Here is a 43,001-nt window from a genome sequence, read left to right on the forward strand (position 1 = left end):
TCTTTTTTAAAGATTATTTAAACACTTTCAAGTTGTGTTAATATTCAAAGTAATGTGAGAGAAAATTTTTTGTAAAAATCAGTTAAAATTTTTATAAGTTAAAGCCTTTAACATCACTCTGTGTTTAAAGCTATTCTTTCTTGTATTACTAAATCAGTACTTTAGGTTAACGAGGTACTGAGTTTGTCCCTATTTTGTTGAAAATTCTAGAAACAATAATTTTGAAAATCTTTTTTATTTCTTCTTTTATTTACTTTTGCAAAATTTTCTAAAGAATGGGGAATTTGAGGATCGAAAAGTTTACACTAACTTTGATGATTTAAAAGTTATTCTACGATAGGTACATAACCATCGATTACAGTTTAATATAAAGATGTAAATCTATTTAAATTTTTTACGCAGAGATCTAGTTTATTATAGGAAATTAAAACCTTGACTATTTTAACATTCCCCATGACTCCACGGATAATCTTAACGCTATTTAAGACCAATCATTAGACCTTTTTGGATGGTCTGGGCTGTTAGATTCTCTAAGGTAAGAGGCATACAAGTTAATTTTGTAGAGAGGCTGATTTCCAGATTCCAAGAAACTTATCTGCTTGCATGCCTATTTTCTTTTAAGATTAAAAATTGTCAATAGTTTTATTATGGGGCCACCACTTTCGCATTTTCGGTTGAATTCATAGAATCATCATAGATGCAGTTTTTTTCTTGGATAACCGAGTTAATTTTTTTTTGCAAAGCTTTTATGTAGAACTCTGTTCCATACAAGTTTGTGTTTATTTCTATTGCTTTTTTATACGCTTTAATAGCTTTATCGGGATCATTTGAATCCAGATGTATATCTCCACGAACTTCATATGTTGCCGCAGCGGACGGCTGATGCTTAAAACGATTTCCATAAATCCTTTTTTTCATCTTAATTGCATTTTTCAATTGCTCTAGTGCTTCTACTTTCTTTCCTTGTTTCCATAAAATAATTCCCTTTTCTCTCAAAACACGTGGTGAATCAAAAGGCTCTTTTTCACCCACATCCTTTGCAACATCTATAAATTTTGCATTTGCTTCGTCGAGTAGTCTATCCGCGTCACCTAATCTGCCAAGGCGAATTAAATTTTGTGCTTGATAAAATTTCGAAATACCGATTTGATACGTAGAACTACATTTATCTTTATTTTGTTCAAGATGTTCATAATGTTTAGGAACTTGATCATTTTTATAGTGAGTTTCTGCATTTTCAAAATGTTTTAAAGCTTCAGTATAAAAAGACTGACTATCTTCTGTAGTTTGGGCTAAATGCGCGCGCTTTATTGATAGTACGCCCCTATAAAAATCCAACCTGCCTCGAATTGCCCTATGCAGCGAACGCGCATCTGCAAGATTCACCGCTTTGTTAAGATAGACTTCAGCTTCATCAGGATTTCTAACCGTATCTAGGAAATAGCGCACAACAGTCAAAAGTAACTGCATGGCAGCCTTAGGATCATCTGTAAGAAAAGCATCGAAATCTAAAACAGACAGACAGTGAGGTAACATTTTTTTAAAAGGTTCAACTGTTTCTCGATGTGCAGGATTATAATCTTTTACATGACGATAGAAGTTTAAAGCTGTAAGTATTTCCCTAGGAGAAGGTTGGAGTTGCAGCTTTTGCATGACCTCTTGCCATAACATGACCTTTTGCCATAATTTATGTAAGGAAAAAGTTTCCTGATTAGAGCGGGTCAATTCGTAAATATTTAAAAATTTTAAAATGTTGTCAACAAGCATTTCTCTATCCCTGATGCTTATTTTCTTCTCTTTCAATAAAGCATCGAGAAAATCTACAGGAATATTGTCTGGACTCAAATAAGCACAAGCCTGAAGACAATCAACGGCGTAAGGTTCTTTTTGTCGCAAATCTTCTAAAGTAATTAAATATGTCGCTACTAAACTTACATGACGCTTATCAGGATCACTCATATATAGAGGGGATTGCTCCTGAATTTGTTTTTTTGTTTTATATCTTTTCACATAATCTGCTATATTGAGCCCTACCGTTGAAGCGATATAGTGAGCTGCACAATTTAATAATAAAGGAGAATAGTCGAGTTCTCTCGCTAGCTCTTCCATCTTTGGCGACCTTTTCTCATCTATAACTTTTTGGAGAAGATTCAATGCCTCTTCTTTATCAAAATGGCCTATTGGTAATCCAACTTTAGAAGTGTTATGTTCTGGGCGAGTAATGATTAACATAGATCCACCTTTGCTAGGCAGTTGCTGAGGCAATTCTCTTGTGTTATCTAAGATAAGTAACCAGGGTTTATCAAAGTTATGTTTCTCAAGATGTAGCTTGATTTTTTCTTTTAATTCGTCAAGTGAAATCTGTTCTATCGGTTTATTAAATTGAATTTCTAAGACCCTGGCTAACTCTCGGTATCCCAGTTTTTGTGTTTCCGGTGTTTCTTCATCAATCCACCAGATTAAGGAATAATTTTCAAGATGAAGGTAGGCGTAAGCAATTGCAATTTCTGTTTTACCGACCCCTCCATGCCCATAAAGAATTTGTTGTCTGCATTTATTTGGCTGAAGAAGGCTTTTCAGTTTTTGCATAATTTTAGGGCGATTAATAAACGAAGGATGAGGTTCTTTCAAATTGAAAAAGCACTTGCGTTTTTTTATCATTAGCTCAAGAGCATTATAATGAAGAGGGCCTATCCCAATTTGTTTTAAGCTAGATTTTGCTAAAAACTGACGTGCGGCAATTTCTCCTGATTCCAAAAGCTCTGCTTTTTTGTGCGGTGGTAGATCAAAATCCAATAATCCAACGCCTCGATTATCGATATTAATGGTTCGCAGTTCTTGTTTTCCTTTATTTCTAAAAATATTTTCAGCTGAAGTATAAACATTAATCAATTCTATAATAATATCTTTGACAGTCGAAGGTTCTTTTTCTTCCGTATCTTCTTCTTTAGGCGAGTAGAGGCTTAATCCCCATGTAAACGGATTTAGCCAGGGATCATTTTCATTTTCCTCAGAGACGAGATCCCTTTTATATTTTTTCTTATCAAATATCTCAATGGGGTAGTTCATCAAAATTCCCCCATCCACATAAGTTCCGAGACTTTTATCCGGAATCCGCATTCCATTTACTTTTTTGCAAAGCGTGTGAGGCGAAAAAACTATAGGGATGGACATAGAGGCTCGCACAGCATCGGAAATGATAATGTCATCACAATCACGGTCTTCCGAACTAAATATCCTCACTTCATGTTGTGGACCAAGCTTAGTTGCAACAATGTAAAGATGTTTAAAAGGGGAATTTTTTTCCGTTTCAATTAATTTGTTGAGCTCTCCAAAGGTGAGATGACTTATTTTCGTTCCTTGGTGTTTTTCAACTTTTTCAGTAAGCTTTTTTTCTATTAATTCACGAAAATACTCTCCCTTACAAAGGCCCCCGGATGCGTATCTTTCCTTTAAAATATTTTTTTTATCATCCGGAATCCACCACCACTTTAACCAGCTACTCAAAAGTTTACGGGCAATATCCAATTTGCTATTAGACACTCCTTTTTTTTGAATAAGTTCTAATTGTTCTTTAGCATTTAAAAGCACACTTTTTAATTCTTTAATATCGAGATTTAAATCGTCGGGATAGTCAAGAATCTTATTTAAGTCGATTTCATCTAAAATATCACTTATTTCAGAACTTGTATAGCCTACAGAAATTAATGATGCAAAAATTGCTCCGGAAGAGGTTCCAGCGAGCCTTTCTAGTTTTTTTAAGGCTTCGTGTTCTTCCAATTTTTTTAAAACCGCAATATAAGCAATTCCTTTAGGTCCCCCTCCTTTAATGACAAGATTTTTCGGAGGCTGCGTTTTAGGATCCCATGGTTTGCCTACAACAATTTTTCGAATAAAATTTTCCATTTCCTCATTCTTGAGATCAATAGCGAGGTCGAGAGCTTTTTGTCTCGAGTTGTTTTCGACATCTTTGCATCCTAATTTTAATAAAAATTCAAATGACTCTTTTTTATTTCCCTTCACACACCAATGTAAAGGCGTATTTGATTCTAGATCTCGTGTATCTAGTTCCGCCCCAGCCTCGTAGAGAATTTTAATTGCAGCCTCGTCTCCCAGATAAGCAGCCAGACTTAGAGATGTTCTTTCTTTCGCGTCTTTTTCCTCAATCAAGGTTTTAGTTATATGATTCTTTAAAAGATGAGAAAGCATTCCACTATTACTTGACCAAACCGCTGAGTGAAGAAGATTTCCTCCTTCTTTTAGTTGCGATTTTATTCCTTCCTCGGTCAATAATAAATCTAAACATCCTTTGGCACTATGGTCAACACATAATTCAAGTGGATTACGAGAATGAGATTTATGTTCGAGAGGTAATTGAAGATTAGCTCCTTTTTCCATTAAAATTTGCACAATTTCTTTTTGATCCAATTGGATTGCTATGTGGAGCGGAGTCTCTCCTAAAGAATTTTTTTCTTCAGGAGCAAAATAGCCATAAAGTAGGGAAAAGATAGCCGCATTACCCTCCATAGCTGCTAAGTGAAGAGGGGTATTTGCATCATAATCCTTTTTTTCGAGACCGATTTTTAATTCTACCAAATTTTTCACAATTTCTTCATTTTCGCATTCAATTGCATGCATAAGTAGTGTATGGCCACAAGAATCTATTAACAGAGAAAGCTGTTTAGCAATCGGTTTGATCTTATCCCATTCTCCTTTATTACAAGCTTCATAAGCTGCTGCAAAACATTGGTTCCTCAAGCGATCAAGATTTTCCGGCGTCTCATGATCCTGTAGTAGAGGTAAATTAAAAACAACAGCTAACTGTTGCAACTGCTCATAGGTAAGCATATTCTCAGAATTTATAGTTTCGTTTGCTGAAAGAGAAGTAAGCGGATTCTCAGAATCTACAGTGTTGTTTGATAAAAAATTTGATCCCATGCAAGCCAGCAAAAACACTGGTAATGCTAGATCACTACGAAGTTTTCCATGGTCATTCGGCATATGGCATAAAGAACGTATATGCAGTGTCCAGCGAGAGTTCTCGTTTGTCGTGAATTTCGCATACGTAAATTTTTTCTGCTTTAAAAGAAGGGTACTTGTTGATGAAGAATAGGCTCGGGAATTTTGTTTACCTAGAAATGATAACCCTCCGCCTTTTCTGTCAAAACCTATTTTTAAAGCTGAAATTCTATTAGGAAAACAGGATGTTAAATATTGAGGACGTACTGTTGAAATACCCAGGGAAACACTTGTCATATTTTTCACTTCTTAAATTTTGCATATGGACCAACTTACTTTTTTTGAATTTATATTTTACCATAAAAGAAAGCAATAAAAAATAATTTGATTTTAACGTCTTTGCAAGGGTAAAGAAATAGCTTCTACGGTGACATCGACATTAGCGGCGATTTCTAGCATCTACGTGCAGAAATGGGATAAACAGTTAATTGACCATGGTAAAACAAAATGAGGGCCTCAACCTGAATGATCGATACCGCAGATGATGACAATTGTTATTTTATTTCATCAATCGAATGATCGGACATTCAAGCACTTTTATGAATATGTTCTTAAATACTTAGTTAGAGAATTTTCAAACTTAATGAGCACTAGTCGCTTTGTTTATTTAAAAAAGAATCTTTTTGTTCCTTTATTTGCTTAACTTCAAGACAGAAGAGGAAAAATCACAGTAATTGCTTTTATTGATTTTCCATCGATAGAGGTTTGCCGCAATAAACGCATTAAAAAAAAGTCTTCAAAGGTTTAGCAAAAAGGGAAAAAATAAACCCAGGATGATTTTTTGGGAATAAATTGCATCTATTGCATCTAATGATCGATAAGAAAGGAGAAATTTGGCTTTTCAGCTTAACTCCGGAAATGTTGCTGATATCTCTATTGCCGAGACTTTGTCAAAAGGTATTTTTGGGAAACTATTTGGTGATAAAGGGTATATTCCTAAACAGCTTTCGAATAAGTTTTTGAAACAAGATCTTGAGCATTGACAACCCTAAGATCGAATAGGAAGCAGAAGCTGATGAATCTGACAGAAAAAAATTTTAGAAAATAAGCTATCATTAAAACGGTAAATGATCAATTAAAAAATATTTCTTAGATTGGATAGATACGCCATAGAAATGCCGGAAATTTTTTTAATTAATTTATTAGCTGGGATTGTTGCTTATACTCATCAACTTAAAAAGCCATCTAACAATTTACCAGAACAACATCGTCTATTGTTATTCGCCGCTTAAAAATCCAAAATTCAGTTTAATAAAAAATTTAAAGTCTTTACTTTTATAGCAAATATAAACTTATCTTATAAATTTTATTAAAAAAATACCAAAAACAAGCATTTTTACATTTATTTCTAAAGTCTGGTATAATTTTGGCTCGCCAGACACAAAGAAAAAAGAATAAAAGAATAAAAAAATTTGAAAAGTCTATAGGGACGAAAATTTAGCTCAATCAATTAAAACTTACGAGCATTTTGTTTTTAAGAAATTTCAAAAGATCTCTTTCTTTATCTTACAATGATGAATTTCTAATCTTTTCAGGAATGAATGATGAATCAGGAAAATATTGTCCTCAAAAAAGTGCGTGTTCATAATCTCAAAACAGTGGATCTGACTTTAGAAAAGAATGAGCTCATCGTTTTTACTGGGGTATCGGGTTCAGGAAAATCTTCTTTAGCATTTGATACCATTTATACTGAAGGGCAAAGACGTTATGTAGAATCCCTTTCTACATTTGCAAGGCGTCAATTAGGAGAATTGTCTAAACCCGATCTTGAACATGCAAGTGGAATTTCTCCTACAATTTCAATTGAACAAAAAACAGCTGGAAAAAACCCTCGATCAACCGTGGGGACATTAACCGAAATTTATGACTATTTACGAGTTCTTTATGCTCGAATCGGTGTTCCTCATTGTCCTGTTAGCGGAGAAGCTGTAACTCCCCAAAGTCGAGAAAGAATTATAAAATCTGTCCAAAATCTCCCCTCAAAAACAAAAATTATTATTTTAGCTCCTTATGCAAAGGCAAAAAAAGCAGAATTTAAAGAAGATTTTCAAGAGTTAATTCGCAAAGGTTTTATGCGAGCTAGAGTGGATGGACATTTTGTGAATTTAACGGATGAACTAACTTTAGATGGAAATGTGACTCATGATGTCGATGTTGTGATTGATCGACTGACAATTGAAAATAATGCTTTATCACGAATTGCTGATTCGTTAACACAAGCTCTGCAACTTGGGCAGGGTGTATGCAGCATATTAGACACTGAATCAAAAAATGAGCAGCTTTTTTCTATGCATGCCTATTCCCCTCAATCAGGGTTATCTTACTCTTCTTTAGAACCCCATGACTTTTCATTTAACAGCCCTTCTGGTATGTGTCCCCGCTGTCAAGGAATGGGAAATATTCATGAATTTAATTTAGATCTCGTTATCGATCCTAACCTAAGCATCGCAAACAATTGTTGCTCTATTGCTAGTCCTTATCAAACAGTTCGTTATGGAAATATTTACGACAATCTAGCTGAACAATATCACTTTAGTGTAAATACACCCTGGAAAAAACTCTCTGCAAGTGCCCATAAAGTTTATTTATTTGGAACAGAAAAAAAATGGACACGTATGCATTTTGTTCATCCCATCACGGGAGCTCGCTGGACAGATCATATTCAATGGAAAGGCGTTCTACACGACGCTCACACTCGATTCTCAGAAGCAAAAAGTGAAAATTACCGAAAGAAAATGCAAAAAGTCATGAGCATTCAAATTTGCCCTGAATGTGAAGGAACAAGGCTTAAACCTTATCCAGCTGCGACTTTATTAGGTGGTCAACGAATTAGCAAATTAACCTCAATGACTATTTTTGATTGCTCCGTTTTTTTTGAAAATTTAAAACTTTCACCACAAGACAGATTAATTGCAGGTGAACTTTTAAAAGAAATTCGACAAAGGCTACAATTTTTATTAGAAGTGGGACTTCATTACCTAACTTTAGAACGGACCGCTCCTACTCTATCTGGAGGAGAAGCTCAACGCGTGCGACTTGCCTCCCAAATTGGTTGTGGGTTAGTGGGAATTACTTATATTTTAGATGAGCCCTCCATTGGACTTCATCCTCGTGATAACCGAAAATTGATCGATACTTTAAAGCATCTTCGAGACATGGGAAATACTGTTATTGTTGTCGAACACGATGAAGAAACAATATGGGAAGCCGATCGCATTGTCGACTTCGGACCGGGGGCTGGTGTCAAAGGAGGTCGCATTCTTGTAAACGGAGACTTATCAGATCTTTTTAATCAATCTGAATCTTTAACAGGAGCTTATCTAACAGGCCGTAAACAAATTGAAATTCCAAAAAAACGACGTAAAGCATCCAAAGATTTTTTAGAAATCAAAGGGGCTCAGCATCATAATCTCAAATCAATCGATGTTAAAATCCCTTTAGGTTTATTTGTAGCAGTGACGGGAGTTTCCGGATCTGGCAAATCTTCTTTAATTACCGATATTTTATATCCTGCCTTATCCAATGCACTTCATGGTGGAGAGCATTCAGTCGGAAGCCACCAAATGATTCAAGGATTAGAAGCCATAGACAAAGTGATCGCTATTGATCAGTCTCCTATTGGACGTAATCCTCGTTCTAATCCAGCCACTTATATTAAACTATTTGATGAAATTCGAGATTTATTTAGCCAACTTCCAGAAAGTCAAGCGCGAGGTTATAAGGCTGGGCGATTTAGTTTTAATGTCAAAGAGGGTTCTTGTTCACATTGTGAAGGGATGGGAATGATTAAAATTGACATGGATTTCATGGAAGATGCATGGGATGATTGCCCTCTTTGTAAAACAAAACGATTTGATTCAGAAACTCTTTCAGTTTTATATAAAGGGAAAAATATTCATGATATTTTAGAAATGGATGTGTGCGATGCCTTAGAATTTTTTGCAAATATTCCCTCTATTAAACATAAGCTTGAAACATTGAGCCAAGTTGGAATGGATTATATTAAGCTTGGGCAAGCTTCAACAACTCTTTCGGGAGGAGAAGCTCAACGTATCAAATTGGCTAAAGAACTTGTTAGACCAGCGACGGGTAAGACTTTATATATCTTAGATGAACCTACGACAGGCCTCCATTTTCATGATATCAAACATCTTCTTGAAGTTCTACATGCTTTAGTCGAGAAAGGTAATACTGTTTTAGTGATCGAACATAACATTGATGTTGTCAAAACAGCTGACTGGATTATTGATTTAGGTCCAGAAGGAGGAGCTGGAGGAGGGCAAATTATTGCCACTGGAAATCCAGAAAAAATTGCTAAGATGAAAACTCCCACAGGAATAGCCGTTAATTATGCACTTTATCCTGAAACAGAAAAAAAAATAGCAGCTGCTCTCGAGACAAGTAAAAAACGGCGCAAAACCAAAAAGCAAAGAGAGGCTCTCTTAATTAAAGACATCAATGTCATAGGTGCTGAACAAAACAATCTCAAACAAATTTCTGTGACTATCCCCCGTGAAAAAATTACTGTCTGCACAGGCCCTTCCGGATCTGGAAAATCTTCTTTAGCCTTTGAGACCATTTATGCAGAAGGGCAAAGGCGTTATATTGAATCTTTATCTCCTTACGCTCGTCAATTTGTCAAACAAATGCCAAAGCCTAAAGTGGGACAGGTCAGTGGTCTTTCGCCTGCTATTGCAATTGAACAAAAAGCTCATGCAGGAAATCCTCGTAGCACTGTTGGAACTCTAACCGAAATTTACGATTACTTACGCATCTTATTTTCAAGATTGGGAATAGCACATTGCCCCGAAACAGGGGAAGTTATTAAATCCATTAGCAAAGAACTCGTTGTCGAACGTATTCTATCCTATCCTGAAAATCAACGATTACAAATTTTAGCCCCCATAGAATTAAATAAAAACGAGAAATTTGAAGATTTAATTCTTAAATTTAATCGACAAGGTTTTCTACGTATTCGATTAAATGGAGAATTTTACTCTCTGGAACAAGATCAAATAAATCAAATTCCTTTTGATCGAAAACGCAAAAACGAACTTTTCTTGGTCATCGATCGTTTAAAAACAAATTCATCCATCAAAGCTCGCTTATTTGAAGCCATTGAAAATGCAACTTCCATTGGAGATGGAAAAGTTGTTGTAATGAAAGAAGATGAAGATATTCCTTTTAACCTTTCTTTTGCTGTTGAAAGTACAGGTAAATCTTATCCTGAAATTACACCTCATACCTTTGCTTTCAATACTCCTGAGGGAATGTGTGTGGATTGCCAAGGACTTGGTTACCAATATGGTGCTAACTTTGCGCGTAACACTGAAATGACATCTTATTCAGTTATTGGATTAATACGACATCTCTGGCAGCAAGCATTCACACGTCACGCTTTTGCTTATATGGAACACATTCTCGATGAAGAAGGGATTGATCCTCATGTTCCACTTAATCAACTACCAATCGATAAAATCCAATTTCTAATGCAAGGTTCTGCGGAGGAACGCTGGTATACAAATGCGTCCGGACTTCGTTACCGATGGATAGGAATTGATCAGGTTCTCGCAAAAGCTGGAAAAAACGCAGCATCAGAAAAAAAAGAAGCGATTATTCCCCTTTTGCAAGAACAAACATGCATTTCTTGCCAAGGTGCAAGAATTAATCCACTCGCAAGAAACGTCACCATTCAAAATCATTCTATTCATGACATTTGTTCAATGCCAATTGAACAAACTTTAAATTTCATTAAAAAGCTTAAACTTTGCCCACAAGATAAAAAACTTCTAGAAGAAGTTCACACCCAACTTACCAATCGTTTAAGTTTTCTTTGTGAAGTAGGACTTCATTATTTATCTCTTGAACGTCGAGCCCCCACATTAAGCGGTGGAGAAGCACAAAGAATTCGATTGGCTCGCCAGTTAGGAAGCGGACTGACGGGAGTTCTGTATGTTCTTGATGAACCAACCATTGGACTCCATCCTCATGATAATGCCAAATTAAATGCAGCATTAAAAAAACTTAAAGATCTTGGAAATACTTTACTCATGGTTGAACATGATCCGTTGACTATTGAAACAGCAGATTATCTTCTCGATTTCGGCCCAGCCTCTGGAGAGCATGGGGGGCATGTCACCGCAAGAGGAAGCTTTAAGCAAATTTTAAAAAGCACCACTTCTTTGACTGGAGCTTACCTGTCTGGTAAGAAAAAAATTCCTATTCTCTCCAGAAGACGCTCAATTGATCAGGAACAAATTGTTATTCAACACACAAAGAAAAATAATTTAAAATCTATTAGTGTTGAAATCCCTATAGCTGCTTTGACCTGCTTAACAGGGGTATCTGGTTCAGGTAAGTCTACGTTATTGCAGCAAGTTTTGCTTCCCGCTCTTGAAAAAAGACAAAATCACGATACTGTCGAAATCGAAGGAGCCATAGTGTCTGGCTTATCACATTTTGATAAAGTGATTTCGATTGATCAAGATCCTATTGGAACAACAGTTCGTTCAGACGTTTGCACCTACGTCGATGTTTTGACTCGCATTCGTGAGTTTTTTGTCTCATTGCCAGCTGCTCGAACAAAAGGGCTTCAACCCAAAAATTTTAGTTATAATCACCGTAAAGGGATGTGCACAGGCTGCTGGGGACTGGGATATCGACGAGTCGAAATGCATTTTCTTCCTGCAGTTAAAGTAACCTGTGAAGATTGCCAAGGGTTAAGATTGAATCCTATAAGTTTGGAAGTCACTTATGCAGGAAAAAATTTAGGACAATATCTTAATACAACGATCGATGAAGCACGGGTAATTTTTCAAAATCATCCTCGAATTGTCAGAATTTTAGATACTCTAATCGCTGTCGGACTTGGCTATTTAAAGCTAGGGCAAGAAACAGCTAGTTTATCGGGAGGAGAAGCACAAAGGTTAAAATTGAGTCGAGAATTAGCTAAAAGATCAACGGGCCGCACCTTATATCTCCTCGATGAACCAACAACAGGCTTACACAGTGATGACATCTATAAACTATTACAAGTTCTGCACCGTTTGGTTGATAAAGGGAATACAATGATTATCATTGAACATCATTTAGACATAATCAAAAATGCTGACTATATTATTGATTTAGGCCCAGAAGCTGGGGAAAAAGGTGGGAAGGTCTTGGGAAAAGGAACGCCCGAACAAATCGCTCAACTCTCTTCTTCCTGGACAGGGCATTATTTAAAAAATGTATTATCACTTTGATTCAAGATACATAAATAATTGAAGTTTAAAGTTTGACTAAAAATTGAAGCAAAATGTTATGATCAAATCCAAAATTTTAAGTTAATATTTTTAACAGTTAAAGATTTAGCTCATTAATTAAAAAATTTAATTTCTGACTCATCAAACATTAAAGGATTTAAATCAATGATAAACGCCTATTAAAATGCAAAAAAATTTAGATTATTTAAAAAATACTCAATTTATTTTTATTGCCAGTAAGCTTCTAAATAGCCCTTTAGGAGCGATGTATAATCTTTTGTCTTTTATTATTTGCAAGCAGCTTGATGCAACCCCTTTTCAAATTACTTTACTAATTAGTTCTAAGCCTCTTGTTGCCCTTATTTCTTTTTATAGTTCTGTTTTTATCAAAAACAGACCTGAACGACTCAAATCATTAATTATCAGTTCCACAATATTGAGTTTTATTCCTTGTTTTGCTTTTCCTTTTGTCACTAATTGTTGGTTTTTTATTTTTGCTTTCGCTCTCTTTATGATGTCAGCGAAAGCCATGCTTCCTGCTTGGGCTGAAATTTTTAAACGAAATATTGGCCCAGAAGGAAGAAGCTCTATTTTTTCTAAGGGATCCACAGTTAATTATCTCGCAAACATCTTTGTTCCTCTATTATTAGCTCCAATTTTAGATTACTATCCCTCAATTTGGACAGAAATATTTTTTATTTTGGCTCTTATTCAACTCGCTCACGTAGTTTTTTTACTTCGTTTAAAAGTCCGTTTAGAAAAGCATGAATCAGCATCATTTGCTCCCAATTCTTTTTCTTTTCGCTCCGTCATATTTGATCCGTGGAAAAATAGCTGGCAATTAATGAAGCAACGACCTGATTTTCGCAATTACCAAATCGTTTTTTTATTGGGAGGAACAGGTTTAATACTTTCGCAGCCTGTTTTACCTCTTTTTTTTGAGCAAATTCTACACTTATCGTATACTCAACTTATCTTTGCTGTCTCGTTATGTAAAGGAATAGGATTTGCTATCACTTCTCCTTTATGGGCTAACGCATTTAATCGCATCTCTATTAATTTATTTAATTTCTTTGTCACGGCATTAGCTGGCCTATTTGCTATTGTTTTAGCTTCTATCCAGCAAGAAGTTTTATGGCTTTATTTAGCCTATTTGATTTATGGCATTATGCAAGCGGGAAGTGAGATGAGTTGGCATTTAGCAGGTCCTCGATTTGCCAAACAAGAAGATAGTACATTGTACACAAGTGTAAACATAGCTATGATCGGTTTAAGAGGATGTATAGCTCCCTTTATTGGGGAGCTTCTTTTCTGTACAACGAATTTTAGTGTGGTATTTCTCTGTAGTGCAGGATGTTGCTTAGCTGGAGCTTTTTACTCCTACTGGCTTGAATTTCAAGATCGAAAAGCAGACAATCTAGCGTTTTCTGCTGTTGAGTAACCAATCTTAAAATCCTTTTAACATCAACTAAAGACACGATTAATTAGACAGCCTTTTAGTTTGGGCTTTAATTTCATTCTTTTTTACTTCATTTTTTAAAATTTCTTTTTTAAATATTGTATGTTTGAGGTCTATCGATTTTGCTTCTTGTCGGATCAAGTCCTCTTTTTTTCTGCGCTCTTGCTCATTTCTAATCTCTTGCATATCGCGTAGAAATTTAAGAATTTGGTTACCAGGAATGTTTTTCATCTTATAAATCAAACAATCGATTGCCATGATTTGATCTTTTTTTGAAGAAATTTTGGCTAAGTAATCGCGGACGAAACTTTTAGTTGGCTCATGCAGCGGAATTTTATGATCTTTTTTTTCATTCTCTAAAGAGTTTTCACTTAAATCTAATGCCTCCATGGCAATAGCGGACATTCTTTCAGAATCATCATCAGATAGCACACAATAACTAAGCTGCTTTCCCTCGATATTTAACTCATTTTGTTTTTTTAAACTTTCTACAATTTGAGAACTGGCACAGATAAAAGTCTGATCCCCTTTTTCAACAACTGCCACAAATCGATTGTTTTCAGCCCATTTTTCAATTTTTTCAAGATCTCGAGTTAAATCAATCTTTTTTAAGCGATTATCCTTTTTTGAGACGACGAATAAGTTTGCCGCTACCTCTACATTTGTATCATAAAAATTACCATTCACCATGTTTACGACAAAATCAATAGATAGTTCGACCATTTATAGCTCCCTCTTATTATTACATTAATAGTAACACTAATTATAAAAAATAAAAAATTTTATGACAACAAATTACACAAATCAAAAAAATTATAATTGATAATATCATTTAAATATTTATACTTTTATAGTATAAAATAAATAATGAAAATTTGAGTTGCACATCTTGGCAGGTTTTCAGCTGCCATCTCGCAATAAAATTGAAACAGTAAACGTCACGTGATATTTTAATTCCCACGAACATATACAGTGACTCTTGATCATACAAGGATAAACCTAGAAATATTAAATATTTCCGAAAACGTTAATTTCATGCATTTTGCGCTAAAACTAGAATTGCTCAAAAATTCTTTGTTTTTAATAAAAAACTATTTTAAACGATTGATTTACTTTTTTCTCATTTTTCTCTCACCTTTAAATACCAATGAGAGTTAAAACTACTTTGAAAACATATGAATAAAAGGATAAAAGATGAAGTTCCCTTATTTATCAAAAAGGCGCGCAGATAATATTTCTAATGGAATTTTCCTAATTTTATTAGGTATTTTATTTTACACTAAAATGTGGTGGCCGAGCATCTTATTTGTTTTGGGTATTACATTTGGTTTAAGGCAATACTTAATGGGCAGACGATTAGATTTTTTTGTGACAGTGGCTTTGGTTGCCGTTTTAGGGTTTATTACATTGATTGGAATGGCATTTTCTTTTTTTCTGCCTATTTTGCTTATGGGAACAGGGTTTTATCTCGTCTGGCGAGAATACTCCTTTCATAATGGCGTTGTGCATTTAAAAAGAGAGGATTTAAACGATTAATAAAAAGTTTCAATAGGAAAAATAAATGAATAATCGACTGATTCATATTGGTGAAATTCAAAGATAAAATGAACAAAAATGATATCTTTTTTAAAACCATTGGATCGTTATCAATTTGTTTGGTTTGAAATGAATCCTGGAAAAAAAATCTTAGCTAAGGAGCAAATTCTGAGAATGCGACTGTTGCGGCCCGTATTTATTAGAAACATGATCTATTTAGAACATTTTAGAATATTAAAGTGCGGATCTTGATAATACACTTCCAGAAGAGATGAAATAGAAACAAATGTATTATTTTGTCAAATGGAAACATTTTATTCTTCAATAAAGGTGTATATTTTGAAGAAGAGCTAGACTATATAATTGTGTTGTCCATAATACCTTTTTAGAAACTTGCGATTTATGGCAACATTTGCAACAAACAAACCAGCTTTAATAATCGATTTGATTTAATATGCCCCATTCTTTTCCTGATTATTCTTTTACCTGTCCTTTCTGCAAAAACAACTGTAAACTATCGTTTGCTCAGTGTCCTGCTTTTTGCCCATTCTGTGGTAAATCGCAAAAAAATGAATCGACAGGTTTACCTATTCAATCGGATTTTTATCAAATCATTAAAAGCATTGGCAAAGGAGGAATGGGAGAGGTTTTTTTAGCCTATGATCCTTGTTATGAAAGACAAATTGCTATCAAAAAAATCCGCTCAGACCTTCTCGAACATCCTCAAATTAAAAAGCGCTTTTTAAAAGAAGCCCATATGACCTCGCAATTAACCCATCCAGCCATTATTCCCATTTACACAATTCGATCGGATGCTGATACAGCTTATTATACAATGCCTTTTGTAGAAGGAGATACACTTAAGCAAATCATCCGGAAAACCAAACTACAGGAAAAAAATGGGGAAACCTTAGATTATCTTGGTGGATCCATTTTGGCTTTAATGAGAGTGTTTATTACAATCTGCCAGGCTGTTGCTTATGCTCATTCGAAAGGAGTGCTACACCGGGATTTAAAACCAGAAAATATCATTATTGGAAAATATGGAGAAGTCCTAATTTTAGATTGGGGATTAGCCAAATTTATTGATCAGGCTCCTGAAGAAGAATTGTTGGCCTCTTTTCCAGAATCTCTCACTAAACAAAAAGATATTACTAAAATTGGAAAAGTTGTAGGAACTGTTGCTTATATGGCTCCAGAAAGAGCTTTGGGTCAACCTGCAACAATTCAAACTGATATTTACTCTTTAGGTGTTATTTTATACCAGTTATTAACTTTAAAAAGTCCTTTTAAACGAGGAACTTTAGAAGAATTTCGAAAAAACATGAGTCGAGAAGAGTGGCAAGATCCTGTCACAGCAGCTCCCTATAGAGAAGTTCCTCGAATGTTGGCTAGTTTTACGGAAAAATGTTTATCGCTTGATTTACAAAACCGTTATCAAAGCGTTGAAGAACTCATTCGAGATATTGAAAACTACCTAGAGGGCCGCTCTGAATGGTTTTGTATTGCAAATCTCAATACTAAAGAAAAAAACGATTGGGAATTTCAAGAAAATGTTTTAATTGCGGAACATGTTGCCATTACTCGGATGACGGATGACGCTGAATGGGTTAGCCTTATGATTTCAAAGCAATCTTTTACAGGAAATACAAAAATCGAAGCAGATGTTTGTTTAGGCGAACAAGGACATGGCATTGGTTTTCTTCTCAGCGTTCCAGAAGCCAGCGCACGAGAACATCTTATCGAAGGCTATTGTTTATGGCTAGGTTCGGATTTTAGTAAAACGACTAAACTTCTACGCTCAAACGTTGAAGTCGTGCATGCACCTGACATCTTTTTAAAAAGGCAGCAATCTTACCATGTACGTATTGAAAAAGTTGATAAATCTATCCATGTTTACATTAATGATAATTTGCAGTTTTCTTATATTGCTCATATTCCTTTGATTGGCACTCACGTCGGATTATTATCACGAGATGCTGATTTTGAAATCAGTCCTCTTGAAATTTATGTTGGTAACTTAAATATCAATGTTAATTGTTTAGCTGTTCCTGATGCTTTTTTAGCACATCGCGATTACAATCAAGCTTTAAGTGAATATCGTCGCATCGCTTATTCTTTTCCTGATCGGACAGAAGGAAGAGAAGCTTTATTTAGAGCGGGACTGACATTTCTTGAACAAGCAAAAACAGCTGAAAATAAAATGCCATTGCTAGAAGAAGCATTAAATGAATTTGAAAAGCTTCATGGTACACCAAGTGCTCCTTTAGAATATTTAGGAAAAGCTCTCACGTATGAATCAATAAACGATAGCGAAGAAGAAATTAAATGCTATGAACTTGCCTATCGTCGCTATCCCAATCATCCTATTCTACCAATGCTCCAGGAACAAATCATTTCTAGATTGCATGAAGTTTCTAGAATGCAACGTATTACAACTTATCGATTTACACTTTTAACAGTTAGGCATTTGCCTCTTAATAAAATCGACACGCATACGAAACGTTTATTCAATAGCTTACAAAAGCATTGGGAAGTATTACCCTTCATTGAATATAAATCACCATCTCCCTTAACAACTCTTTCTACACGATTTGCGACACCCCTTGCCTTTTGGTTAGCTAAGCCTTTTATATTAGGAGAAATTCTTGATGATTTAATCCAAAGCCCATCTTTTCCAATTGAAGAAGTAAATAATGCTTTATTATGCCTTGTGGAATTGGGTTCATGGGAATATGCGCAAGAAAAATTAAATACCATTCAAACTTATCTTAATTTACCTCAAAACCCTAAATGGTTAGACCTGAAAGCCTTTATTGCCTGTCACTATCAAACATTAGAAGATGTTTATAAAGAATTTTTTTTCCAAATTCCATCGATCAATGCTGACCATCTTCATGCCGTCCTATACTTTATGGACCAATGCTTGGATCAGCTAAATACTTCATTAATATATACTCTTGCTAGACAATTTGAACATACAGAACTCAGCTTTGAAGATCGCCTCAAATTGAATTGTCGTCGTGTTTGGGCTTATTTATTGGACAAAAATTGGCAAGATGCCGGTAACTTGCTCTATACTTATTCTGTTGAAACGTTAAACAAGGATTCTTCTCTTCTTCATTTTTTATATGGATGCTGGCTGCAAGTCACCGAAGGTGCAGAAATAGCAAATGTTCATTTTGCTGGGGTGAATCCTGTTATGTTTCCCCGTACATGGACTCTTGGAGCACGCTTTCTAACTAACAATTTATCTAAAGATAGCTATGAGAAAGCATTTATGTGGGAAAAAAGGCAACTTTGCAAGCAATTAATACTTTATTATCATTGTGTTGGTAATGAAACCAAACGTATACATTTTCAAAAATTGTACCAAGAACAATTCATTCATGCAGAACTCTAAAAAAACTTTTGCCATTCCTTTTGTCGAAGAAATGACGCTTGCTTTCGAAGAATCGTTTATTAAAATCAAACGAGATCGTTTACGTCTCGCCCATGAAGATCCTTACTCTTATTATACACTCATTACTCCTCCTCAAGCTGTTGTTGTTCTAGCCACAACTGCTGATGGCTATTATGTGTTAAATGAAGAATACCGCCATCCGACAAAAAAGATGTTACTATGTTTTCCTGGTGGATTTATAGATGACAATGAAAATCCTCTGGCCGCTGCGAAGAGAGAGTTGGAAGAAGAAACAGGTTATACAGCTGAAAGCTTTCATCTCTTAGGAAGTGCTTACCCTTATCCAGGAATTAGCGGACAAAAAACTTTTTATGTTAAAGCTCTTGGAGCTAAATTTAATACGTCACCACGGTTAGAACCCTCAGAAATTATTCAAACTCATTTATGTTCTTTCGATCAACTTAAAGAGATGATTTCCAAAAATGCTGAATTAGACGGGACTCTTTGCACTGCTTTGTTTTTTAACTCTTTATCTGAATCCACTTCTTAATTTTTACCTATATGAGTTATTTAAATTTCAAAAATAAATCTGAATTGAATTACCTAAATCTCCTAAAATTTTTCATTTTTCCAAGAAAGTATTACTAACCTAAATTTTTGATTTATCCCTTTGTTAATCAGTAAAAAGAATAAAATTTAAATGACAAAAGACCTCTACATGATTGAAAACATTTATTTTCCAAAATTAATGTTTAATAGGTCATGAGAGGTTAAAATGGATTTAATCAAATGATATTGTCGTCTAGATGGTTTTTAAAAGTCTTTTGAGCAGAAATGGATAAACAGTTAATTGAGCAGGGCAAAACAGAGCAAGAACCTCAACCTGAATGATCGATACTAGAGAGGATGACAATCATCATTTTATTTCGTCAATCAAATAATCGAGCATTTAAGCACTTTTATGGGTATGTCACCGTCACCAACTACTTAGGTAAAGAATTTCCAAACTTAATGAGTACTAGCCGCTTTGTTTATTTAAAGAAGAACCTTCTTGGTCCTGTATTTGCTTATCTTTTGGAAACAAGAGGAGAAATCACAAGAATTGCTTTTATTGATTTTCCATCAATAGATGTTTGCCATAATAAACGCATAAAAGAAACAAGCTTTAAAGGTTTAGCAAAGAGGGAAAAACAACTTCGGGGTGGTTTTTCGGATTTAAATTGCCTCTCATGATCAATGAGAAAGGAGAAATTTTGGCTTTTCAACTTAACTGAACATGTTTTTATTGCCGAAACTTTGTCGAAAGGGATTTTTGGGAAACTATTTGATGATAAGGGAGTTATTTCGAAAGAACTTTCAAAGTAGCTTTTGAAACAAGGTCTTGAACTATTTACTCTCCTAAAGTCGAATAGGATGCATAGCTGATGAAGTTGACAGACAAAATTCTTAGAAAACGAACTATTATTGAAACGGTCAAGGATCAACTAAAAAATATTTCTCAAATTGAATAGACACGCCACAGAAATGCCGGAAATTTTTTAATTAATCGATTAGCTGCGATTGTTGCTTATCCTCACTAACCCAAAAAGCCATCGATAAACTTAGCAGAGCAGCATCGCTTGTTATTAATGGCTGCCTAAAAATCCCAAAATTTAAGTTAATAAAATATTTTTATTTGAAATAACAAAAACTTCTATTTTTTCTTGTTAGCTATTTATCGTGATAATCTTAAAAATTGGGCAAACACTTGCTGCACTATTGGGACTAATTACTTAATCAACAAATTCGACATATATCTTCAAAGCAAGAGTTGCGTTGGGAAAAATATTAAAAGTAAGGATATATTCCGTTTTTGCTAAATAAACGTGTGATAAGAAAAAATTATTTTTTAAAAGATTTAATAATGTGAGACAGCTACTAAGGATGCCATAACTAATCCAGATTAATGTAAATTAGTTTCAATTCAGATTCAATTTGTAGCGGCTAATAAACCTTTAAAATGCGCTAACCTAAATCTAGCATTTGTAAAATGTTCGCAACCTTCCAAATTCAAATGCTGTAAACTAGTTAAAGGCGCCAAATGTGCTAGCCCAGCTTCAGAAAGATAAATACATCCGCTCAGATTTAAATATTGTAAAGCCACTAAGTGTACTAAATGTGCTAATCCAGCATTGGTAAGGCTATTGCACCAGCTTAGATCTAAATATTTTAAAGCCGCTAGTGGTACCAAATGTGCTAATCCAGCGTCAGTAAGAAAAGTGCACTGGCTCAAGTTCAAGTATTGTAAAGCCATTAAGGGTGTTAAATGCGCTAACCCGTTGTCGCTAATAAATTTACACCCACTCAAATTCAAATGTTGTAAAGCTATTAAGGATTTAAGATGCCCTAATCCTTTACTAGTGAGCTTATCGCAAAAGCCCAGATCTAAATGTTGTAAAGTCACTAAGGGTGTTAAATGCGCTAATCCAGCGTCAGTAAGTTTTTTACAACCGTTCAAATTTAAATACTGTAAATTTATTAAAGATGGCAAACATGCTAAACCATTGTCAGTGAGATGGTGGCATGACTGAAGTTGAAGCACTTTTAAATTTTTACAATTTTTTAATGCTAAGAGATGAGCGTCAGTTAAATAGGCATTCTCTGAAAAATTAAGTCCTTCTATCTCATTTGAAAAATAATTTAAAATTTTTTCAAACTCCTTTAAATGAGGAGTTTGCTTTAACAATAAATTCACCACGGTAAGCTGTAAATAATTTTTTAAAATATTTAATTGAAATCGTTCAGCAAAATCTAAAAATTCTTTTAATTCTACTAGGTTGTCTTCGCTGGAATTAAATAGCTCACATTTACCTGATTTGTATGCATCAAGCAGCTGTTTTTCTAAATTTTTCACAACATCTGTCAGTTGATAATAATCAGCTAGTTGAATGAAAGAAGTAATGTCTTCCACAGGAACTTTAAAGTTAGCATCCAATAGACAATTGATTAGACGAGTAAATTCTTTTTGTGTCAAAGCAAGAGGATGTTGAAAAGTTTCTTTAAAATTTCCTGACCAAAGACCTTGAAAATAGGGCGATTTTTCCATTAATAAAGACTTTTGGGAACTTGAAATAGTTAGAAAAGTGTTGTTCTGAAAGCTTAATTTAAATTCTTGAGGTAAAGGTAAAAGTTTAGAAGTTGGGTTTGTCGATTCATCAATTTCTTCTAGGGTATCTAAAGAATTTCTTAAAAGTTTATTTTCATCTTTAGGAGAATTAATAATATTTTGAGTAAGTATTCCTGTTGAAGTAAGGATATAACGTGAAATTTGATTTAAACTTGGTGAAGATGGATCGGATGATAGGCGATGCTCCGTAGCCTTGCGATTGACAGTTTCTTTTCTTCCCAAAAATATCTCTCTCCATTGAGATTGAAGTTGATCTTTTTGGACATAATTAAAAAATAGATTTAGGAAACACTGGAAAATTGTTGTGCAAAATAAATTAATACGCTCAGAAAATTTTAAATAGTTATTCGATTTATGGCTAGAGCAGGTATTTGTATTGGTAGTGGGAAGATTAAGATTAAGTCCTGGATTATAAGTAATCAAAATTACCACCCCACTTGTTTAAATAAAACGTATTTAACCTTATAATATATTATATAAGATAAAATTAGTGCAATATTAATGCAATAAAAGATAAAAATTAAATTCGAAGGAAAATTTCAATTTTATTGATTGATAGCTGCTAGTAAATAAATAAAAATCGATAAGGCTTAAATACCAAGCTTTTAATTTTTAATATTAAGGAAGCTTAACTTATTGGATTATGCTAAAAGAAGTATTTCTGTAAAGCAATATTGGCAAGAAAATTTTGTAGGACTAATGGTGGATCGATTAAATAGAAATAATCTGTATTAATTATCTTTAATACCATCTTAAATCAACTTGTCTCTGCTATACACTTTTGAATTGTTAAATTCGCAGATGAACAAATACTGCTTATATAACTTTTTACAATGCTTTTTTATCGGAATCAATCCATGTATTGAAAACTTTTTTGCCTTTTATGGAAGAAAATACAAAGCTAAAAGCGATGCTCGTAGAAGCGCCATTAGACAATCGAGCCCTTAAGATTATTGTCTCAAAAAAGTGGTGGGTTCAACAGCTCAAAAAAAATCGGTTGATTATCTGAAAGTGCGTTTTGAGATAAGCAAAATAAGAGGTTGTGAGCTCATCAAAGTGGCACAATCGACCATGCGTGATAAAAGTCATGCTCGAGAGAACAAAGACTTAAAAGAGCGTATTTTTCAGGTTTTTCTTAAGCATAAAAGCTTTGTTTTGGCTATAGAAGGATCGCCGCTCTTAAAAGAGAAGGATGATTGGTAAATCGTAAAAAAGTTTAACGTCTATACGTCAAAGGTTCGTTAAATTTAAAAAAAAGAAGTTTGCCAATCGCGATAGAGAGAACCTCTTGAAAAATGTCACCAACCAAATCAAAGATGGGTAATGAATTTTATGTCTGACAGTTTGGCTTCAGGCAAGAAAAATTGGGTGTCCTGTCCACTTTTTCTGCGCACTAGTAACAGGATGATTTGAAAAATTTCTTTATGATTTGCTGCAAGTTAGGCTTGAGGGCTGACTAAATAATTTTAAATGCGTTGGCATAGATAATACTTCGCTAAATTTTAAAATTAAACACTTTTATAAAATAACGTAAAATCATGTTTTGCTCGCTTTACTACAACTAAAATAATTGCCCTAAATCATTTAGGGTTGTGTAAATTTGCATCAGTAAAGATTCTTAAATGAAAATGAACTAATAATGATTCATGGCTAATTATCCAAAAGCCTGAAAAAGATTAAGTTAATCTAAATTTAAATTGTTTTTTTAAATTTAGATTAACCAAAATAAAAAGTTTTATTTTGTCTCTGTTTGTGGGTAATATTTTTCTATCTTATTTTTTAGTTTTCTTAACTTTTTTACTTCAGCTTTAATCTCTGTATCAGTTATCGTAGGTTTATCAAGGTCATTTTGTTCTTTAAAAGTTATATTTCTTCCAGAAATAGTATCATTATAGCGAGGAAAAAGGTAAGAGAATATTCTATCTGTTAAGCCCATTGTTTCTAAGTTTTTAACTTTTTTTTCCAAAATGACATTTTTATCCTTAAGAATTGAACATTGGTTTAGGATGCTAGAACTTGTATTTAAAGATTCTTCTGTATCGCGTGCAAGGGGTCTAAAATCTTCTAAAAATTGTTCATGCTTACTTATCAATTTTTGCATTTCTGTTTTACACTCCCGCCTTTCTATTTTATGCTCTTGCATAAGTTCTTTCATTAACCCAAGAGAGGTTTTTTTTTCAGAGGTATGCTTTTTAGTAAATTCATCCACTTCTTCTTTAGCATCAGCTAAATTATAATTTTTAATAAGTTTGCTAACGTCGAGAATTTTACTAGGATCCAAAGGACACGTAAATGAATTTCCTTCTGCAATTGCTCTGTTATAAATTTCCATAATAGCTTCTCGTTCAAATGTATGGCCACATTCATCTACAACGGGATCTGTAAATGGATAAAGAGTAATAGGACAATTAAAAGATCTAAAATTCACCCCTTCTTCAACAGGAAGTTTATTCTCGCCTATAATACAAGGCTTATTCTCGGGAACAGAAGAACAGTTAGTTATTTCCAAGACAACTTCTTCACATACTTTTTCTTTTGGTTGATTCAATGTTGTTTGATTCAAAGTCGATTGATCGAATACAGGATAAAGGGAATTACACATTGAAGAATTTAAATTTATTGACATATTTAACACTCCTATAAAATTTAAAATAAAATATTTATCTAAATATGAGATAAAAGACGTGTTTTGTCACGCCTTTAATTACTTAACCTTGATAAACAATAAAAATTTAAATTTAATTTAGAAAATTAATTGTTTATATATCTGATTATTCATAGTTATCAAAAGATATCTATAGAAGCAATACAAGAACTTTTCCTTTTTTTTATCAATCTTTTTTTTACAAAATGATAAATAGATGGTAATTGTCTGGTCAAATTACATCTATTTAACTGCGGTTTTTTAATTACTAAGTTAAAAAGATAAAAAATCCGAAGAAATAGTTTGGCTTTTGGAATTTTTATAACAATGTATTATAAAGTCCGCTTTCTAAGTGGAAGTGGACAAAGCCTATAAATTAGCCATCATTGCTAAGTTAGCCTGTTCCTAAGCTGTACATTCATTAACCTAGAAACGAGTTACTTTTATTTTTATGATTAACTTAACATGATTAAATTTTGTTTTGATTCATTATTGATAATCTATGCAACCTTAGAGATAAATTCTGATAAATGATATAGTGCTAAACCTATGTCTTGTTTTTTAACCAAAAAGCAAAGCTAAAAACCTACTTTGTCGAAGCAAAAGAGAGTTAAGATTAAGGAGAATCATGACCGAATTACCTAAAGCCTATGAAGCAAAAAAGATCGATGAGAAATGGTACCAATTTTGGGATGCAAAACGATATTTTACAGCTAATCCTCTATCGACTAAACCTACTTATTGTATTGTCATTCCTCCTCCAAATGTCACTGGCGTTCTTCATATGGGACATGCTTTAGTCAACACAATTCAAGATATTTTAATTCGTTGGAAAAGAATGCTTGGTTTCGAAACCTTATGGGTTCCAGGAACAGACCATGCAGGAATTGCCACCCAAATGGTTGTAGAAAGGCATCTCATCAAAACTGAGGGAAAAAAACGAACAGATTATACACGCGAAGAATTCTTAAAACATGTGTGGACATGGAAAGAAAAGAGCGAAAATCGAATTATTGAGCAATTAAAAAGACTCGGAAACTCTTGCGATTGGACACGTCTTCGTTTTACGATGGATGAAAACAATAGTTTGGCGGTTCGAACAATGTTTAAGAAATTGTTCGACGATGGCCTTATTTATCGTGGTGATTATCTTGTCAATTGGGATCCTCATACTCAAACAGCTTTGGCAGATGATGAAGTTGAATATGAAGATAAGCAATCTTTCCTTTGGTATTTTAAATATCCATTGAGGGATGAATCTGAATTTATTTCCATTGCCACGACGCGACCAGAAACTATGTTAGGAGACACCGCTGTCGCTGTTTCTCCTAATGATGAAAGGTTTAAGCATCTTATCGGAAAAGAAATTAGGCTCCCTTTAATGAATCGCTTAATTCCTATTATTGCAGATCACCATGTCGATCCTTCTTTTGGAACAGGAGTTGTCAAGATCACTCCTGCTCATGATCCCAATGACTATCAAATAGGTCTTAGTCATCGGCTACCGTTTATCAACATCATGACTCCAGATGGCAAAATCAATGAAAATGGGGGGCACTTTCAAGGGTTAAGTATGACAGAAGCCCGACATGCTGTTGTTTCTGAAATGAAAGAAAAAGGACTCCTAGAAAAAGTAGAACCTCACCTCAATCGCGTGGGAATTTCTTATCGATCTAAAGCCATTATTGAACCCTACCTTTCTAAACAATGGTTTGTGAAAATGGATGGATTCTCTAAAAAACTTCGGGAAGTTGTTCAAAATGGCCAGGTTAAATTAATCCCCTCTCATTGGGAAAATACCTATTTTCATTGGATTGACAACTTACGCGATTGGTGCATTAGTCGTCAACTTTGGTGGGGTCACCGGATTCCTATTTGGTATCACAAAGAAGATTCGAATCGGTTAATTTGTTATGCTGGCTCTGATTTACCTGATGAAGTGAAAAATGCTCCAGAGGAATGGATTCAAGATTCAGATGTTTTAGATACCTGGTTTTCTTCAGCCTTGTGGCCTTTCTCGACGCTTGGTTGGCCGGAACAAACACCAGAACTCGCAAAATTTTATCCCACTTCTGTTCTTGTCACTGGACACGATATTTTATTTTTCTGGGTGGCCAGAATGATTTTGATGGGCGATTATGCCCTGGATCAACCCCCTTTTCCGGAAACATATTTGCTCGGACTAATTTATGGTAAATCTTATTGGCGACAAGAGTCTAATGGAGGAATTTTATACGTCAATGAACAAGAGCGCTCTGATTTTGATATGGGAAAACCCATCCCTAAAGAGGTTTTCTCCAAATGGGAAAAAATGTCTAAATCAAAAGGAAACATTATAGATCCTTTGGAAATGATTGATCAATTTGGGACTGATGCTGTGCGCATGGCACTTTGTGCTAGTGCAACCCAAGCTCGTCAAATTGATTTAGATCGAAGACGTTTTGAAGAATTTAAAAATTTTACAAATAAAATTTGGAATGGGGCACGCTTTGTTCTCATGAATTTAGATGGGAATGAGCAAAATAGAACTATGCCTTTAACCTCGCAAAGTTTTTCTCAAGGTTTAGATGAAGCTTTATTTACTCTAGAAGACCAATGGATTCTTTCTGTTCTAAATCGAACAGTCGAAAGTGTTAACGTTCATTTAAATCATTATCAGTTTGATCAAGCAGCGATTGAAGCTTACGATTTCTTTTGGAAAGAGTTTTGTGCTTATTACGTAGAGATCGCTAAACCCATTTTATTTGGTAAAATAGGAACTGCGCAAGAAAGAACGAACAAACAAAAACTTCTTGTCATCGTTCTTTGTCAAGCTATTCGTTTGATTCATCCCATGGCCCCGTTTATTACCGAAGAGCTTTTTCACATACTTAAAGAGCGATTAGAAGGTGTTGAAGCACTAACCAATGCAGATCCTTATACAAAAGAATGTATTCAAGCTTTACAGAGCTCAGCGTGCCTTGTTGCTCCTTATCCTGTAAGGATAGGAGAAAAAAATCAAAAAGTCGAAGCTGTTTTTGCTTTGATAGAACAAATTGTTTATACCATTCGTAATATTCGTGGTGAGATGAAGTTATCTCCTGGGACGGCGACTGATGTCTATATTATTGGTCAAGCAGATGATCCCGAATGGCAATCTGCTCGGGAACATATTACGATGATCTCAGCTCTTGTCAAAACACAACGAATTCTAGTCGAAACAGAAGAGCCAAAAATGGGTTTTGCCTGCACAGGAGTTTATCATGCTTTAAAAATTCAACTACCTCTTCCAGAAGAGCTCCTCAAACAAGAAAAAACACGTTTAAACAAAGAGCAAGAAAAATTAGAAATTTCTCTAGAGAAATTAAAAAACCAGCTTTCTAATACAGATTTTGTCAGTCGAGCACCCGCTCATTTAATTGAAAAGCAAAATCAGCAACTTTCTCAAACTGAACAAGAACTGCGAGAAATTAAAGAAAAGTTAATGACTCTTCCATAAATATTCTGCGGAGATTTCGTTGAGGGGAAAAGGGATAAAAAAAATTTTATCCCCTTTTTCCCTTTTAGAAATTTACTTAAAAGAAGTGCATCGACAAAAGTGCCTGCCATGATGAAAGATTGGACATACATCGCCACCTTCAATTAACACTTGATCTGCAATCGTAATCTCACCAGTGCCCGTTTGTGCAAAAATGCGCACAGCTTGTCCTCGTAAAAGTCCGGCAAGACAAATTTCATTCGTCTCAAACCAATAATCGAGATCCTGGATACAAGCTAGATAGGCGTTAAAAACTTCAGGTTGATGGCAAATTTCCTCCTTTAATTTGTCTAAATCAGTCTCGGCTTGCATAATTGCATTAAAGGGCTTGACAGGAGCGCTATATTTTATCGTAAAGCCAGGCGCGCAAAAAAATTGTCGAATTGCTTCACGTTTTTCGTCAAAAGCAGCGCTGAGTTGCTTTGGATTATCTTTATATAGTTGTGCCTGAGTATTTTTCTCTTCTGGATTAAGGCCAGGACTTAAAATGTTCATCAAATCTTGAAATTTACGAGCTTTTTTATCTTGCATTTTATTAAAAGTTTTACCAAAAGTAGACTCAAGATTTTGCATAGCATTTTGACGTTGTTCCTTAAATGTATTAAACTTTCGTTGATATTCTTTGGCAGAAACCCCAAGTTTACTTGTCAAAACTTTCCCATTTATTCCTTGAGCTCCCCTATCTATGAGTAAATCTAAAATGAGATTTTCATAGGCTGACCTGACTTCACTTTTTCTTGGATGCATCGGATCATTTAGACACGACTTTAAACCATCAGCAAAGGACTCACGAGCTACTTGAGCTCCCCCTGGATAAAAAAAAGCACCCGAAGCATTTGGTTCACCAAAAACAGCATGTAAACCACAGGTGCCATCTCCAACTGTCTCTTCGATTTGAAAACGATTGCCCTTGTAGGTAAAAATTGATCCTTCAGTCAAAATAGGTTTTTTTTTGACAACGGGTAAAGATGGGATTTTTAAAACATCTGATCCGCAGCTTTCCTCATCATTTTCTATCTCTTTTTTAACATTTTCAGCTTTTGGTATTTCGCATATTCTAAATTTGATCTGTTTGCTTTCAACTTGCTTTCGCAGTTTTAACAATTCAAGCCGGGCAATGAGAGAATCATAGGGCGATACAGCTAAATTACAAATACGTTTATGAAGATCATCAGCTTTACTCTTAGTGCAATTCAGTCGCTTGCTAATAATCTCTTTAAACTCTTCCTTAGTTGTCCCGTGAAATTTTGTTGTGAGTAAACCATCTGCTGCGAGAAAACCCTCGGCTTGTAGACTTTTTACAATAGTTTGAGATAAGATATTATTTTTTTTATCTTCTATTGCTTCAAAGTCTTCGACTGTGAGCTTCTCTTTTCGATTTACTTCATCCCATAGAGAGCGATTTGAAGAAGAGTCATCATATACGGCATAGGCATAGGTGAGCTGCTCTCTCTTAAAAGCATCTATGAGACCTTTTTTTTGTCCGACTTTTTCTAAACAGTTTGGATAACGGGCTTCTAAATCATTACAAAGTTGATCGAGTCTTGTCAGTTTTTTATCTGCTGAATCGCTAAGATATTCATGCACAAGAGCTAGACTCACACGTATTTGAGAGACGGCATCCCTTGTTTGTTGTCCAAAGCCTTTTTTGACATGATAAAGAACAACTTCTTGTGTTATTCCCGAATCTAGTCGATATAAAAGATCAAATAACTCAATTTTTTCGACAAGAACTCGGTCGCCAACTAAGTAATTGTCAAGAGATGCGTATGAGCGGTTATAAAAATCTTCAGCATAGAGACCCGCTCCATTCTCTTTAGCCTCTTTAATTGCTTTATCAGCTGGCCAAGGATGAGGAAGATTTCGTGGGTCTCCAGGTTTTAGCAAGCAATCCTGTAATAGTTTACGAAACTCTACCTGAACCCATCGTAGGTAATCCGGAGAAAGCGCAAGCCACAAACCTCCAACCAGAAAATAGCTTTTTTGGCTTTCTGTAATTCTAATTTCCCCACCAAACATTTTTCGAAGAGAGCTTTTCTCTATTTTTTCCCGCACTTTAAATTCTATCTTGATCTCTTTAAGGATTTTTGCAAAGTCATCAGCATTTTGACATTCCTCTAAACTTGGCACCACTTCACGTAATAAATGCAGTATTTCTTGAGCAGATTTTGCAGAATCCCATTTACAATCTTTTCGTTTGTCTTGAGGAATCAAATGAGAAACAAGCCAAAAACTGGACGAGGTGGCATAGTCTTTGACTAATCGATGAGCGAAAAAAAGAGGAAGCGATATTCCCTCCTGGAAAGCTTTCCAAATTGATTGATTCATTAACTGCTCAAGAGCTGCCTTTTCTGAAGGATCCACAGGCTTTAAATACTTCCAAAATGCAAGTTCTTCACAATCTTTTTCCTCTTCCCCTTTCTCGTCGAGAATTTTTTGTTTTTCTCCTACTTTAACAAAATATGTCTTTTGACCATGATGGATTTTAGAAAGATGGTCAAGAAGTGGGGGGTAATCTGCAAGGGCAAATTGCTTTTGAAAGCGGACAGCTCCTAGTTCAATTTTAACTTGCGTTTCTTTCTTTGGAATTTTCTCTTCCTTATTGCAAAAAGTCTTGAGGCGGTACAGCGATGCTTGTGGTCGAATGCGTGAAGTCAACTGGGTAATAAATTTATCAAAATAGCGAGTGATATGAAGTTCTTCCCCCTCTTTGAAGTCTTTTTCATTTCTTAGAGCATTTCCAACGAGGGGCTGATAGACAACATTATGCACTTTGTTTTCTAAAATTCGCATGAGAATAGTCTGAGGAAACTCAAATTCTGTCAGATGTGAAATTTCACGCCAGGCATCACTTGTAGTAAGGGCATAGAGGTCATCATGCGTTTCTGACGTTTTATTAGAATTGTGATAAGTCTGTTCTCGAAAAAGAAAACCGATCATTTCAACTCGAGAAGACTGCATTTTGGATGCTTCACCTCCTAGCTTTAAAAGAGACTGCGCTAATTTGGACAAAGTTGAGATTTGTCTTGTATAGTAAAGAAGACTGAAGCCTTCTCCAACATCTTGTTTTTCTATAATTAGTTCAAAAAGCCCCTGGAGTTCAATCTCGTCGCCTAGAGATTTGGGAGTGATTCCTTTTTTTTGTAGTCTTATATTGGCTAGCCTCATGATTTTGCGACATAGATGGCTAAGCCTTTTTTGAGGAGTCAGAGTGTGAAGATACTCATTTTCTTCAGCCGTCAATATCTTTACAATGCGTGTTGTGGATAAACGCCGTATACTTAAGGGTTGGTGAGCTTCTGTAGGAAGCACAGAAAGAACTTCTGGAGGATTTGCTATAGGATTTGCCATATTTCAAACCTTGGTTGTATATGTATGTACAAGCTTGAGAATTTCTATTCTTTCACTTTCACAAGAGCATCACGATTAATATAGGCAATAGAACTGCTCAATTTTTGAATTGAATAAAGATGAGTATAAGTTGTAAGTGTTCAATTTTGCAAAACTGCTTGCTAGACAGCAAGACTACTAAAGAATTTTTTAAAATTAACGCATTTGCATTTACTTGCCAATAAAATAGAATGACTATTTTTATTAGAAGAGAGTTATGTCACAATAATAAAAAGACTTAAGAGGATTTTTTATTTTTTTCATCCATTTGAAATGATTAAAACTTCAAAAACTTATTAACAAAGCATCCAAGCGGCATCTAACAAATTATTTTTTAACTCGCCTGAAATTTTTACTAAATTTTTATTTAGAAATAAGCTTAGCCTCTTTCTCAGCTTCTCTTTCAGCTTTTAAGACATTCAAAAATAACTTTGTTTCTGAAATGACAACACTCGAAAGTGCACACAATCCAATTAAATTTGGAAAAGCCATTAATCCGTTGAAAACATCAGAAATTTTCCAAACAATATCTAGTTCTAAAACAGCTCCTGGAATAATCATTAAAGTAAATAAAACTCGATAAATGGGGACAGACTTAATACCAAAAAGATATTCCACACATTTTTCACCGTAATAAGCCCAACCAAGCAACGTTGTAAAAGCAAAAAGAACTAATCCAATTGTTACAATATACCCCCCACCAGTAAAAATAGAGTTAAAGGCTGCAACGGTCATAGAAGCGCCATTGAGCAATTTTCCTTGCTCATCTAGCGAACCAAATACGCCGGTCACGCCAAGTACAAGGCCTGTCACGGAACACATAATAATAGTCGCTAAAAAAGAGCCTGTCATGGAAACTAAGGCTTGGCGACCTGGAAGATCTGTTTTTGCTGCAGCTGCGGCAATTGATGCTGTTCCTAGTCCAGCCTCACTTGTCATTAATCCTCTACTCACCCCGACTCGAAGTGCTAATAGCATTGTTGAACCTAAGAAACCACCAAATGCAGCTTGACCCGTAAACGCATGGGTAATGATAGCAACAATGACATCCAAGATACGATCGTAGTGATACGCCAAAATAATACTTGCTCCCGCAATATAAAAAAGAGCCATGAACGGAACTAATAAACCAGCGACTTTTCCAATACTTTTAATTCCTCCCACAATGGTAAAGCCTGTCAATGCTGCAATAATTAGACCAGACCACCAAGGATTTACATGAAACATCGTACGCATAACATCTGCTACAGAGTTAGCTTGCAACATGTTTCCTCCACCCAAAGCAGCGACTGCTCCAAAAAAAGCAAATGAACAAGCCAACCATTTCCAACCTAAACCTGATTCGATAAAATACATGGGCCCACCACACATCTCTCCATGCTCGTCAGTAACACGATATTTTACCGCTAAAATAGCTTCTGCATATTTCGTCGCCATTCCCAATAAAGCAGTCACCCACATCCAAAAAAGAGCTCCTAGTCCACCGACTGTAATAGCTGTTGCAACACCTGCAATATTTCCAATTCCAATTGTAGCAGCTAAGGCTGTCATCAACGATTGGAAGTGGCTGATATCTCCTTGTCCTTCTGCTTCTGGGTGGGCTTTTTGAGAACCAAAGACTAATCGAAGTGCATAACCTAGATAACGAAATTGTAAGCCTCGCAAGGTGATGGTCAAATAAATTCCCAGTCCAGTTAAAAGCACGAGAAGAGGAGCCCCCCATATCCAGCTATAAATTATATCTAAACTATTCATGATGCTTGTCATTATATTAGCAGGCATTTTATGTATCTCCTAGACCCCTGGGATTTTCCCTTTTTTCTTTTTCACGATCCACCACAATTAAAAAATCTTTGGTTTCTTTTTTAATAACTTTAGATAAAGCGATTAAAGCAATTAAATTTGGAATCACCATCAATCCGTTACTGATATCTGCTAAAAACCAAGCAGTCTCCATTTTTAATGCTGCTCCCGGAATAACCATTAAAGCGAATAAGATGCGATAGCTAAAAACCGAACTTTCCCCAAATAAATATTCACAACATTTTTCTCCGTAATAAGACCAGGCAAGAACCGTGGTATACGCAAATAAAACCAGACCGATCGTTACAAGATATTCACCACCTTGAATGTGAGTATTAAACGCAGCAATCGCTAGAGAAGCTCCATTTAACAGTTGGCCCGACTGTGAATAAGAACCAACGAGTTTTGATACAGCGAGGACAAGGCCTGTCATCGTACAAACGATGACAGTCGAAATTAATGCACCAGTCATTGTCACCATTGCCTGACGACCAGGGCTATCTGTCTTGGCTGCTGCTGCTGCTATAGAAGATATTCCAAGTCCTGCTTCATTAGAAAATACACTTCTTGCTACACCCATCTGTAAAGCCAATATCATTGTAGAACCGAGGAAGCCACCAACTGCCGCTTGACCATTTAAAGCACTATGAAAAATCAACATAAATGCATGAGGAATTGAAGAATAATTAACAACTAGAATGTAAAGAGCAGCTAAAATGTAAATGATTGCCATTCCAGGGACTAAAACACTTGCAACATTCCCAATACTTTTAACCCCACCAATGATCACAGCTGCTGTTAAAAAACACAATACAACTCCTGTAGTCCAAGGTTCAATATTCCATACATGATTCACAGCTTCAGCAATTGAATTTGTTTGAACAAGATTTCCCGTGCTCATGGCTGCAATCATTCCTAAAACAGCAAAAATCCATGCCATCCATTTCCATCCCAAACCTTTTTCAATATATTGCATGGGTCCCCCAGACATTTCTCCTCGGCTATCTTGCTCACGATATTTCACGGCTAGCAAAGACTCTGCATATTTAGTCGCCATACTTAAAAATGCGGTTACCCACATCCAAAAAATAGCTCCTAAACCTCCAATTGTAATCGCTGTCGCCACCCCAACAATTGTTCCTGTTCCAATAGCCCCTGCTAAGGAGGTCATTAAAGCTTGAAAATGGCTAATATCTCCTTGCGAATCTTGTTTTTGCTTAGCAATAACCTGCTTAAATGCATACCCAAGGTAACGAAATTGCACTCCTTTCAAAAGAATAGTTAAATAAGCCCCAGTGCCAAGCAATAGCATAAGCAAAGGCAATCCCCAAATCCAATTTCTAAGTTCGCTTAAGAATTGATCCACTTGTTCCATTATTTACCCATCAAATGAGGTTCCCGATCGTAAAATAGTTAGATACTAACAAATAATTTAGCCTTTGTAAGTAAGATCTAATTGATTAGACCCAATATTTTAAAGCTTAGATAATAAGCGTAAGTATAAAAACTGTTTTTAAGCAGCTTAAAATAACCATTTTCTTATTCCCTGCAAAAAAAATTAATGCAAAATTGGGCAAGATCATGGCATTTTCTTGTTTCTTCATCAAGGACATAAATCAATTATGTAGAAATTTAGAATTGTTAGTTTATTTAATAAAATTCATAAACTAATTAGAAAATCAACAACATAACTATATTAAACTTCACCATTTTTTCATAATTACTATTGGTAATTTTGAAAAAATAAACCCAAAACTTCAGTTAGATTGATTCACGAAAATGTCAATCTTTGTTAGACTCCGGACTAATCAGAATAATGGGCTAACATGGAACTTCTCCCCTCATATAAAGAATTAAAAAGCCAATTTCCGGCAAGCACATCTCAAGATAATTTCATTGAAGATTGTCGAGAAACTGTAAAATCTATTTTAAATGGTACTGATAAGCGATTGTTATTGATTGTAGGGCCCTGCTCAATCCATGATTTTCATTCTGCTAAGGAATTTGCAGTTAGATTAAAATGCTTAGCAGAATCTCTTTCGTCTCATTTTTTCATTTTAATGCGTGTCTATTGTGAAAAAGCGAGAACAGCAACGGGCTGGAAAGGATTTTTATATGATCCACTTTTAGACGGTTCCAATCAACTTTTACTCGGAATCAAAAAGACAAGACAATTATTGCTAGAGCTTTGCGATTTGCGAATCCCTGCCGCAACCGAATTTTTAGATCCTTTAACCGCTTATTATTATGAAGATTTAATTTCTTGGGGGTCGATTGGAGCGAGAACTTCTTCTTCACAAATCCACAGGCAATTTGCTTCGAATTTGCAAATTCCGATAGGCTTTAAAAATGGAGTTGCTGGTAATATTTCAGCCGCTGTTCAGGGAGCCTATGCGGCTTCTCAACCTCATGCTTACATGGCTTTACACGAAAATGGATGGCCAATTGCAACGCAATCTAAAGGAAATCTCGATACTCACATTGTTTTAAGGGGTGGGGAAACAAAAACTAATTTTGACTCTCATTCGATATCTGAAGCACTTGCAAAATTATCCCATGCGAACTTGCCAGAAAGAGTGTTGATCGATTGTTCTCATCATAATTCAAATAAAAAACATGAAAAACAAACGATTGTTTTTCAATCGATTATCGATCAAGTACTGGCAGGAAATTCCTTTATTAAAGGTTTAATGTTAGAAAGTCACCTTTATGCCGGCAATCAACCTTTTCATTTCAATCCACAAGAACTTCGTTATGGTGTTTCGATTACGGATTCTTGCTTAGATTGGAATTCAACCCAAACACTCATTGAATGGGGTGCTCATCAATTGCAAGAAAATTTTAATCCGAGTAAGAAGATATCTTTGTCTTCAGAATCTCTTTTTAGTTCGATGATATGTACAAAGCTAAAAAGATAAAAAATGCGTTAATGAAAAGTTCCTTAAAAAACTTAATAGCTATCATCTACTTTCTTTGTCTGACTAGCTGCAGCCTTCAACGATTGAACGTACAAACTCATTATGTAAATCGCGAACAATTAGCAAGTTATCATGTATATACCCCTGATCCTCATAAAGAAAACCCCACGATTGGACAAACAATTTTAATTCAATGGCACATGCTTAAACAAGATCAAAATTTTCGAGATTTTTATCTACATCTTGCTATACGATTCCGCAACCGTAGAGAAGAAAATATTTATTTGCAATTAACGAAATCATCGGGAACTTACCTTTATCATTTATTAAATGAAAACTTTTGTTTTTCAGGGGGAATTGCCACCTATAAAATTGATTTGATCGGTGATGAATGCCTTTTAGAAAGCTGGATACATCCTCTATGGGCAGACTTAATCTCTTTTGATTTTTCCACTGAAAACACAAAAAAAGAACAAGAAACATTTAACAAATCAAAATCAGCAAAATATTAAGCCATTGGCCCAATCATTTTTTTAGGATCCATAATCTGATCAAATTCATCTTCAGTTAAAAAAGCTAAAGCTAGTGTAGCTTCTTTTAATGTTATATTTTCTAAGTATGCTTTTTTTACAATTTGACTTGCACGATCATAACCAATTGCATGATTAAGAGCAGTTGCTAACATTAAGGAACGATTCAGATGTTCTGCAATTCTTGTCTGGTTAGCCTCTATTCCAACAACACATTTTTGGTTAAAATTAGTAATAGCATCGCTCAATAATCGAATAGATTGGATTAAATTATAAATAATAAGAGGGCGAAAAACGTTCAATTCTAGATTTCCTTGTGAACCTGCAAAACCAATGATCCCATCATTCCCCATTACTTGAATGGCAATCATCATTAAGGCTTCACTTTGTGTAGGATTAACTTTTCCTGGCATAATCGATGAGCCTGGTTCATTAGCAGGAATAACAATTTCTCCTATGGCGCATCTAGGGCCTGAAGAAAGCCACCGAATATCATTGGCAATTTTAAACACTGAAACGGCCACCCTTTTTAAAGCCCCGCTAACTTCTACAAGAGCGTCATTAGTCGCGAGCGACTCAAATTTATTCCTAGCAGAAACAAAATTAAATCCAGATAACTCACTAATTTTTTCAGCCACTAATTTTGCGTAGTTGGGATGCGTATTCATTCCCGTTCCCACAGCAGTTGCTCCCAAGGCCAATTCAGAAAGATGCGCAAACGTATTTTTTAGAGCTTGTATTCCATGCTCTATTTGGCTGACATAACCCGAAAATTCTTGTCCAAGTGTTAAAGGGGTCGCATCCATTAAATGCGTACGCCCAATTTTTACAATATCTTTAAAAGCTTCAACTTTCGCTTCTAAAGTTTCTTTTAGTTCTCTTAAACTTGGTAACAACTTCTTAGATATATCAAACATCACCGCAATATGCATGGCTGAAGGAAACACATCATTAGACGATTGAGATAAGTTGACATCATCATTGGGATGGATCGGGTATTTAGAACCAAGCACCCCGTCCAGCTTTTCAATGGCCCTATTACTAATCACCTCATTGAGGTTCATGTTTGTTTGCGTTCCAGACCCTGTCTGCCAAACTGATAACGGAAATTGATCATCTAAGCAGCCAGATAAAATTTCGTCGCAAACTTCACAAATTACGAGTTGTTTATTTTTTGGTAATAAACCAAGCTGTTCGTTAGTTAAGGCGGCTGCTTTCTTGATTAGAGCAAGCGCATGAATTACTTCCTTAGGCATTTTTTCTATTCCAATCGAAAAATTATCGTAGGAACGCTTTGTTTGAGCTCCATAATAACAGTCTGCAGAAACTCTAACTTCTCCTAAGGTGTCTTTTTCTGTTCGATAGTCCATTTAATCTTATTCTCTCATATTCCAATAATGATATATTCTCAGTCTATTTTCATAACTGAGAATTTTATCAAGATAAATTTTAGATTCTAAATATCCTAAATCATAGGCAGACTGCAAATATTTAATTGCCTCTTGATTATTTTGTGAACAGCCTTGTCCTAAACAACAGAAAATGCCATAACGATGTTTTGCTTCCAGGTGCCCCTGATCTGCCGCTCCTTTATAATATTCTGCAGCTTTTTGCTGATTTTTAGAGACACCATTTAAGCCACATTCATAACTCTTGGCAAGTTTAAATTGAGCCAACATGTATCCATTATTAGCGGTAGACTGACAAAGCTGTAAAGCCTTCTTTTCATTTTTTTCAACTCCATGCCCGCTTAAATATAGCAACGAAAGCCAATATCTCGCCTCTAAAGAGCCATTATCACTAGCGAGTTTTAAATAAAAAACGGCTTGTTGCTCATCCGATTGTGTAATTCCTTTTCCTTCTAAATACATCAGACCAATTTTAAGTTGCGCATTCATAATATTTTGATGGGCAGCTAATCGATAGTAATAAAAAGCTTTTTCGTTATTTTGTTTAACTCCCTTGCCTAACTCATATAAGTAACCTAAATAATTTTGAGCTCGAGCATTTTTTTGACTGGCCAAAATTTTCACCGCTAAAGCTGTATTTCGTTCAGAACATGCACACGAAATAAAATTATTGACTCTACCAAGCAAGAAGTAAAAGATTGAAGTCATTTGTGAATTAACTAACACCATAGTCGCATGGTAAAGCATTGACAGTCTTACCGACAGAGGTTTATTAAGCTCAGTTGGAAAGAGACTTAGTATCGATTGATTGACTGGATTGACTAAGTATTGGCCGCAATAAAAATCCACTGCGTTCATAATGACCCTCCATCACTTTCGCTAGAACTAATAAAACTTTTATTCTTCTTGTTTTTTGTCTTTGAAAGCTAAATAAGCCCCAAAAAAAATTAAGATCAAAGCCTGTTTTGAATTACACATATTCTAATAATACGTATTGATTATCAAATTTTTGGGATTGAAAGCATTGATTTATTTGCAAATGAGTTCAAAAAAATAATCGTATCAGCAAGCGTTGAATTTACTTTTCCCGTTTCTTTATTTAGCTAATAAATCAAATGATGCAAGAGCTGTCTCATAAGGGAATTTTCTATTATTTTTATTGATAAATTTTAGATTTAGCGTTTTTTCTGATATCTGTCAAATTTTCTTAAGAATGTGCAAATGCTTAGAAATTTATTTGCTTAACCATACCGCAACAAAGCATAATTAACTAACTATAAACAACTTACATAACATCCAAATTGTTTATTTTAACCTGGAAAGTTATTTTGATCAAAAATAACTCAACTTAAATTTTTGACTAAAATTTATCTACAAAAATTTTAAATTGCGTTTATCTTTTATTTTTTTCCAAATAAATTTTACTGATTAGTCACAAATTTTTTAAGTTAACCTGTCCATTTGAAATAAGGAAAGGACCTTCCGTTTGAGGCAAAAAATGATAGGTGCCGATTCCTATAGGTGAAGTCAGCTTTAATCTTGTAGCCATTGAAATGAGGTGGGAGAGTCCCAATTCACTTTCAAAACTACTACTTAGAACGAATTCAATATTGTGTTGTTTCGCCCATTTGTATACAGGCAAACAAGTTGTCATTCCCCCCTGTAGCGTGGGTTTATAAATAAGAGATTTAAGAGAGCATAAAGTTTCTAAATCTTGAAGAGAAAAATTTGAAGGATAAGACTCATCAACAGCAAGGGGATGAGAAAAAAGAGATAATTCTTTAGGATTTTGAAAAGGCTCTTCAACATAATCAAAACTATCTAAAGGATATTCTGAAAAGAATTGTAAAGAATCTTCCGTTTTCCAGGCTCGATTGACATCTATTCTTAAACGAAAAGTATCTTTTAATTGATGAATAAGCTTTGCAGCATCGGAGAACGAAAGTTGGCTGACTTTAAGTTTAGCTATTTGATAACCTTCTTGTAGGCGAAGTTTTGCTTGAGCAAGGATTGCTTTTTTGGATCCCATCAATAAGGCACTTACTGGCATAGAATATGTTTTTAAAGGATCTAAAAAGGATAGAAGAGCCGATTCTATTCCAAATTGTACCGAGGGAAAAAGTTGGAGATGGATTAATGCATCTCTATAATTTTCGATTGTCCAATCTATATTTAAAATAAAGCTTTTTTTGGCATCAATTTGGTGAATAGTCTCTTCTAAGGTTTCTTTGCTCCAAGGGGGTAGTGGGGCGACTTCTCCTTTTGAGATATTTCCTTTTTTATCAACTAAAGAAATAATCGCAATAGATCTTTTTAATCCATTAGTGAGTGTAAATTGCCGAAGATTGCAAATAAATTTTTCGAATTTCATTAGATCTCTTACATACGAGCTTTTTTTAAAAACTAATTTAAATAAACAAAGCGACTAATGCTCATTAAGTTTGGAAATTTTTTGCCTAAATACTTACTAAGCTATTCATAAAAGTGCTTAAATGTCCAAACACCGACTGACGAAATAAAATAACAATTGTCATCCTCACTGATATTGATCATTCAGTTGAGGTCCTCGCTTTATTTTGCCATAATCAATTAACTGTTTATCCCATATCTGCTTAAAAATTTTCAAAAATCATCTACATGACAATATCATCTAATTAAATCCTTTTTGATTTCTCACGTCATATTAAATATTTATTAGGTTGATAAGGTAAAATATAGGCTTTGTTTTCTGGATTCCCTTGCCAATTTTCTAGTTTCAAAATCTCTATAAACATAAGGATTAACTCCCCTTTCATCTATTTTTTTATTGAGATTTCCCTACTTCTTTGAAACTTTGTCCTTTTGTCTTCCTTTCTATTCTTGATAGAATAGCGTCTTTTTTTGTCGTTTACGAGCATAAAACTGCTTATATAGTGATACCAAAATGAGCCGAAGTCTCTCCCTTAAATAGGCTATCAAGATATGATCTTAATAAACTTTAATAAAACTTCCTCTTTTATTTTCTTAGGGCAGGCAACTCCTGTTTTCGCTGCTAGTTTTTTTATTAAAAATTTTTATCTAGTAAGTTTTAAATTGAGTGAAGCTGTTAAATTTTTAAAATGCGCTAATCCTGCGTCAGTGAGATTTGTACAATAGCTCAAGTTTAAATGCTGTAAAGCCATTAAAGGTTTCAAATGCGCTAATCCAACATCGGTAAGATTAACGCAACAAGTCAGATTTAAATGCTGTAAAGCCACTAAAGGTGTCAAATGTGCTAATCCAGCATTCGTGAGATCATGACATCCACTCAGATCTAAATATTGTAAAGCCACTAAGGGAGTCAAATGCGCTAATCCAACATCCGTAATTTTTTTACAAATGCTTAAGTTTAAATGCTGTAAAAACACTAGGGAGGTCAAATGCGCTAATCCAGCATCCGTGAGATTATGACATTTACTTAATTCTAAATGCTGTAAGGTAACCAAGGATGTCAAATGAGCTAATCCAACTTCGGTGAGATTAACGCACCAAGTCAAATCTAAATGCTGTAAAGCCACTAAGGAGGTCAAATGCGCTAATCCTACGTCAGTGAGTTTGATACAATAGCTCAGATTTAAATGCTGTAAAGCCGCTAACGGAGTCAAATGCGCTAATCCAACATCGGTGAGATTAACGCACCAAGTCAAATCTAAATGCTGTAAAGCCACTAAGGAGGTTAAATGCGCTAATCCTGCGTCAGTCAGTTTGCTACAATAGCTCAGATCTAAATGCTGCAAAGCCACTAAGGGAGCTAAATGTGTTAACCCAGCATCCGTGAGATTATAGCACTTACTCACATTTAAACACTGTAAAGCCACTAATGGTGTCAAATGAGCTAATCCAGCATCCGTGAGATTATGGCATTCTTGGAAATGAAGCACTTTTAAATTTTTACAATCATTTAAAGCTGAAAGATAGTCATCAGTCAAATGAACATTATCTGAAAAATGGATTGTTTCTATCTCATTTGAAAAGTGATTTATAATTCTTTGAAATTTCGTTAACTGAGAACTCTGGTTTAATAATGCGCTCACAACGGTCAATTCTAAATAGTTTTTCAAAATATTTAGTTGACATTGCTGCGCGAAATTCAAAAGCTTTTTTAATCCGACTAAACTCTCTTGAGTGGAGCTAAAGGGTTCAAATCTCTGTGATTTGTACCCATCAATTAACTGCTCTTCTAAGTTTTTCACCACATCTATTAGTTCATAATAATCGGCTAGTTGAATGGAGGAAGTGATCTCTTCCAAAGGAACTTTAAAATTAACATCCATCAGGCAGTTAAGCAGATACGTAAACTCTTTTTGTGTCAAAGCAAGAGGATATTGGAGAGTTTCTTGAAAATTTCCTGACCAAAAACTCTTAAAATAGGGTGATTTTTCCCTTAGCAAATCTAGTTGAAAATGAGAAATATTTAGAGAAGTTCCATCTTGAAAACTCAATTGAAATTCTTCAGGTGAAGATGAAAGATCAGAAGCTTGAATCTTTGGTGCCCAAGTTTCTTCTAGATTAGCCAAAGGATTGGCTAAGGAGTTATCTTCATCTTTAGGAGGATCGATAATTTCTTGAGATTGATAGTAAGAAGGAGTCGTTATATTGGCAAGATAGCTATAACTTAAAGTAGGGATATTCAAAATCACGATCCAAATGAGTTAAAACAATTTTAATTTATAGATGTCTTAACAGCATGGCACATAGCTAAAAATTATTGCAATAATAACCTGATTTTTAGAGATTTAGAACACCTTCATTTTTTTGAAAGAATTTAACTAGATTCTGTAAAATAGTTTAAACAGCAACTAGAAGCTATTAACCTGAATTTTGAATTTATCTCTTTGATAATAAATAAGAAGAATAAAATTTAAATGACAAAGGACCTCTGCATCATTTAAAACATTTGTTTTCCCAAGCTAATGTTTAATATGACATGAGAGGTCAAAATGGA

The 43,001-nt window shown here is 34.8% G+C and carries 20 protein-coding genes and 2 pseudogenes; 11 read left to right on the forward strand and 11 right to left on the reverse strand.

The window, feature by feature from the left end; translation table 11 throughout:
- Window positions 1-645 precede the first annotated feature (645 nt).
- Entirely contained in the window at window positions 646-5,256 is a 4,611-nt protein-coding gene (locus tag BU804_RS06390) for an ankyrin repeat domain-containing protein (protein ID WP_075883439.1), read from the reverse strand.
- Window positions 5,257-5,374: 118 nt separating this feature from the next.
- On the opposite strand from BU804_RS06390, the pseudogene BU804_RS06395 reads away from it, so the two are divergent.
- From BU804_RS06395 to BU804_RS06405, 3 genes and pseudogenes are all read left to right on the forward strand, one after another.
- A pseudogene (locus tag BU804_RS06395) lies at window positions 5,375-6,251 on the forward strand (IS982 family transposase).
- Window positions 6,252-6,560: 309 nt separating this feature from the next.
- Window positions 6,561-12,263 carry an excinuclease ABC subunit UvrA gene (gene uvrA / locus BU804_RS06400; RefSeq protein ID WP_102135645.1) on the forward strand — a complete coding sequence of 1,901 codons (5,703 nt, stop codon included), beginning with the start codon at window positions 6,561-6,563 and terminating at the stop codon, window positions 12,261-12,263.
- Between the two features lie 184 nt (window positions 12,264-12,447).
- Window positions 12,448-13,704, forward strand: coding sequence for an MFS transporter (locus BU804_RS06405; protein ID WP_075883440.1), 1,257 nt, complete (start codon window positions 12,448-12,450; stop codon window positions 13,702-13,704).
- A gap of 39 nt (window positions 13,705-13,743) precedes the next feature.
- Here the strand turns inward: BU804_RS06405 and BU804_RS06410 are convergent, their stop codons facing one another.
- Complete coding sequence (locus tag BU804_RS06410) at window positions 13,744-14,445, reverse strand: hypothetical protein (protein ID WP_075883441.1); 702 nt, start codon at window positions 14,443-14,445, stop codon at window positions 13,744-13,746.
- A gap of 471 nt (window positions 14,446-14,916) precedes the next feature.
- Between BU804_RS06410 and BU804_RS06415 the strand changes: the two genes are divergently transcribed.
- The 4 genes and pseudogenes from BU804_RS06415 (at window position 14,917) to BU804_RS06430 (ending at window position 20,241) form a co-directional block, all read left to right on the forward strand.
- On the forward strand, window positions 14,917-15,258 hold the full coding sequence (locus tag BU804_RS06415) for a hypothetical protein (RefSeq protein WP_011176190.1): 342 nt from the start codon (window positions 14,917-14,919) through the stop codon (window positions 15,256-15,258).
- 454 nt (window positions 15,259-15,712) lie between these two features.
- Window positions 15,713-18,661: a serine/threonine-protein kinase PknD gene (gene pknD, locus BU804_RS06420; RefSeq protein WP_075883442.1), complete on the forward strand. Its 2,949-nt coding sequence runs from the start codon at window positions 15,713-15,715 to the stop codon at window positions 18,659-18,661.
- The gene (locus tag BU804_RS06425) at window positions 18,648-19,211 is read left to right on the forward strand and encodes an NUDIX hydrolase (protein ID WP_075883443.1); all 564 of its coding nucleotides are present in this window, start codon (window positions 18,648-18,650) and stop codon (window positions 19,209-19,211) included. Before pknD ends, BU804_RS06425 begins: the two co-directional genes overlap by 14 nt.
- Window positions 19,212-19,436: 225 nt before the next feature.
- Window positions 19,437-20,241, forward strand: a pseudogene (locus BU804_RS06430) (IS982 family transposase).
- Between the two features lie 389 nt (window positions 20,242-20,630).
- On the opposite strand, the gene BU804_RS06435 reads toward BU804_RS06430, so the two are convergent.
- The gene (locus BU804_RS06435) at window positions 20,631-22,259 is read right to left on the reverse strand and encodes a leucine-rich repeat domain-containing protein (protein WP_075883444.1); all 1,629 of its coding nucleotides are present in this window, start codon (window positions 22,257-22,259) and stop codon (window positions 20,631-20,633) included.
- A 537-nt stretch (window positions 22,260-22,796) separates the two neighbouring features.
- Between BU804_RS06435 and BU804_RS06440 the strand changes: the two genes are divergently transcribed.
- On the forward strand, window positions 22,797-23,030 hold the full coding sequence (locus tag BU804_RS06440) for a hypothetical protein (protein ID WP_143298946.1): 234 nt from the start codon (window positions 22,797-22,799) through the stop codon (window positions 23,028-23,030).
- 532 nt (window positions 23,031-23,562) lie between these two features.
- Here the strand turns inward: BU804_RS06440 and BU804_RS06445 are convergent.
- On the reverse strand, window positions 23,563-24,453 hold the full coding sequence (locus tag BU804_RS06445; RefSeq protein WP_075883446.1) for a U-box domain-containing protein: 891 nt from the start codon (window positions 24,451-24,453) through the stop codon (window positions 23,563-23,565).
- A gap of 646 nt (window positions 24,454-25,099) precedes the next feature.
- Between BU804_RS06445 and BU804_RS06450 the strand changes: the two genes are divergently transcribed.
- Window positions 25,100-27,949 (forward strand): valine--tRNA ligase, encoded by a 2,850-nt coding sequence (locus BU804_RS06450; RefSeq protein ID WP_075883447.1) that lies wholly within the window; start codon window positions 25,100-25,102, stop codon window positions 27,947-27,949.
- Window positions 27,950-28,021: 72 nt separating this feature from the next.
- On the opposite strand, the gene BU804_RS06455 is transcribed toward BU804_RS06450, so the two are convergent.
- The 3 genes from BU804_RS06455 to BU804_RS06465 all read right to left on the reverse strand — a co-directional run bounded on the left by BU804_RS06455 (window position 28,022) and on the right by BU804_RS06465 (window position 34,556).
- Window positions 28,022-31,339: a hypothetical protein gene (locus BU804_RS06455; protein WP_075883448.1), complete on the reverse strand. Its 3,318-nt coding sequence runs from the start codon at window positions 31,337-31,339 to the stop codon at window positions 28,022-28,024.
- Between the two features lie 402 nt (window positions 31,340-31,741).
- Window positions 31,742-33,145: an amino acid carrier protein gene (locus BU804_RS06460; protein WP_075883453.1), complete on the reverse strand. Its 1,404-nt coding sequence runs from the start codon at window positions 33,143-33,145 to the stop codon at window positions 31,742-31,744.
- 16 nt (window positions 33,146-33,161) lie between these two features.
- Window positions 33,162-34,556: an alanine/glycine:cation symporter family protein gene (locus BU804_RS06465; protein ID WP_102135646.1), complete on the reverse strand. Its 1,395-nt coding sequence runs from the start codon at window positions 34,554-34,556 to the stop codon at window positions 33,162-33,164.
- A 451-nt stretch (window positions 34,557-35,007) separates the two neighbouring features.
- Between BU804_RS06465 and BU804_RS06470 the strand changes: the two genes are divergently transcribed.
- Complete coding sequence (locus BU804_RS06470; RefSeq protein WP_075883449.1) at window positions 35,008-36,099, forward strand: 3-deoxy-7-phosphoheptulonate synthase; 1,092 nt, start codon at window positions 35,008-35,010, stop codon at window positions 36,097-36,099.
- Between the two features lie 11 nt (window positions 36,100-36,110).
- On the forward strand, window positions 36,111-36,611 hold the full coding sequence (locus BU804_RS06475; protein ID WP_075883455.1) for a hypothetical protein: 501 nt from the start codon (window positions 36,111-36,113) through the stop codon (window positions 36,609-36,611).
- Here the strand turns inward: BU804_RS06475 and fumC are convergent.
- From fumC to BU804_RS06495, 4 genes are all read right to left on the reverse strand, one after another.
- Window positions 36,608-37,999: a class II fumarate hydratase gene (fumC, locus tag BU804_RS06480; protein ID WP_075883450.1), complete on the reverse strand. Its 1,392-nt coding sequence runs from the start codon at window positions 37,997-37,999 to the stop codon at window positions 36,608-36,610. The two genes, BU804_RS06475 and fumC, sit on opposite strands and share 4 nt — an antisense overlap.
- Before the next feature lie 6 nt (window positions 38,000-38,005).
- A complete protein-coding gene (locus BU804_RS06485; RefSeq protein WP_079988644.1) occupies window positions 38,006-38,896 on the reverse strand; it encodes a tetratricopeptide repeat protein in 891 nt (296 codons plus the stop codon).
- A 574-nt stretch (window positions 38,897-39,470) separates the two neighbouring features.
- Complete coding sequence (locus BU804_RS06490) at window positions 39,471-40,409, reverse strand: o-succinylbenzoate synthase (protein WP_075883452.1); 939 nt, start codon at window positions 40,407-40,409, stop codon at window positions 39,471-39,473.
- A 682-nt stretch (window positions 40,410-41,091) separates the two neighbouring features.
- Window positions 41,092-42,690 carry a hypothetical protein gene (locus BU804_RS06495; RefSeq protein WP_143298947.1) on the reverse strand — a complete coding sequence of 533 codons (1,599 nt, stop codon included), beginning with the start codon at window positions 42,688-42,690 and terminating at the stop codon, window positions 41,092-41,094.
- Window positions 42,691-43,001 lie beyond the last annotated feature (311 nt).

Origin of the sequence: Candidatus Protochlamydia sp. W-9 (assembly GCF_001950615.1) — a bacterium.
Classification (GTDB): Bacteria; Chlamydiota; Chlamydiia; order Chlamydiales; family Parachlamydiaceae; genus Protochlamydia; species Protochlamydia amoebophila.

Coding starts and splice junctions, on each gene's coding strand:
- BU804_RS06450 (WP_075883447.1), top strand. CDS start 25,100: ATGACCGAATTACCTAAAGCCTATGAAGCAAAAAAGATCGATGAGAAA.
- BU804_RS06410 (WP_075883441.1), bottom strand. CDS start 14,445: ATGGTCGAACTATCTATTGATTTTGTCGTAAACATGGTGAATGGTAAT.
- BU804_RS06475 (WP_075883455.1), top strand. CDS start 36,111: ATGAAAAGTTCCTTAAAAAACTTAATAGCTATCATCTACTTTCTTTGT.
- BU804_RS06485 (WP_079988644.1), bottom strand. CDS start 38,896: ATGAACGCAGTGGATTTTTATTGCGGCCAATACTTAGTCAATCCAGTC.
- BU804_RS06445 (WP_075883446.1), bottom strand. CDS start 24,453: ATGTCAATAAATTTAAATTCTTCAATGTGTAATTCCCTTTATCCTGTA.
- BU804_RS06415 (WP_011176190.1), top strand. CDS start 14,917: ATGAAGTTCCCTTATTTATCAAAAAGGCGCGCAGATAATATTTCTAAT.
- BU804_RS06390 (WP_075883439.1), bottom strand. CDS start 5,256: ATGACAAGTGTTTCCCTGGGTATTTCAACAGTACGTCCTCAATATTTA.
- pknD (WP_075883442.1), top strand. CDS start 15,713: ATGCCCCATTCTTTTCCTGATTATTCTTTTACCTGTCCTTTCTGCAAA.
- BU804_RS06405 (WP_075883440.1), top strand. CDS start 12,448: ATGCAAAAAAATTTAGATTATTTAAAAAATACTCAATTTATTTTTATT.
- BU804_RS06460 (WP_075883453.1), bottom strand. CDS start 33,145: ATGACAAGCATCATGAATAGTTTAGATATAATTTATAGCTGGATATGG.
- BU804_RS06455 (WP_075883448.1), bottom strand. CDS start 31,339: ATGGCAAATCCTATAGCAAATCCTCCAGAAGTTCTTTCTGTGCTTCCT.
- BU804_RS06490 (WP_075883452.1), bottom strand. CDS start 40,409: ATGAAATTCGAAAAATTTATTTGCAATCTTCGGCAATTTACACTCACT.
- BU804_RS06425 (WP_075883443.1), top strand. CDS start 18,648: ATGCAGAACTCTAAAAAAACTTTTGCCATTCCTTTTGTCGAAGAAATG.
- BU804_RS06465 (WP_102135646.1), bottom strand. CDS start 34,556: ATGGAACAAGTGGATCAATTCTTAAGCGAACTTAGAAATTGGATTTGG.
- uvrA (WP_102135645.1), top strand. CDS start 6,561: ATGATGAATCAGGAAAATATTGTCCTCAAAAAAGTGCGTGTTCATAAT.
- BU804_RS06470 (WP_075883449.1), top strand. CDS start 35,008: ATGGAACTTCTCCCCTCATATAAAGAATTAAAAAGCCAATTTCCGGCA.
- fumC (WP_075883450.1), bottom strand. CDS start 37,999: ATGGACTATCGAACAGAAAAAGACACCTTAGGAGAAGTTAGAGTTTCT.